The organism is Synechococcus sp. UW105, from assembly GCF_900473935.1.
Lineage (GTDB): Bacteria > Cyanobacteriota > Cyanobacteriia > PCC-6307 > Cyanobiaceae > Synechococcus_C.
In genome coordinates this window covers 1-57,671 of sequence record NZ_UCNN01000026.1, presented here as the reverse complement: position 1 = coordinate 57,671, position 57,671 = coordinate 1, and the positions used below count along the sequence as shown (strand labels likewise).

Here is a 57,671-nt window from a genome sequence, read left to right as displayed (position 1 = left end):
CGCTCCTGCAATGAGGGCAGCTGATGGGCTTCAATCGTGGAGGGCGTCGACTCCAGCAGCAGCGCAACCATCGGGCCATAAATCACCACCAGATGGTCATGCAAAGCGACTTTGCTGACCGGTTGCCGAGGCCCATCCACCGTTGAGCGGGTCGGCAACAGCGACTGCGGAGCGGTATGGCTCACCAACACCGGCGATGGCTGATCCAGCAACTGAAGGGCATCAGCGGCATGCTTCAACCGTCTGGCAGGCTGATCCTCAAGCAGGGGAGCAAGCCAACGCTGTACCTCCAAATCGAGCCCTTCAAGCTTCCAGCAAGCCAACGTCTCGTCGTACAGAGTCGACGGCTCTCCACCGCAATACAGCAGCAGAGCTGACACCCCGAGGGCATAGAGATCAGCAGCCGGCGTAATCCGACCAAAACGTGCCCGTTCAGGGGCTGTGAAATAAGGCCGACCCAACTCAGACAAGCTTGGCTCACCCCCCTCAGGCTGCTGTCGCTTGGCTTCCGTACGCGCCCTTAAAAGCGAAAAGTCCACCAGAAAAGGAGCGCCATCACTGTCCGGAAGGATGAGGTTGGCCGGATGAATGTCGCCATGCACCAGACCTGCGGCATGCACCACCTCCAGCACCTGCAGCACCTGACGCAACAACTCCGCTAGCCGCTGCTTGCGACGCAACAGGTCGAGGGATCCATGCAGGGATGGTCCAGCGATGTGCTCCTGAATGAAACAGAAGATTCCTCCCTGGGCATAGACATCCAGCACCCTGGGGATTCGAGGATGGCGCAGACGATCGAGGCACGCCGACTCCACCCGCAACGCCTCTTCCAGGGCCGCATCGGCGGGAATCAGCTTGAGCACGGCCTGACGGTCACGCTGACGCTCCTGGAGCAGCAGCGTGTTGCGTTCCTTGGAGCGACTCAGGGGGCGAACGACGGAATAAGGGGTGTCTTGCAGCAGCGCATCCACGTTCAAGCCCGTCTCCAAAGGAACGCGACCAAAGCGCAGCAGCTCCTCGGGACCGAGACAGTAAAGATCCATCCGCTCTGGCAGACCCTTCAACTCCACATCACCCATCCCCCAGGCCAGCTGACGGAAGCGAGGGTCGATCAGCTCATAGGTGGAACGGGTGAAAGCCACACCATTCGCGGGGCTGACGGTCTGCAGCCGAGAGGCGAGATGCACTCCCTGGCCAAGAATGTCATCGCCATCGGCATAAATTTCACCGGTGTGCAGCCCGAAGCGATGGGCAAGCGACTGACGTCCGCGCGCACTCAGAGCCTCCACGGCCGACTGAATGAACTGGAGCGCCTGGGTTGGTCCATCGAAGGTCACCAACAAGCCATCCCCGAGGGATTTCACAAGCAGTCCCCCATGGCTCTGTACCGCGTCGCGAATTAATGACAGATCTTCCTTGATGCGCTGAATCGCGATCAGTTCATCGGCAAAGATCTTCAGAGAGGAATCGACCACATCACTGAAGACGATGGCGCGGAGATGACGAGCTTGTTCCGGCATCAGCGATTGCCTCCCTGACCAGCGATGGTTGCCGACTTCGCTCCATAAACGGTGTAGGCCTGACCACCCTGAGGTAGAGACCAACCCTCAACAGCGGCCACAATCGCCCTCAGTTCCTTCAGTGCATACGGCTCAGGGAGGACTCCGCTGGCGTAGCCCAGAGATCTCGGTAGCTGAGTGACATTCTCATCCAATTGACGCAGAAACGGTTGGTGATCCGCCTGCAACAGGGGCTGACTAAGGGCTAGCGCCCCTAGGGGAATCAGATGAGAGTCTTCATGGAGCACCTCAAAGCCATCCATGCCGTGGGGGATTGCCCCATCCCAGGCGATCACATCAACCTTCTCGTCGTGAAGCATCTCGCGCAGGCGGGCATAACTAAGGGCGTAATGCACTTCCGAGAACCGCAAGCCGTGGAGGTTGAACAGTGGCAAGTAGAAACCGCTCAACGACCCTCGCGGCAACAAGCCGAGACGCTGACCGCGAAGATCAGCCCTACTCGTCAAACCACGGCTGGCTTTGACCAGCAGCTGTGACTTGGAATTGCCTCGCCGACCCAGCTGACGCACAACCCCGTAGCCTCCGTTCTGCTCGAGCGCATAAGCCGTCAGTCCCGGAGGCAGAAAGGCCAGATCCCAACCTCCGTTCTTCAAGCGCAGTCGGGCCTGCTCCGGACTGACGACAGGCTCTAATTGCACTTCACACCGGCTGGCCACCGTCAGCAACTCGCGCAAGCGGAACTGTTCACGATCAGCCAGAACACCAGCAGCTGACTCGAGCTGTCCCTCCTCAGCTCCGACCAGGCCAACCCTCAGCCGACCACCGGAGCCACAGAGGGAGACATCAGAACGAGGCACCCCGCCACAGGCGGAGGTGAGCAACAAGGCCAACAACCACAGCCAGCGCTTCATCCCCCCTAACCCTTGCGATCCTTGAGCATCTGCATCGAGATCGCCAGGCTCTGCTTCATGCGCTCGAAGCTGCGCGCAAGCAGACCAATCTCATCACGACGCTCCCTCTCCTCAAAATTCACGGTGGCAGGGATCACACTCGCCTCCTCAGCCTTGCGGCTGATCTCACGCATCGGTCTGAGGATCAACTGATTCAGAACCAAATTGGTGATAATTCCCACTCCTGCAAAAGCCAACGTCATCAGCCCTGCGGTGGCGATCAGGGAGCGATCCTTCGCCGCAAACACTGCCTTTTGGGGCACGGTGACGATCTGGGTGCCAACAATTTCATTCATCTTCCAGCCGAAGCCACTGCTGTCTCCATAAGCCAAGAGCTGACTGGCAGGCGCTCTCTGAGGCGTGGAATGGCAAACGAGGCAGCTTTCTTTCGAGACCTTGATCGGCTGGGCCACGAAATGGACCACCCCTAATGGCGTTGCCTTGCTGCCGGACTGGCGCTTAAGAGAAGGATCGCGCCGAAACTTCTCAATGATTCCAGTTTCAAACGAATCGGCCTTATCACGCAGATTGGTGGGATTAAGAGCCGCTTCTCGATAGGAATATTCGCGGTAATCGGGATTGTCCTTGAGCAAGCCCGCCACCGTCTGGGCCGAAAAACTGGGCACTGCCTCGGGCCGGAACAGTCCGGCGCCTTGATTGAGGGGCGCCACAATTGGATTCACTTTTTTGCTGGTGTAGGCGCGCACCGACAACATTGCGTCCATAAAAAACGCAGCCCGCTGATCAATCAGCTCCCGTGCCTGCCAGCCGAACAGCAAATTCAGTAGAAGTACGGCGACCAGAATCGACAGCGTCAGGATGGCGGTGAGCGTGATCGCAAGTTGCTGACGCAACGGACGCTGCCCTGGCTCTGGGAACAACCGCTTGATCGGTGACATCAACCCCAACGACAGCTCTTTTGTTCACAAACTAGTGGGCAAACCAGGTTTTCACAGGTCATTCCGGCAGACCGTCAATCAGCCGATACGTCTCCCAGAAGCGCTGCATCTGCTCAGTGCTGCCAAGACTCACTCGGAGTGATCCATCGATCTGGGGCTTACCAACCATCGAGCGCACCAGGATGCCGGCAGCGCGCAGCTCGGCCTCAACGGCAGAGGCAGGACGGCAGGGCCAGAGCAGTAGATAGTTGCCTCCATCCACGTGGAAACGCACCTGAGCTCGCTCAAGTTCAGACACGACAAACTCACGGGCGCGTAACACTTCTGCGACGTAGGCATCGACAAAAGCTTGATCGTCCAGCGCAGCAAAGGCAGCCGTCACCGCCAAGCTATTGACGTCGTAAGGGCCGGTAACCCGAGACACACGATCCACGACCTCGGCATGGCCGATGGCGAAGCCGATACGGAGACCAGCAAGGCCGGCAGTTTTCGCCAAAGAACGCAACACCAGCAGATTCGGCGTTGCGTTGAAATCGATGATGGGCAGCACACTGTCGCCGGTGAATGCCTCATAAAGCTCATCCACAACCACGAGGGTGTTAGGCGCCGCAGCCGCAAGAGAGAGCACCCGATCGGCCTCCAGGCGCGTGCCTGTGGGATTGTTTGGATTGCAGAGCATCAACACCCGAGGGGATCGGGCCAGAGCAGCCATCACCGCTTCGTACGGGAAGCCATATCCAGGCATCTGATGCGGCACCGCCTCAATCGCCATCCCCTGCATGCCGGCGCATGGGGCGTAGTACCCGAACGTGGGGCTGGTGGTGAGCAGGGTGTCACCTGCCCCCCCATAGGCCTGCAAAACAGCATGAATGGCCCCATCCACTCCGTTGAACACCCCGACGCAAACGGGGGCAAGATCATGAGCTAGACCGGCTGGCAACGCAGCCAAATTGGCCACGACCGCCTCCCTGAGGCCGTCGTACTCGGGATAGACCGCCAGCTGCTCGGCCGGGATCGCACGAAGTGCCTCCACCACTTTGGGACTGGGTCCAATCGTGTTTTCATTGAAATCGAGACGCAGCATCCCCCGCCTTCCCTCCAGGGGAGCGCTGTAAGCCTTGAGGCGCTCCACATCACTGCGAGCACGGATCACGCCATCCGCTGAGGGTGGCTGCGTCATCACATCTCCAGAAAGGGCGTATCACTGCCATTGTCGGTGGCGATCAGCCATTCATCACATCCTTGATGGCGACGGCTGCAACACAGTGATCACTAGATCCGCCACGATCACGTCGTGAACGGCAGCCATGACCCAAACCTCCTCCCAGAAGGCCGCAGCTCTGATCGCCAGCGTTGAAGATCTGGCGCAACACGCTGATTACTCGCTGATCCATGCCCTAACGCCCGACCCAGAAAGCAGGGAAGACGGCAACGACCACCAGGCCCGTGAAGTGCGCTCAGGCCATTACGTGCCCGTGACACCCACCCCACTCCACGACCCGCAGTACGTCAGCCACAGCGGCCCCTTGTTTCGAGAGCTTGGGCTCCAGGACGCTTTGGCGCACGATCATGACTTTCGCCGCTTCTTCTCCGGCGACCTCTCAGTCGCCCAGCAACCGATGCGCAAGGTTGGCTGGGCAACGGGATATGCCCTGTCGATCTATGGCACGGAATACGTTCGCCAGTGCCCTTTTGGAACTGGGAACGGCTACGGAGATGGTCGGGCCCTGTCGATCTTCGAAGGCGTTTTCGCAGGGAAGCGCTGGGAGATGCAACTCAAGGGTGGCGGCCCCACGCCCTACTGCCGGGGGGCCGATGGCCGCGCAGTGCTCCGCTCCAGTGTGCGTGAATTTCTCGCCCAAGAGTTCATGCATGCCCTCGGGGTACCCACCTCACGCTCACTGACGCTCTATGCCTCGCATGCTGAAAGCGTGCGACGCCCCTGGTATGCAGACCACTCCAGGTCACTGGACCCCGACGTCATGGTGACCAATGCCGCCGCGATCACAACCCGGGTAGCGCCATCGTTTCTGCGGGTCGGACAACTAGAGCTGTTCGCCCGCCGAGCCCGCAGTGAAGCGCATCCACAGGCGCTTGAGGAACTGCAGACAATCACAGCCCATCTAATCGAACGCAATTACCGCTCTGACATTGACGCCAACCTGCCCTTCACCGATCAGGTGGTTGAGCTGGCGCAACTCTTTCGGGATCGTCTCACGACCTTGGTCGCCAACTGGATCCGCGTTGGCTACTGCCAAGGCAACTTCAATAGCGACAACTGCGCCGCAGGCGGATTCACCCTCGATTACGGACCCTTCGGCTTCTGTGAACTGTTCGATCCCCGCTTTCAACCCTGGACAGGAGGAGGCGAGCATTTCAGCTTCTTCAACCAACCCGCCGCGGCCGAAGCGAATTTCCAGATGTTCTGGACAGCCCTCCGCCCGCTGCTTCATGGTGACTCAGATGCTCTGGAGCGCCTGGATCGGATCCATGCAAGCTTTGCCGCTGTCATGGAGAAGGCCCTCGATGCCATGTGGGCCAGCAAGCTTGGGCTGAGCACGCCAAACCCTGCATTGGTCCGAGAGCTGCTGGCCTTGATGGCGCAATCGCGGGCGGATTACACCCTTGTGTTCCAGCGGCTCTCCCACCTTCCAGAACACCTTGCTGCCCTGGAAGACAGCTTCTATCTACCCGCATCCGAAGAGTTAAAGAGAGCCTGGACGAACTGGCTCGATCGCTGGCGGGAGCAGATCACCGCTCACGGCGATGCCTCTGAGGCAGTCACTCGGATGCAACGGGCAAACCCGAGCATCACCTGGCGCGAATGGCTGATTGCACCCGCTTATCAGCAAGCGGAGCAAGGAGACAACCAGCTGATCCACGAGCTACAGGAGGTGTTCAGCACGCCCTATGGCGACCAAGTCGAGACAACACAAGCAAAGTATTGTCGCCTCAAGCCTCGAGAGTTCTTTAACGCTGGGGGCATCTCCCACTACAGCTGCTCGTCCTGACACCTGTCTGGAGTGGACTCACATCCGTTCCAGGCTGCCGATGCCCAACAGACCGAGACCGGCTTTGAGGGTATCAGCGGTGAGGCGGCAGAGGGCCAGACGGGAAGGCAGGGTCTCCGGATTGGCCTTGAGCACCGGCACCTGGTCATAAAAACGATTGAACACCTGGCTGAGCTCAAACAGATAGCTGCAGAGACGATTGGGGAGCAACTCCTCCTCGACCTCGGCGATCACGGCATCGAACTTGAGCAGCTCCCGTACCAGCGCCCATTCCTGAGGTTCGCTGAACTGCAGCTGAGCCGTTGAGGCATCCAGATCACCACCCTTGCGAGCGATGCCGGCGATCCGCACCAGCGCATAGAGAAGGTAGGGAGCCGTGTTGCCCTGGAGGGCCAGCATCCGATCAAAGGAGAACTGGTAGTTGGTGATCCGGTTCTGGCTCAGGTCGGCGTACTTCACCGCCGCCAAGCCCACCGTGCCGGCCACATGACTGATGAACGCCTCTGATTCCGCGCGCTCCTCGTCCTTCAGGCGAGCACGAAGATCAGCATCGGCCCGCTCCACCGCCTCATCCAGCAAATCGCGCAAGCGCACCGTGTCACCCGAGCGAGTCTTGAGCTTCTTGCCGTCTTCCCCCTGCACCAAGCCGAAAGGTACATGTTGGAGGCGCCCACCATCAGGGATCCAACCCGCACGGTCAGCCACCTGGAACACCCCAGTGAAGTGATTCGCCTGACCGGCATCAGTCACGTAGATCACCCGGCGAGCTTGATCACCATCAGGCGCAGGCGCGAACCGATAACGGATCGCAGCCAGGTCAGTAGTGGCGTAGTTGAAGCCGCCATCACTCTTCTGCACGATCACGGGCAGCGGCTTGCCGTCCTTGCCACTGACCCCTTCAAGAAACACGCACTGGGCACCGTCATCAGTGACCAAGAGCTCGGCCTGCTTCAACCCTTCGATCACCGCCGGCAGGAAGGGGTTATAGAACGACTCACCCCGTTCGCTGAGGCGGATGTCGAGCCGGTCGTAGATCTTCTGGAATTCGCGCCGCGACTGATCACAGAGCAGGCCCCAGGCTTTGAGCGAGAGCGGATCGCCACTCTGCAGCTTCACCACCTCTTCACGGGATGTGGTCTGAAAAGCCTCGTCATCATCAAAACGCTTCTTCGCTTCCCGGTAGAAAGCCACCAGATCACCGAGGTCAATGGCATCGGCGGTGTCGAGCGCCTCGGGAGCCACCTGCTTGAGGTGTGTGATCAACATGCCGAACTGGGTGCCCCAGTCGCCCACATGATTCAGGCGCAGCACAGGATGGCCGCGGAACTCCAGCACACGCGCCAGAGAGTCGCCAATGATTGTGGAGCGCAGATGGCCCACGTGCATCTCCTTGGCAATGTTGGGGCTCGAGAAGTCGACCACCACCGGAGTCGGGTTCTCCACCGACGGGACCCCGAGCCGGTCATCCCCTAGGCGGGCCGCCACCTCTGCCGCCAACCGCTCGGGGCGGATCGTGAGATTGATGAAGCCTGGGCCGGCGATCTGTGGATCCAGGCAGAGAGCAGTGAAGCCGGCATCGCTTTGTAGCTGCTCCACAATTGCCTTAGCGATCTGCCGCGGAGCCTGCTTTAGGGGCTTGGCCAAAGGCAGGGCAGCATTGGCCTGAAAGTCACCAAATTCCGGCTTACTGGCAGGCGCCAGCTGGGGATCCAGCCCTACACCTTGAGTCGCGTCCCATGCGTCCGGAAAGGCCTGCTGCATCGCTTCGCGCAACTGGGTTTCGAGGGCCTGGGCGATGCGCAGCATGGAGAGCAGCGGAGACGGAGTCAGCCCCCGATCATCCCCCGGCGAGGGGCTAACCCTCCATGCGCAGGGCGAAGCCCACACCCCGCACGGTCTGGATTACCCGTTCTGCACCGGTGGCCTCCAGCTTCTTGCGCAGATAACGCACATACACATCCACCACATTTTCATCGCCGAAATAATCGTCTCCCCAAACATGCTGGATCAACTGAGCGCGAGAGAGGGCCTGACGGGGATGGCGCATGAAGCACTCGAGCAGATCGAACTCCCGAACGGTGAGCACCAAGGGATGGCTTTGGATCGCGCTGGTTCGTTCAGCACCATTCAGCACTAGATCACCCACCTGAAGCACGTCAGAGCTAAACCCCTTGGAGCGGCGCATCAAGGCCTTCACGCGAGCCAGCACTTCACGCACGTTGAAGGGTTTGGAGATGAAGTCGTCTGCACCCGCATCGAGCGCGGCGACGCGATCATCCATTTCATCGCGGGCCGTGATCATGATCACTGGCAGGAACACACCGGTCTCCCGCAAGCGCCGACAGATATCCAAGCCGGTCATCCCGGGCATGTTCCAGTCGAGCAGGGCTAAATCAGGCGGCGCCTCTCGCAACGCCTTGATGGCCGTAATGCCATCAGCGGCGGTCACCACCGTGAAACCTTCTGCCTCGAGCTCCATCTCCAGCAACATCACGATGTTGGCCTCATCGTCGGCCAGAAACACCGTCGGCGTTGATCCAGGCATCAGCTCGAAGGAACTGCAAAAACGCTAGGAACGACCTGGGATTCCATCAACCGTTCCAGGGGCAACGCAGCAGGTCAGACCAGTGGCTGACCTCGAAAGCGCATGCTCAGGTCAAGCCAGCTGCTCCGGGTGACTGGAGCACTAGTGGAGATCAGATCAATCCCAGTGGCGGCATAAGCACCGAGATCAGACGGTTGGATCCCGGAGGCTTCCAGTAGCACCGAGCCAGCAGCCGATCGTTCAAGAGCCTGCTGTCGAAGCTGAGGCACCAAGGTGATCAGTGCCTGCGGCGTGAACTCATCCAACAACACACCATCTGCACCTGCCGCAACAGCGGCATGAGCCTCATCTGATGTTTCTGCCTCCACGATCACTCGAACGGGCCAAGGGGCCTGGGCTCGCACCAGGGCAATCGCAGCCTCCACACTGCCGGCCCAGGCCAGATGGTTCTCCTTCAGCATCGCCGCATCATCCAAACCCATGCGGTGGTTGATCCCACCACCACAGCGCACCGCATATTTCTCCAGCTCCCGCAGACCTGGGGTGGTCTTGCGCGTATCCGCGAGGGCAACACCTGTGCCTTCAAGCATCGCCACAAGAGTTGCCGTTGCCGAAGCGATCCCGGAGAGTCGCATGGCCAGGTTGAGGGCCGTGCGCTCCAGGGCAACCAGGAGCGGGGCTGGCCCCTCCAACTCCAGCAAGCGATCACCGGCCTTCACCAGCGCCCCATCGGCCACGAGCACGTGAAGATTGCATCCACCATTCGGAGGCTGGAGCTCACGCAGCAACGGTTCCACGAGGACACCACCGCAGAAGACGCCATCGGCCTTCGCGACCCAGTGCGCTTGACCCTGGCGACCCTGGAGCGCTGGGGTAGTGAGATCGCCGCGGCCGAGATCCTCCTGGAGCCAATCACCCAGCTGTCGGCGCAACCGGGGCGTGATGGTGAGATCCGCTCGAGCCAAAACCAGGGATTGCGAGAACATCTCTCATGATGATCTGCGGCTCAAAGCAGCCATGAAAGGAACGACACCCACTGGTCGATGGCCCTGGCAGCCGGGCGACCTGGATGGCCTGCTGGCCCTCGGGCTGAACAACCTGATTCAGATCCTCCTGATCGTCGGACTCTGTCGCACAGTTCTGGGGTTTCCCGATGGCCTGATTTTCGGGCAAATCCTCCCGGCCGCAGGCCTGAGCATCCTCGTGGGAAACGTGGCCTATGCCCGCATGGCCCACCAACTAGCAGGACGAGAAGGTCGGAATGACTGCACAGCACTGCCCTACGGCATCAACACCGTCAGCCTGTTTGCCTATGTCTTCCTGGTGATGTTGCCGGTGAAGCTGGGAGCTCTCAACGGAGGACTCTCGGAAGCAGAGGCAGTCAGCCAGTCATGGCATGCCGGAATGGTGGCCTGTCTCGGCTCAGGCCTGATCGAAACCGCTGGGGCCACCTGCGCCGATCGGCTCAGGCGATGGCTTCCGCGAGCCGCCTTGCTCTCCACCCTGGCAGGAATCGCGCTCGGCTACATCGCCCTGGGCTTCCTGCTGCGCACCTTCGCTCACCCCCTGGTGGGCCTGAGCACACTGGCCATCATCTTGCTGGGTTACGTCGCAAGGGTGCGATGGCCCTTGCCCACCGGTTTGATGGCGCTACTGGTCGGCATCGTGCTCGCCTGGGGGAGTGGCTTAACCGCGCCGACAACTGCAGCCTGGTCCGAGTCGATGGCAGCGGTTGGTTTCCACATCCCAGCCCTTCAATTAAGGGCGCTCTGGGAGAACCGAAACGAACTTCTCCCCTGGCTGGGCGTCATCCTGCCCATGGGCCTGTTCAACGTGGTGGGGTCGCTGCAGAACCTGGAAAGTGCTGAAGCCGCCGGTGATGCCTACCCCACGCACCCATGTCTACTGATTGATGGCATCGGCACGCTCGTGGCAGCCGGCCTGGGCTCCTGCTTCCCCACCACGCTCTACATCGGCCATCCGGGATTCAAAACGCTGGGAGCTCGCTCGGCCTATTCGTGGCTGAACGGACTCGTCATGGCCGGGGCCTGCCTGTTGGGCCTATTCGGCCTGTTGGCACTGCTGATTCCGATCGACGCCGGCATGGCGATCGTGCTGTACCTCGGGGTGGCCATGACCGCCCAGGCGTTTGAAGCCACACAGGGGCGCCATACACCGGCAGTGGTTCTTGGCCTACTGCCAGGGCTGGCCGGGTGGGGGGCCCAGCTCCTCAAGGCGGGGCTTCGCACAGGAGGCCTGGGCAGTGGTGATCAACCCTTCAACGAGGCAATTCTGCCAAGACTGAGCTCGATGGACGTGTGGGCCGATGGCCTCTTTGCTCTAGAGCAGGGCCAGATCATCACAGCGATGTTGCTCGCTGCATGGCTTGTCTACGCCATTGAGCAACGCTTCCTCGCAGCAAGTGTGTGCAGTGGCATCACGGCTGTACTGGCCTGGTTCGGCGTGATTCATGCCTGGCAGTTCACCAGCAGCGACACAACGCTGGAACTGGGCTGGGGCACCGGTCAACCCTGGGCGCTGGCTTATGCGGCAGTCACCGTGATCACTTTCCTATGCAGAACCGCGAAAAAATCCGATCCAACACAGCCTCGGTCAGCTCCTCCCCGGTGATTTCGCCAAGGCTTTGAATCGCCTGGCGCAGATCAATCGTCCAGAAATCCCAAGGGAGGCCTTGGGCCGCCACCTCTTCGCTGCGCTGCAAGGCCTCCGCCGCACGAGCCGCCAGATCGGACTGACGCTGATTGAGCGCGATCAGGAGCGGCTGCTCACTGAGGGATCCGCACTGGGCGAGTAGGGCCTGCACCAAAGCCGGTTCGCCGTCTCCGGTTTGGGCACTAAGGCGCACATCCAACGCAGGCGACGACGGTGCACCCTCAGCGGCGCTGTTGGTCAAATCCAGCTTGTTGCCAACCAGAAGACGGGGCACTGCACCAGGAATCTGTTCATACAGGGCCTGATCTTCCACCGTCCAGCCTGCTGCAAGATCAAACAGAAGCAGCACCAAATCGGCACTGGCCAGGGCGTCATGGCTGCGGGCAATCCCCAACTGCTCCACTTCATCCGTGGTGGCTCGGATCCCAGCGGTGTCGAGGAGAGTGATCGGCACACCCTCCAGCACAATCTCACTCTCGAGCAAATCACGCGTGGTACCGGGCAGATCGGCGACAATCGCCCGCTCACGGCGGCTGAGGCGGTTCAACAAAGAGCTCTTGCCGACATTGGGACGCCCCACCAAGGCCACGCGCAGACCCGTGCGCAAAGCGGCTCCCCGCGCACCGTCGGCCACCAGCTCCAAGAGGGTGGCGCGCACCTCCTGCAGCTCTTCGAGCAGGGCCCGACCATCAAGCGGAGGGAGATCATCTTCGAAATCAACACGGGCCTCCAACTCACTGAGCTGATCAAGCAACCGCTCTCGCAGCGCAACGACCCGGCGCTGAATCCCCCCATCGAGACCCGCCATTGCCAACTGAGCCGCACGCTGGCTTCGGGCTGACACCAGGTCGGTGATTGCCTCAGCACGCGTGAGATCCAAACGTCCGTTCAGAACCGCACGCTGGCTGAATTCACCCGGTAGGGCCCTTCTGACACCGGGCTGTTCCAGAACCCTTGCCATGACCCGCTGAACGGCGATCACACCGCCATGACAATGAATTTCCACCACATCTTCGGCAGTGAAACTACGGGGAGCGAGCATCACAAGCACGAGCACTTCATCGAGCCGCTCATGGCCGTCGGCCGCCACCACGTGGCCATACAGCACCCGGTGGCTCAGCCATTCCTGACTGCCGGGGAAGACAGTGATCGTCCGCACCACCCGCTGGGCCATGGGTCCAGACAGACGAATCACGGCGATACCTCCCTGACCAGGCGCAACAGCTGTGGCCACCGCCGCGATCGTGTCCGGCAGGACAGGGACTCCGCTCGCAGATGAAGACATCACAACATCAGAGGCAATGCGAGGCCGAGCATGGCGACGCCGAAGAGAGCTCCTTCCTACGATCTCCGCCGTCTGTCATTCGCCCCCGAAGCGCCCGTAGCCCATGGTCCGGTGGCAGCACAGCCTGATCAAACGCTGTCGCCGCTGGCTTCGGTGGCTCTGGGAACAGGAAGGCAGTCCTGGTCAGCGCGCCCGGGGTTTGGCCGCTGGTGTCTTCTGCGGTTGCTTCCCCTTCTTTGGACTGCAAACCCTGCTTGGCATTGGCCTGGCCAGCGTGGTTCGGGGCAACCACCTGCTGGCCGCTGCCGGCACCTGGATCAGCAATCCGTTCACCTACCTGCCGCTCTACTGGTTCAACTACCGCGTGGGAGATGCGCTGATGGGCAGAGCAGCCACAGCCACACTCACCGGCATCAACAAATCCACGCTCTGGCATCAGAGCTGGAGCTTCACCAGCCGTCTTCTGCTCGGATCGAGCATCGTTGGTCTCATCTTCGCGCTGTCGCTCGGATCCCTCGCTTGGTGGCTGTTCCGCCTGAAGCCCTCCCGACCGCATGGTGCTCAAGTGGCGAGGCGCACCTCCGCGAGCCAGGCGAACAAGGGCTCCCAGTCATCCCGCTGATCAATCTCCTCCCAAAGGGTTTCGATCAGAGAACGACTTGGCGTACGCGCCAGGTTGAATCGATCGAGCCGCTCCAACACAGAACGGGATCGGTCTTTGAGCTTGAGCTCAACCTGAAGGGCATGCCACCAGGCATCACGCCAGGCCAGCCAGACCTGGCGTGGCGGTGCCTCGACTCCCGGAACAAACGGGCCCAAACCATCCGGTTCTTGTGGCAACCCATGGCGGTGAACCCACGCTTGCAAACCCGTGAATAAATCGCCATAGCCCACCGGCCAAGACGCCAGCAGATCGAGGGTGGCAGCGACCAAATCCAAAGACTGATCGGCATGCGCTGTCTGACAGAGCAGATCCGAATCAAGACCTAAGCGCCGCAGCAGGCAATGCCTGTAATGCGTTTGATAGACCTGCTTAAAGCCGTCGAGAGCCTGCTCCATCCGCTCCCGAGGCAACAGCATTGCCAATGGATCCTGAAGCAGTCGCAAGTTGTGATGGCAGATCGCCGGCTGGCGACCGTAGGCATAGAGCCCAGTCTGATCGAAATAGGCTGCCGTAAAGCCGGGATCCCAGGCCTCCAGAAAAGCGAAGGGTCCGTAGTCAAAACTTTCACCGACAAGCGACATGTTGTCGGTGTTGAGCACACCGTGAACAAAGCCGGCCGCCATCCATTCAGCCGCCAATCGCGCCACCCGCTGCACCAACTCGCCATAGAAGGCCAACAACTGCCTTTCCAGTGCTGCCTGATCACCGGCAGCTGCCGGCCAGGTTGCAGAAAGCATGGGGTAATACACCGCAACCACATGGCGAAGCAAACGCTCCAGACCCTTGCGATCCCGCAAGTAAAGGAGGCGCTCACAGGTGCCGAAGCGAAGATGGGTACGGGCCATACGCACCATCACCGCACTACGCGTAGGCGATGGTTCGTCACCACGCCAAAGTTCTTCGCCAGTTTCAATGAGCGAGAGTGTTCTGCTGGTGGTCACGCCCAGGCGATGCAGTGCTTCAGAGGCGATGACCTCTCGCACGCCTCCCTTCAAGGTGAGACGTCCATCGCCACCACGGCTCCAAGGAGTGGTGCCACTGCCCTTGGTCCCGAGATCCTGAAGATCGCCATGGATGTCTCGCAGCTGGCCATAAAGGAAGCCTCGTCCATCCCCCAATTGGGGGTTGTAGGTGCCGAACTGATAACCGTGATAACGGAGGGCCAGCAGCGGCTGACGACACTGGAACCCTCCAAAAGCTTGCTCGAAATCGTGATCGGAAATGGTCTCGGGAGCCACTCCAAGTTGCTGCAGGAGGGCATCGTTGCGAAATCGCAGGCGCGTCTGTGGAAAATCAGCCGCCTGAACTGGATCCCAGAACGCCTCACCCAGGGACTCAATAGAAGCTTCAAAGGGCAGCGATAGCAGTCCATTGAACCCCATGGAGCCAAAGCTTCGTCGCAGAATCGTAGCGATCACCCCATCAACAACTGTTCGGTGGGCACTGAATTCCTAGGCTGCTGTAATGGGCTCCACCATGATTCAGGTGTCAAGACAACTCACTCTGGTCGCCAGCATCTGCATGGGGCTACTGATCACGAGCTGCAAAGAGAACAACAACAAAAGTGTCCCTACGTCTTCACCGCCAGATCTACGCCTTGCCGAAGAGCCTTACCAAAGCCAAGAAGTGATCAACCAACGAATGGCAATCGTCATTCCCTACCTGGAGAAAGCCACAGGACTACGCATTGATTACGTTCCTGCAATTAACTATGAACACAGCCATCAAATGCTCCGCGATGGTGACGTTGACCTGATCACCATTGGTCTATACGGCGGCTTCAAACTCCTGCACAACAACCCCAAGGTGACGCCCCTTGTCATTCAGAAGCGCTCGTTTCGCAGCATCCTGATTGCCAACAGCGCCAGTCTCGAGAACATCCAAGAGCGGGGTGATGGGAGATCACCTCTCTCCATCGTCCAAAACCAGAGCGTCGGCTTCGGCAGCCGCGCTTCAGGCTCGACCTTTTTACAGCCGCTGTTGCATCTGCATCAGCAGGAAGTGCCGTTTCTCAGCATCAGCGAATGTTTCCACGAACCCAATACCAACCATTTGCCCTTACTGGTCGCCGATGGCAGCATTGACCTGGCCTTCATTCCCAGCCTCAGCGGCGATCCGCTCCAGGCCATTGCCCCTGAGGTCCGAGACAAGGTCAGCGTTGTTTGGCAGAGCGAACTCAGCCGTAATGACTTTGTTGTCACGGCGGTTCACCCTGCTCAGAGCCTGAAACATGAGCAGCTGAAGAAAGTGGCCACAGCACTACTGGCCCTCAATCCAGAGCGGCCAGAGCACCAACGCGTTCTCGCAACATGGGGGTATCAGGGCTTTGAGAAGCCCAATCCATCCTTCCCCAAACAGACACTGCAGAAGGTGGCAGATGTGCATGCCTCTACCGGTGGATTCCCCACATGTCAGAACCTGTGAGCATGCCCAGCCCTCAGCCTGCAAAACGCTGGTCTTTGGCCCGTCGCTTTCTCTTGATCAGCCTGACGGTTGTGCTCACACAATCCCTTGCGAGCCTGCTGATCACCCGTGAACTGCGACAAATTTTCCTTAGAGGATTCCTGGAGAAAAAGCTTGATAGGCAGGCAATCGCACCGCTCAAAGATGTCAATGATCAACTCGATCAACTCACGGCAGAGCAAGCCAAACGCTGTTGCACAATCCAGGACTACCAACGCTTCCTGAAACCACTGCGTCTCTACGATGGCAAGGTGGGCATGATCGTGGGCAATGGCGGACTGGCCAGTACCCGCGGTAGCCATGTTCTGTTCAGCCAGACGCACTTGCATGCATTGGCAGACCGAGCTGTGGCGTCACCACGGGGGTTTGCCATGGTCGAGAACGACGAACATGAAGCGGTCGCGGTGAAAGCGATCAAGCTTCCAGGCGGTGCCGCTACAGGCCATTTCGTTTACCTGAGGCCGCTCTACAGCAGGCCGCTGATCCACGCCCAGATGATGATCAAGCTGGCCTCTGAACTCACCCTTATTCTCCTAACCACTGCAATTCTGATCATCGCGGCCCGCCGCATTTTTAAACCCATCCGCAGCATCAGTCGGGAGCTTTCAGAAATTGAGCTCAACACCCTGCAGGCCGCGACTCTCTCTACCGCTGGGGCCCCAGTAGAACTCCTACCAATTCTGCAAGAGTTCAATCAGATGGTTGAACGACTTCAACTCTCGGCCAGTAATCAAAAACAGTTCGCTTCCACCATCAGCCACGAATTCCGCACCCCCCTCACGGTGATTTCTGGCTTTATTCAATCGGTTCTGAATCGAGGGGAATCGCTAGCTGAGCAACAGCGCAATGCTCTCGGGATTGCCAATCAAGAGGTGTTGAGGCTGAACCGCATGCTCAGCGATCTGCTCGACCTCAGCCGTGCCGACAACCACCAGCTCTCGATCCGACGCGAACCTTTCGACCTGATGCCGAGCCTGGAACATGGCCTGAGGCTGGCGAGAGCCGCCCACACCAATCCAATCCGCGACAACCTCAAGGGGCTGCCTGCCCTCGAAGTGATCGGTGATCCTGACCGGCTGGTGCAATGCATCAGCAACCTGATCGGCAACGCCGTCAAATACTCCACCCCAGACAGCCCAATCTCCCTTGAAGTCAGGCCCAACCCAAAGACCGTTCGTCTCATTGTCGAAGATCAGGGCCAGGGGATACCGGCCGATCAACTCGAACGCATCTTCGAACGATTCACCCGCGCCGAAGGCGTCTCCATTCCGAAGGGACAGAGCAGCTCAGGCCTGGGGCTGTCGATTGTGCAGATGCTGATGGAAGCTATGGGCGGCACTGTCACGGTGCGTTCCACGGTGGGGGAAGGCAGCCAATTCAGCCTTGAGCTGCCATTAATCACTCAAGCCTGACCGGTTCGGGCAATGTCGAGCACATCCGCCATCGAACGGATCTGATGCATCGTGCGCTGCAGCAGATCAGCACTGCCTAGCTCGACCAACAGCTCGATGCGCGCCGGCTTGCCGTAGGCAGTTTTCACACGCGCATCACTGACGTTGATCGATCCATCCGAGAGTCGCATCAGGATGTCTTTGAGGATCCCAACACGATCGATCACATCAATGCGGAGATGTACCGGGAAACGCTGGCCATGACGGCTGGCATCTGGATTCCAGCGCACCGGGAGTCGCCGTTCACTTGGGATTGCCTCGATGTTGGCGCACTCCTGGCGATGGATAGTGATGCCATGGTTGCCGAGAGCCACTGTACCAACGATGGCTTCACCAGGCAGGGGACTACAACAGCCTCCGAGGCGGTAGTCGAGCCCCTCCAGTCCGAGGATCGGCTGAATTTCGCCAGGCCGTTGCCGCGGCGGAGCATCCGCCTGATGCTCCACCAACTTGCGAGCCACATCCTCATTACTGAGGGGCTGGGCTTCAGCCTCGGTCTGCAGACGAATCTCCTCTCTCAGGCGATTCAGCACCTGATGCAAGGTGACAGCCCCAAAACCAAGAGCAGCCAACAAGTCTTCGGTGCTGTGAAGATTGCAACGCTCGGAAACGCGTGTCATCGCCTCACTGCAGAGCAGGGAATCGAAGCCGCTACGCCCCAGCTCACGCTCCAGCAGCTCCTTACCGCGCTGGATCGTTTCTTGACGATGACTGCGTTTATACCACTGACGGATGCGATTACGTGCTGTTGGCGTAGCAACGAAATTCAGCCAATCGAGGCTGGGGTGAGCCGTCTTGCTGGTGAGGATATTAACGAAATCACCGTTTTGCAGTGATGTGGACAATGTCGAGAGCTGGTCATTAATGCGTACGCCATGGCAATGATCTCCCACCTCTGAATGAATGCGATAAGCAAAATCAACAGCGGTTGAACCTTTGCGCAACCCCACCACTTCTCCCTTTGGGGTAAACACAAAAACCTCTTCATCGAAGAGATCTTCCTTAATCGAGGCCAAATAGTCATTGTGATCGTCGTTACCGCCCTCCTGCTGCCAATCCACCAGTTGCCGCAGCCAGTTAAAGCGCTCGGTGTCGCCACCAGCAGCTGGTGAACCACCCTCCTTGTATTTCCAATGCGCCGCGATCCCGAACTCCGACACTTGATGCATCTCGGCCGTTCGGATCTGCACTTCAATCGGCCGATGCCGGCCGATCACTGCTGTATGCAGGGACTGATAACCATTGGGCTTAGGAAGACCGATGTAGTCCTTAAAGCGGCCGGGGATCGGACGAAATGTGTCATGCACCACCGCCAGAGCCCGATAACACGTTTCAAGATTGGGGGTGATAATCCGCACCGCCGCAACGTCATAGATCTCGTGAAACGCCTTCTGCTGGCGCTGCATCTTGCTCCAGATGCCATAGAGATGCTTCGGGCGACCTGTCACCTCACAGCTCTCGAGCCCCACCGCAGACAGCCGGTCGGCCAGAAGCTTCAAGGTCACTGCCAGTCGCTCTTCCCGTTCACTGCGCTTGGTCGCGACCTCCTCTTGAATTTCGCGAAAAGCCTCGGGCTCCAAAAGCTTGAAGGCGAGGTCTTCTAATTCCCACTTCAACCGGCCAATACCAAGACGGTTGGCCAAAGGGGCGTAAATCTCACGGGTTTCACGAGCAATACGTTCCTGTTTCTCTGGTTTGAGCGCTCCCAGGGTGCGCATGTTGTGCAGGCGATCCGCGAGTTTCACCAAGACCACACGAATATCACTGGCCATGGCCAGGAACATCTTGCGCAGGTTCTCAGCCTGAGCCTCGGTGCGATTGGTGAAATGCAGCCCACCGAGCTTGGTCACCCCCTCCACGAGAGAACGCACTTCAGCCCCGAAATGAGCCTCCAGCTGCTCTGGCGTGAGATCGGTGTCTTCCACAACATCGTGGAGGAAGCCGGCGGCGATCACCGGAGCACTAGCTCCGATATCGCGCAGCAGATCCGCGACAGCAACAGGATGAATGATGTAGGGATCACCACTGGCGCGGAACTGGCCTTCATGCAGCTGGAAAGCGAAATCGAAGGCTGCAGCGAGCAAGGCCTCCGCATCGGTGGGGCAGCTGTAGCCCGCACCAGGGGGCACATGCTTCAGGCACTCCTGCAGCCACTCGGGCAGGGGTATGCCGTAATCCTCAATACTGCGGATCGGATGGGCACGAACAGTGGGTAGACCGGCGGGCGGCTGAGCACAGACCACATCGGTCTGTGTCGGTTCTGACGCAGAGGTGCCCTTCAGCATCCGACCCGGCAGGGTTGAACCATGGTATTGGAGTCATGTGCCCTGAACCGCCATCCATGAGCCAACGCCCAGGCCACGCAAGCGAGCGGAAGGCGGTGCTGGAACTGGAGCAGCTGCATCTGCGCTATCCAGGCGCCGAACAGTGGACCCTGAATGGCCTTGATCTACGCATCACAGCCGGGGAACACCTGGCGCTCGTTGGCCCCTCCGGCTGCGGCAAAAGCACCGTTGCGAAAGCTGCACTGCAGTTGCTCCCCACTGGAAGTGTCTGCGAGGGCACGCTGAGGCTGAACGGCCGTGACCCCCGCGGTCTCAGCAGACGGAATCTGCAGCAGCTTCGGGGTGAAGGGGTGGGACTGGTGTTCCAGGACCCGATGACACGGCTCAACCCCCTCATGACCGTGGGAGGGCACTTGCTCGACACCTTGCGTGCCCACGGTCCTGAGATGCCGCTGAAAGCCCAGCGAGAGAGAGCCGAAGAGTTACTGGAACGGGTCAGCATCGGTGCCGACCGCTTCAACGCCTACCCCCATGAATTCAGCGGTGGCATGCGCCAGCGCCTGGCGATCGCGTTGGCCATCTGCCTCCAGCCGCCGCTCGTGATCGCTGATGAACCCACGACAAGCCTGGATGTGGCCGTGGCGGGGCAGGTCATGGCAGAACTGCGCCAACTCTGCGACGGGCTTGGCAGTGCCCTGCTTCTGATCAGCCACGACCTTGCCATGGCCCATCGTTGGTGCGATCGCATGGCCGTGCTGGATGGAGGGAAGGTCGTGGAGACCTCCAGCAGCACAACAGTCCTCACCCAACCCAGCTCAAGGGTGGGGCAGAGGCTGGTGAAGGCGGCACGGCAACGGGAAGGAGGGAACACCCCATCAGCACCGACTGCCACGACAGCGCTCCAGGTGGAGGAACTGCGCTGCTGGCACAACCTTGGCGGCACTCCATGGTCCCCACGTTGGCTGAAGGCCGTCGATGGCGTGAGCTTCCAAGTTCAGGCAGGCGAATCCCTGGGCGTGGTGGGAGGATCCGGCTGCGGAAAGAGCACGCTTTGCCGAGCCCTGATGGGACTGAGTCCGATCCGGGGAGGCCAGGTTTGGCTTCAGGGGGTCAATCTGCTGCAGCAACGAGGGGCCCGAAAGCGTCTGCTCAGACGCTCAATCCAGATGGTGTTCCAGGACCCACTCGCCTGCCTCAATCCGGCGATGTGCGTGAGTGATGCCATCGCTGATCCTCTGTTGATTCATGGTCTGCGAAGCAAAACAGCAGCCCGGGAGCAGGCCAGGGAATTGCTGGAACTCGTGGGACTCTCACCCGCAGAACAATTCCAGAACAGGCGTCCCAGGCAGCTCTCCGGAGGACAACAGCAACGAGTGGCGATCGCCCGAGCTCTGGCTCTGGAGCCGAAAGTGCTGATCTGTGATGAAAGCGTGAGCATGCTGGATGCAGAGATTCAGGCAGACGTTCTGAACCTGCTGCGCACACTGCAACACCGCCTTGGACTGGCCATGGTGTTCGTCACCCACGATCTATCCGTAGCCAGCGGCTTCTGCCACCAGGTGATCGTGCTCGATCACGGCCGGATCGTGGAACAAGGCCCAGGAGATCAGATGCTCGCCCGTCCCAAGGCTGCAATTACACAAAAGCTGGTGGATGCATGCCCGCGCTTACCGACTTGACAGTGTGAGTCGCATCTCCCTGGGGGGGGGGGGGGCAGTTACAACAAAAGCATGTGGAATCGCCGAGGTTACGATGTCATCGACAAGGCAGAACACTGCCAACCTCTGAACGTCTTAACATGGGACTATTTATACGCGGCTGCAGTGGGAGGACCAAGCCATGCCAGCGATTATTCCCACACAAATAGCAGGTCCCATTCCATTGCTAATGAGGTCGCCATTGATGACAACACCGGCTTGACAGGTGCATTGGCTTTCGCCACACAAAATGGTTGAAACTTGGATTAACTATGGTTGCTAAACCATGCCCAAAATAGTTCAACCACCGCTGGCTATGGAGCAGAAAACAGCATCCGTTCAGGCGTGATTGGGTGCCAGGTTGTTCTTGCGCAAGCGACAACACTTGGCAGTGACCACCTTTTTCATGGCGGAGATGCATGCAGAGGCAATCCAGGCGGATCGAATGAGTGGAATCAGGTCAGACCTGCAACGTGGAGAGCAAGCTGGTGCAATGGCCCACTGCCAATCTCCTCATCAGAATGGGCGAGACCCCAGGCTGCACAAATGAGATCTGCCTGCACAATCGCGATCATCGCCATCAGCTCCGGGATGTTGATGGCGGCGCCTGGATCAGCCCAGAACAAACCAATCGCCAGGATTGAGGAAGTGGTCTCACAACCTGCCTTTCAACGCCCGCACGGGAAAACGGAACGTGTGGCAACGCAAGGGCAGCCACTGCAGAACAGAACAGTGCTGCGAACAGCCAAACCCGGGCGGATGCAAATCCAGATGAACCAGGGCAACCGCAGCTTTCGCATGGGAGGCAACGCATCGCTTCAGATCAATGGCAACACGATCAACCACCGCAGCGGTCAGATCATCGCCTGGATCGCTCCAGGCGGACCAAGGGTCACACCACTTCAGATCCGCACCCGCATTGCCACCGCCGCGATCCGTGGCACGACCCTCTTCATCGATGACCAAGGTGACAAGATCATCTTTCTCAGCTGGGAAGGGGACGTCAGCGTCCAGGCCGACTCCGGCGAAGCCTTCTCGCTCAATGGTGGGCAGGTCCTCACCTATGACGACAGCACCGCCACATGGAGTGGACCTCGTCCGTTGACACGCAAACAGGCGATGACCCGGCGTCGGAAGAGCCAGTTGCTCAATGGCTTCCAGGCACCCATGCAGACCATGCCTGAAGTGGAAGCCGTTCTAAACCAGGCTCCGAGCACGGCCGATCCATGAGGAGACTGCCAAACCCTCGCCTCTGGGGGTGGGGGCTGGCATTGGTGGTGCCCATCCTGATCGGCATGCCGGCACTGCGGCAGGGCCTACCCATCGGAATGCTGGAGCAACTCGACGTTGAACTCCAAAGCCTCGCCATCTTGCTGCATGGCCGCAAGCCTCCCTCGAACGACCCAGTGATCGTTGCGATCGACGAGACATCACTCGCTGTGGATGTGCTGTTCACCCCGGAAGAGAGGAGTGACTCACCCCTACTCGAGGCCATGGGACCGTGGCCATGGCCTCGATCACTGCAAGCCGAACTCGCCGCGTATGTGCTGGAGCGTGGTGCTCGAGGCGTCATTTTCAACATCGTGTTTGCCAATCCCAGTGCATACGGCCCAGAGGATGACCAGCAGTTCCTGGATCGCCTCTCCCCCTGGAGGGATCGCATCACACTTGCCGCTGATTTCGAACGCAACAGCAACGACGGCATTGAACAACGCCAGCTTGTGCTCCCTCTCTGGCCATGGCCAAGGATTGGCCTGACCACACTGCTGCTCAGCGAAAGGGGACAAGTACGAGCCATCCCCGGCAGCAACTGGAACGAAGATGAACTAGGAACGTTGCCCGGACCGCATCCAACGGCACTGGCCTTTGTTGCGAACGATCGCCCGCCAAGCCGCGAAGCTCTTGGCCTGCCGTTCAGCGGGCCAGCAGGTGATTGGCCGATGGTGCCGGCTTGGGAGCTTGAAACGCAGCCGGACTCGGTCTGGAAAGACCGACTCGTCCTGATCGGTTCCACCGCTGCTGCCATGGGCCAGCAGAAGGAAACCCCCTTTGGCCCGGTCAGCGGGGTGGAGGTCCAGGCCGTGGCGATCGCCGCCGTGGCGGAGAACACAGGACTGCTTCCACTACAAGCCTCCTGGGAGATTCCGCTGCTGATCGGATGGATCGCGCTGGCAGGGCTGCTGCTGCTCCGAGCGCGTTCGAGCCGAGCAATCGTGCTCACGACGCTGCTCCTGATCAGCCTGAGCCTGCTGCTGACAGGAACAATCTGGCTGGGGTTCCAACGTTGGCTACCCCAAGCCACAGTGCTTGCAGGACTGCTGCTGGGCGGAGGCACCAAAGCAGCACAAACCTGGTTGCAGGAAAACAGAGAACGAGATGAGCTACGGCGTGTGCTGGAACGGCGCGTCTCACCGCGACTGCTCCAGAAGATTCTCAAGGAACCGGACCGACTCGGGACCCAACTCGGAGGTCAGCACTGCCGCTGCGTGGTTCTATTCACCGATCTTGTTGGCTTCACAAGCCTCAGCTCCCAGCTCGAAGCCAAGACACTCTTTAACCTGCTGAATGCCTATTTCGATGGGCTGGCCGGCGCTGTCATCGCCGAGGACGGACTGCTCGATAAGTTCATCGGAGATTCACTGATGGCTGAATTCGGGATTCCGGAATCACGCGGTGATCGAGAGGAAGCACTGGCGGCGATCCGAGCAGCGCTGGCGATGCAGAAGAGCCTGGCAAGGCTCAATGCCCAGCTCGCAGCGGAACAACAGCCAACGCTGAGCCAGGGGATCGGCCTTCACTTCGGGGATCTAATCGCCGGAAACCTCGGTTCACGCGATCGGCTGGAGTTCACCGTGATTGGGGCAACGGTGAATGTCGCCAGCCGCCTCGAGGGCCTCACCAGGCAATTCCAGGAGTACCCGATCCTGATCAGCGGAGAGCTCCTCGCCCTGGTTGAGGATGCAGTCGAGGTTGTCGATCTTGGCCCTCAAGCCTTGAAAGGCTGGCCGGAACCGATCCAGGTGTTTGGCTTCATCAAACTGATCGGCGAAGAGTGATGCACCAGGAGCTCAGCGCGAAGACCCGAAGGATGATGATCCAAGCTCGCTCAAGCAAGAGTTTGGCTGAAGCGCCCAATGATTGATCGCAACGGCCACTGGATCCAGCCCAAACCTGTCCATGAACTGCAGACGCGAGTATGCGGTCGTCTTGACTAGTCCTTATCGCTGCATCACTGAGATGCCCCGCCGGATCCGAGCCACATTGGTGCTAAGCCTCTGTGCGCTGTGCGCTTGCTCCTTGACAGGTGTTCAGAGCCGAGCACAAGCCAATCACAACAGGCAAACAGAACTGGATCCAGTGGATGTGATCTGGTTTCCGAATCCGCCCTACGCGATGAACGAGAAAGGGGTGCCCGCTGGATTTGAGATTGACCTGTGGCGGATGATCGCTGAAACGCGCCAAATCCCTTACCGCATTCGCAAAGCGAACAGCTTTGAAGAGTTACTGGCAGACATCAGCACAAACAAGGCAGACCTCGCGATCTCAGGAGTTCTGATCAATGAGAACCGCAGCAAGATTTTCCGTTTTTCCTTCCCCACAGCAAGCAGTGACTTGAAGATCTACACCCTCAAAAAGGAGGAGTCGACAGCCATCAGGCTTCTGCAGATCCTGTTCTCAAAAGAAGTATTACTGATCTTCCTGGGCCTAATCCTCATCGCCTGCATCTTTGCTGTTCCGGTCTGGCTCATGGAGCGCCACAGACCGGAACTAGCCGACAACCAGAAACGACATCAACTGGTCTTCATTCTGCAAAAAACCCTGCTGCTCTCAACCGACCACACGCAACGAACGAGAAGTCGCCTGATGTCGATTGCTTCGCTCTTTGCCAGGGTTCTTCTTACTGGCTATTTCGCGTCATACATCCTGAAAATAGCCAGCACTGATCAAGCGATCAATGTGGCCAAGCCGATGGACGAGATCAACTTGGAGACTCTTCAGGACTCCACATTCGCCGCCATCCCTGGCTACATCCAAACCTCAATCCTGAAGAGCAGTGGTGCCAAAACCATTGACTGTGATGTAGCCGAAACCTGTATTCATCTTCTACAAACTGGCCAGGCCGATGCCATTCTCGACGACATGCTCACCATGAAGACGGCACTGAGAACGATGCCCCCTGAACCCAAGATCTCTGCTGCATCAGACAAACTCATGACCCTCTTTATGGCCTTTGCCATTTCGGAGGAGTTCAACCGTGACGAACGCGCCCAAACCATCAACGACGCAATTGCCAGAAGCTACTACGACGGCAGCCACGCAAAATTGAGCAGAATCTGGATGCAGCGCTAATCAAAAGAGATACATCAGGCCATCACAATCAAAAAGGGTTCAATCAGCCACAGCAGGCCCAGAGAAAAAGCCCCAAAGAGGCCAACAAAAGATCGAAAGATTAACGGGTCTATTGCAACCACTTGACCCTCCTTTCAACAACCGATCGGCCATCAGAGTCGCCGCCGAAGCACCGTCAGCAATTTGTCCAACACAGGAGGCAGCGGTGCCTCAAACACCATCCGTTGCCGGGTAATCGGATGATCGAGGCCCAGCTGGAACGCATGCAGCGCCTGACCAGGCAGATCAATCGGCAACTTGCGACAACGGCTGTAAGTGGGGTCACCCACCACCGGATGGTTCATATGGGCGCAGTGCACACGGATCTGGTGCGTACGACCGGTATCCAACTTGAAACGGAGCAATGAATAATCGCCAAGCCGCTCCTGCAAGCTCCAGTGCGTACAGGCGTAACGACCGCTTTCACCGCTCACCACCGCGTATTTTTTGCGGTCTGCGGGATGGCGACCGATGGCACCCACGATGGAACCGGAATCACCCTGGGGAAGGCCATGCACGACGGCCAGATACTCGCGTGAGGCGATCCGCTTCTGGATTTGAACCTGAAGCTTCACAAGCGCCTCCTGGCTCTTGGCAATGACGATGCAACCTGTGGTGTCTTTATCCAGCCTGTGGACAATCCCTGGCCGCAGCTTGCCACTGATTCCTGGCAGGTCAGGGCAGTGATGCAACAGGCCGTTCACGAGCGTGCCGTCCTTGTTGCCGGGTGCCGGATGCACCGTGAGCCCAGCTGGTTTGTTGATCACGATCAGGTGCTCGTCCTCAAAGAGCACATCAAGCTCCATCGGCTCCGGCTTGAGATACGGCAAAGGCTCAGGCGGCGGCATCCAGAGCTGCACCTCATCTCCCTGCCGCAGTGGTGTTTTGGCCTTGCCGGTCTTCCCATTCACGCGCACGAAACCGGCATCAATGAATTTCTGAATCCGCGCACGGCTCTGCTCCGTGCGCTGACTCACTAACCAGCGATCGAGGCGCATCGGCAAGGGCTTGGGGTAGGTGAGGGTGACCAGTTCCCCCTCGCCTTCCCCGAAGGACTGGCTGAACGACTCCTCAGGCAGAGGCGGACGCTCACGGCGTTGCCTTTGCGCGCTCACGCTGCCGGCTCCGCCGGCAGCTCCAAAGAGATGCTGCCGAGTGCCGACTTGCGGAAATCGTCCATCAGACGCTGAGCCATCCGCGCTGTGTCTGACGACGTGTGCTTCTCTGCCGCGGCCTGCATCCAGTAGGCAGGGTCTGCCGTATCAGCGCTGAGGGGAACGCCATAACGCCCCTCCACCCGTGTCAGCGAGGCCCCGGAAGCCTGGCGTTGATCCAGATCAGCCAGTAAGCGGAGAAAAGCCTGAGCGACGAGCTCACCGTCGTAGGCCGCCTGGCCAATGTCATCGCAAAGGGCGAGGAAGAGGGCTGCTCGCTGATCATCCAGCCGCGGTGGCAGCACCCCTGGCGCATCGAGCAGATCCAGATCCTGCCCCACACGCACCCAGCGCAGCGTGCGCGTCACGCCCGCACGGCGAGCACTCGCTACCACTTTCTGCTTCACCAAGCGGTTGATCAAGGCAGATTTGCCGACGTTCGGAAAGCCAAGAGTGAGCGCCCGCACCGGCCTAGGGCGCATGCCGCGGTTGCGGCGCCGTTCATTGAGTTGATTGCCAGCGCGGATGGCCGCTTGCTGCAACTGCTTCACCCCAGTTCCGGCCTTGGCATCACACCAAACCGTGGCTTGGCCCTGGCTCTTGAACCACTGCTGCCAGGCCTCCCGCGCCTCGGCGGTAATCATGTCTCGCCGGTTGATCACCAGGAGGTGCTGCTTGCCCTTCACCCAGCGGCTGAGATGGGGGTGACCAGTGGCCAAAGGGATGCGGGCATCACGCACCTCAATCACCAGATCGACCTTGTCCAGATTGCGCTTGAGTTGCTGCTCCGCCTTGGCGATATGGCCTGGGTACCACTGAATCGGGGGGGTGCTCACGGCACCACCAGCACGGGACAGGGCGCCAGCTGAATCACACGCACTGCCGTGCTTTCCGTGTCGTCTTCCAGATTCACTCCGCGGGTGCCCATCACGATCAGATCCACATTCAACTCGTCGGCCACATTGCAGATCTCAAAGGCGGGCTTCCCTTCTCGCTCCACCAGCTCACAGGACACCCCAGCCTGCTCAAAACGACTGCGGGCCTGCTCCAGCAAGGGCGCAACCGTTGCATGGTCATGCATTTCTGGTCGTTCTGGCTGCACCACCGACAGCAAGACCATGCTGCTGCCATGACGACGGGCCAACTCCAAAGCCTTGCCTGCGATCTCGATCGCCTCACGGCTCTGATCGATCGGGAACAGAACGGTGTTGAACATGCGTTCCTCCACGGGGGCAGAACCGATATGGACGGTCTAGCGCCAGATCAGCGCCACCCGGGTTAATCTCCCCTCGTTTTCTTACCGCACGACACAACCCCATGGCGAAGCGTTCCCTGGCCAGCCTCACCGGCGCCGACCTCAGCGGCAAACGCGTTCTCGTGCGGGTTGACTTCAACGTGCCCCTGAACGACGCCGGTGCAATCACCGACGACACCCGGATCCGCGCCGCCCTGCCCACAATCAACGATCTCATCGGCAAGGGCGCCAAGGTGATCCTCTCGGCCCACTTCGGCCGTCCCAAAGGTCAGGTGAACGACAGCATGCGCCTCACCCCCGTGGCAGCCCGCCTCAGCGAGCTGCTGGGCAAGCCCGTGACCAAAACCGACAGCTGCATCGGCCCCGACGCCGAAGCCAAGGTGGGCGCCATGGCCAACGGTGATGTGGTGCTGCTGGAGAACGTTCGCTTCTTCGCTGAAGAAGAGAAGAACGATCCAGCCTTCGCCGAGAAGCTCGCCGGCCTCGCCGATGTGTACGTCAACGATGCCTTCGGTGCAGCCCACCGTGCTCACGCCTCAACAGAGGGTGTGACCAAGTTCCTGAAGCCCAGTGTCGGCGGCTTCCTGATGGAGAAAGAGCTGCAGTATCTGCAGGGAGCGATCGATGCTCCCAAGCGTCCTCTGGCCGCAATCGTGGGTGGCTCCAAGGTGAGCTCCAAGATCGGCGTCCTCGAGGCCCTGCTCGACAAGTGCGACAAGATCCTCGTCGGTGGCGGCATGATCTTCACCTTCTACAAGGCCCGTGGCCTCTCGGTGGGCAAGAGCCTGGTGGAAGAAGACAAGCTGGAACTGGCCAAGGAGCTGGAAGCCAAGGCCAAAGCCAAAGGCGTGCAGTTCCTGCTGCCCACCGACGTGATCCTGGCTGACAACTTCGCCCCAGATGCCAACAGCCAGACCGTGAAGGTGGATGCCATCCCCGACGGCTGGATGGGTTTGGACATAGGTCCTGACTCTGTGCAGGTGTTCCAGGACGCCCTGGCTGATTGCCAGACCGTGATCTGGAACGGCCCCATGGGCGTGTTCGAGTTCGACAAATTCGCTGGTGGTACCAACGCCATTGCCACCACCCTGGCCGACCTCAGCGGCAAGGGCTGCTGCACGATCATCGGCGGTGGTGACTCCGTGGCAGCTGTGGAGAAGGCTGGCCTCGCCGACAAGATGTCCCACATCTCCACCGGCGGTGGCGCCAGCCTCGAGCTGCTGGAAGGCAAGGTGCTGCCTGGCGTGTCTGCCCTCGACGCAGCCTGATCAGACGTGCCTGGATCGGATCGGTGGTGACCCAATCGCCGATCCAATCTTGATCAGTTCGTTGCCGGGCCGTTCCACCAGGAATGGCCTTTTGACGGATCTGAGTCAACGGCCCCGCGGCGGCGATGGCGAACAGAACGCTCAGGCATCGGCAACAGCCCCAACCGCTCCCGCTCGCGATTGATCTGCTTGCGCCCCTGCTTGAGTAACGCCCGACGAGCCTGATGCTGCCGATGCTTGCAGCTGCGGTAGGCATCCAGGCTGGAAGCATCTTTGACACAACGCTGCTGATTCTTGAGCAGGGCCAAACGCTGGGGATAGCTGCTCAGCTCCCAGTCCCGGCGAGCCTTGAAGAGGGCCTGCTTCTGGGCCTGCGTGAGGGCCAAGCGCTCACCGCTGATATCTCGGGCCTCCACCTGAGCGCTCCAGGCCTGCAGGGACGAAGCAGTGAAAGCTGCACAAGAGATCAAACAGAAACGCTGCCAACCCGTGGATGCGGTCATCACGCAAAAAGTCGAATCACCGTTCCATGCTGTGGGTGATAACCCGCGAGGATCTGACCAGAACATCCGCCAGTGATGACAGGATCTGACCTGCACCCCCCCGCCCACTTGGCCTGCGTGGGCCTCGGCGCCCTGGGGCTACCGATGGCGATCACTCTGCGACAAGCCGGCTACAGCCTCAGGGTGCATACCCGAAGCCGAACGCCTGAAACCGACCCAGCCCTGGACGGCGCCCTTGCCTGTGCCAGCCCCGCCGCCGCTGTGACTGGATGCCAGGCGCTGGTGCTGTGCGTCAGCGATGACGCTGCTGTGGAGACGGTGCTCTGGGGAGAGCACGGAGCAGGCCCCGCGCTAACCCCCGGAAGTGTGGTGATCGACTGCTCAACGATCGCGCCGGCAACCTCCCAGGCCATGGCCAAGCGGTTGAGCGCAAGGGGCGTGCAGTATCTGGATGCCCCAGTTACAGGCGGAACGGAAGGTGCCAAAGCCGGCACGCTCACTGTGCTCTGTGGCGGCGAGGCCGCCGACTTGGATCGAGCCCGACCTGTCCTGGAAAGCATCGGTGGATCCATCAACCACTTCGGCCCTGTCGGGGCAGGACAACAGGTGAAAGCGATCAATCAGGTACTCGTCGCAGGCAGCTACGCCGCCGTGGCCGAGGCGGTCGCCTTGGGGCAACATCTACAACTGCCGATGGAGCAGGTGGTGCAGGCACTCAAAAATGGGGCCGCTGGCTCTTGGGCGCTGGAGCACCGTTCAGCAGCGATGCTTGCGGACCACTACCCCCTTGGTTTCAAGTTGGCCTTGCACCACAAGGATCTGGGGATCGCCCTGCAAGCAGCAGACAACTGTGACCTGACCCTACCGATCACCGCAGCCGTACGAGAGCAGGAAGAGGCCTTGATGCAGCAAGGATTCGAGAATGCTGATGTGTCCGTGCTCCGCAGAGGGGTGCTGCGCAGAGGGGTGCCGAACAGCCAGGCAACGCAGGATCTCGAGGATTAGCGCATCAAGCGATGCCGATCCAGAACGCAGAGTCGCCTGCGCTCACAACTCACTTTGTTCGTTCACAACCCGCACCTGCTTGGTGACAGTGATCACACCGTCGGGATGAACCAACATGGCGGCCCAGGTCTGAACACCAGCCTGAAAAGGCGCCTGAACCGACTTAAACAATCCACCGCCGCCAAGCGGCTCAAGCTGGATGTCTGGACTGCGCTGCTCGCGAACCTGAAGAGGTGTGAGACCGGTCAATCCGCCGGCGAGAAGGGCATCTCCAAGCGGTTCATCCAGAACCACATCCACGTCGTAACGGCTTCCCGTCAGCACCGCATCAGGAATCAACAACGTCACCGCGATCGGCTCTCGGGAACTCGCCAGCACGGATTGATCCTGGCGCAACTCCTGGCCGCTGATCAAGCCTCCTTCCGTGATGAGAGTGAGTTGCTGGCGGGCATCCAAGGAAAACAGAAGATCATCTTTTTCAGTGGTCCCGGTGATGGCCACACCGACCGGCAGCCGTCCATCCGCCAAAGGAGAACCGACGGAAAGGCGCCAGCGGGCGTTGGGGAAGCGCTGAGCAAAACGGCGCAAGCGCAGCAACAGCTGATCTCGTTGCTGCGGAACAATCAGGTCGTCCAAACCAGCCTGATCCGGAGCATTAAGAGCCTGCTCCAATCTGCCCACAAGCTCCTGCCCCTCTGTTGAGGCACCAACAGGAGCCCAAGCCAGAGGAGACACCGCAACCGAGAGGAGCGTGCCCAGCATCAGGGATCCCAGAGAGGAGCGGCCCACAATGCTGCCGATCCGCGAAAGAGGTTGCAGCACGTCAACAGTTGCGAGCATCACCCTTAAGTTAGGGCGCCTGTTCGCGCCATGCCCGCTGCCATGTCACGGCTTCTGATCGCCGCCAGCGGTACCGGCGGGCATCTTTTTCCTGCGCTCGCTGTTGCCGAGGCGCTGCCCACCTCCTGGAGCAGCCGATGGCTAGGAGTACCCGATCGCTTGGAAACCTCACTGGTTCCCGACCGCTTCAGACTGATCACGGTGAAAGCGGGAGGATTGCAGGGGCGGGGGCTGCGCAAACTGCTTCAGCTGATTCAACTGATCGTCGCCAGCAAGGACGTGCGGCGCCTCATCAAGCAGGAGCACACGCAGGTGGTCTTCACCACCGGCGGCTACATCGCTGCACCAGCCATTTTGGCGGCCCGCTGGAGCCGCATCCCTGTGGTGCTGCATGAATCGAACGCCATTCCGGGTCGGGTGACCCGCCTATTAGGCCGTTTTTGCACCAAGGTGGCGGTTGGTCTACCAGCAGCGGTGGAACGCATTCCCGGCTGCAAAGCCGTCGTCACCGGTACGCCGGTGCGCGAAAGCTTTCTCACGCCCCAACCCCTACCGAACTGGGTGCCGGCCGGCACAGGGCCGCTCGTGCTGGTGATGGGCGGTAGCCAAGGCGCCGTCGGCCTGAATCGAATGGTGCGTGCCGTCCTACCCGATCTGCTCGAAGCCGGCTGCCGGGTGGTGCACCTCAGTGGCAGTAACGATCCCGAAGCAGGCAGCCTGAAGCACCCTCAACTGGCGGAACAACCCTTCAGCGATGAGATTCCAGGGCTGCTGCAACATGCCGATCTGGCCATCAGCCGAGCTGGAGCCGGCAGCCTGAGCGAACTCGCCATCACCAGCACAGCCAGCATTCTGGTGCCGTTCCCCCAGGCTGCCGATCAACACCAGGATGCCAATGCAGCCTGTGCCGCCGCCTTGGGCGCCGCCGTGATCGTGCACCAACACGAGCCTGAACACCACACGCTGCGAAACACCCTCTGGCGTCTCCTGGGACCACGTCTGCGCAGTTGTGATCCAGATGCTGATCCGTTGATCACGATGGCAGCAGGCATGGAACAACTCGCCGTGCGCGATGCCGAACACCAACTAGTGCGGCTGTTGCATGAGCTAGTCGGCAATTGAGCTCGTGGCGCCGATCAAACCAAGGGCTGATGATCCAGCTCCTGGCGTAACGCATGGATGATGCGGCGGTTGTTGGCGCGAGTCTGCAGACCAATCCGAAGCCAACACTCTCCCAGGCCTTCGAAAGAACGGCAGTCACGCAGCAACACTCCACGCCGCGCGACCCCTTCGCGCATGGCCATGAGTGAATGCTTGGCTTCCACAAGCAGATAATTCGCACTGCTGGGATACGACTTCAGCCCAGGCAGGTCATCAAGCTGAGCACGAAGCCAAGGCAGCTCATGATGAACCCAATCGTGGACCCTCTGCGTCCAGCGCTGAAGGCCCGATCGATCACGCATCACCGCCACTCCTGCAGCCAGAGCCAGTCCATTCACAGCCCATGGATCTCGCCAGGCTGCCCAACGCTGCAGACGCTGCGAAGACGCCACTGCATAGCCCAAACGCAAACCGGCAACAGCAAACAGCTTGGTGAGGCTGCGAATGACCACCAAATTTGGATAGTCCTGCAGCAGTGGAATCATGGACTGAGCCTCCCCTCCAGGAACTAAGGGCAGGAATGCCTCGTCACAAATCACGAGGGCATAGCGAGGCAACAAACGCGTTAACGATTTCAGATCCCAGAGCTGACCGGTGGGGTTATGAGGATTGGTAATCCACAAACAATCAGAGCCATGTCCTGAGAGTGCGGTCTCCGGGAAGGACTGAGGCCACACATCACCCCAGGACAACGGCAATGGCAAGGGCAACAGAGCGCCATCCCAACATTTCAGTGAGCGGACGTAATCCGAAAATCCTGGAGTGGGGAGAAGGCTGACGCCCACAGCAGCCGCATCACGAGCGGCCCAGGTAAACAATTCAGCAGCCCCATTGCCGGGCAACACAGACGCAGCATCAACGCCATGGTGCTGCGCAATCGCCTCTCGCAAGTCTGCTTGGCCTCGATCGGGATAATCACGCAGAGCACTGCCATCGATCGCCGCGGCCAAGGCCCGACGCATCACTGAAGGCGGCCGAAACGGCACCAGCGACGCACTCACATCTAGGAGCCGGCGCGGGTCGCATCCCAGCCTCCGCGCTTCATCGCTGAGATTGCCGCCATGGGCGGGACCCTGGCTGGTCAAGGGAGCTGACTCCAGATCAGAGCATCCTGCCGTTCCAGCCCCATCCCCCCCGCAACAGGTCAGACCGACAACGCCTCGACGGGACGATCAATGACCGATACAACCAACCCACAGCTACGCAGTGTCATGGCCGCCCTGGGACATCGCTGGATCCTGGTTGCGATGTTGATTGCATCGTCATCACAACCCCGGCCGGCTCATGCCAACGATGCGGTTCTGTCGCTGCTGCAGAACAAACACTGCCCGAAATGCAACTTGGCTGACGCGGATCTAGTCCATGCCGACCTCCGCGATGCCGACCTTCGAGGCGCACAACTGATGCGCACCAATCTGGGGCAAGCTCGTCTTGATGGAGCGAACCTCAGCGGCGCCGATCTCAACTTCAGCAGTCTGCGTGGCGCCTCGCTTCGGGGGGCCGATCTCAGGGGCAGCAACCTGTATGGAGCAGACCTACGTGAAGCCGATCTGAGCGGCGCCCAGCTCAGCCCGAACGCCCTCGAGGAGGCGCACTGGCAAGGCGCCAGCGGCATTACTCACGGCACACGCAGCCATGCGGCCTTACATAACGCTGGAGTCGAGGCTTTTCAGGCCGGCCGCTGGTCCGAGGCGGAACAGTTGTTCAGCGATGCAATCCGACGCCACCCGCACGAGCCCTTGAGCTGGGTGGCTCGAGGAATCTGCCGTACGGAACAGGCGAAGGACGCGTTCGCCGCTGCAGATTTCCGTTACGCGGCCGTCCTCTATAAACAGCGCGGCAATGTCGAGGTCGTAGCGCAACTTCAGCAGGCCGCCACCAGCGTTCAGAAACGACGGACGGAGACCGTTGGCAAGCCTCACAGCAATGGTTGGGGCGGGCAAATTCTCAGCGGAGTGGCGTCTGTGACGCAGGCTCTGGCGCCACTGGCGGTGAAGGTGCTAGCCCCCATGGGAGTGGGCTTCTGAATAGCGAGCTGGGAGCTCAGTAGCTGGAACCTGTCAACTGCCGTGCGGCAGGGATCGAGGGCTGATATCCATAGCCATAGGTACCGCCATGCTGATCATCAATGATGCGCGGCGTCACCAGGATGACCAATTCATTCTTACGACGCGAGCCATTGGATTGCCGAAAGAATTGACCAATTAAAGGCAGATCGCCGAGAATCGGCCACTTTCTCACCTGCTGGATATCGCTATCGGAAATTACACCCGTAAGAATCAGCGTCTGACCATCACGAACACGCAAGCTACCTGTATCCAAGCGGCGGGAGCTGAGAATACTAATGGGGCCACAATTGGGCACGTCCGTGGTGCGAGTGACAGCAGAAATGGCCGGCGAAAGAGCAAAAGAAATAAAACCATTATCATCAATCTTGGAAACCCTCGCGCCAAATGCAAGACCTGCAGTTCCAAACTCTGGCTGGCACGTATTAGGGGCACCATTCTGCCCAGCCTGAACGGCATAGCTCACGATTTCCCGAGTACCCACTGTCACAAAGGATTCATTCGCCCTAGGACGACCAATCGTGGCGTTATTCAAGGCCGAGTCACCACCAGAGGAGGAGACCTCCGCACCACCAGCAATCTCGCGAGGGGTCTCACTAAGGATGAGGGTGGGTGAAGCCAATGTCTTCGCACTATTGGACATAATCAGCGCCTTAATCAAGTCAAAAAAGTTGTCCTTTGGGTAGATCGTGCCGGGATTAACTCGAGCTGGATCCAGGGGCTCAAGAATTTCCTGCGCCACTTGTGCATCCGCCCCAGTTGACGTGATCCGTTGGCGCTTTCCACTCTGCGCATCTCCAGCAATAGCATTAAAATTATTGTCATTAGGGGGCAGAAGATTGCCAAATGCACCAACAAGCTCACCACGATCACTCACGATAAAATTATTGCCGTAGCGGAAGGCAAAGCTATTGCTGATAGCAGCATCATTATCAAGAGTGACATCAAGAATTCGAACCGAAAGTGCAACCTGACGCTGGCGCAAATCAATCTGCCTTAGGTAGCCCTCGGCAATTTTCACGAGCTTGGAATCACTCACGAGTGTCACCGTCTGAAGCCTGGAATCTGTCGTCACCACAAGCCCTCTTAATGGACCTGTTGAGGCGCCATAGCTCTCGGTCTGCGTAATGGTCGATTTCTCTTGAGACGTTGCATTACTGATATCAGCGGTGCCTTGAGAAGCAGGTTCTCCTGAGGTCACTGTCACCGTATTGGTGAAATTCACGGTGGCTCCAAGATTCCCCAAATACTCAGCCGCTGCTCGCGCACTGACTTGGTTCAATCTGATCACTTTCGACATCTGAGGGCCAAACGTCTTGGCGGCGACTGTCGGTCCAATCAGCAAAGTACGGTCGTCAAGCTTGCCTTGCAGACCAGAAGCCAAGAGCACTCCGTTCAGCGCCCTGGAATAAGACTCGTTCTGAAAGGCGATCGAAACGGGCCGACCAGTCTTGGCCTGGGCATCCGCCCCCGAGTCCGCAGCGGAAGCGTCTGTGGCTCCGGCATCCGCCCCACCAGGATCATCCACAAACACGAAGCCATAACCGCCTAGGCGAGCCAGGGCCATCAGAGCATCCTTCGCAGGAGCATCTTTAAGCGTGAGCGTCACAGACGGCCCACTCACATTCACGTAGCTGCGGTTCTGCAGCACCATGGTGCCGACGGCCATGTCCCCTAGCGGCGGGGCGATCGCCCGAGGACGCAAGGGGGGGGCATAACGCTGCTGGGAGACCCGTCCTGGCGTGTTGAGATCCAGGCGTCCGGTCTGCAACTGGGGCGTTCCCAAGCCGTCAAAGGTCAGGATCAAATTGCGGCCATCAGCGCTCACCACGGGATCCTTCAGACTCTGACCAGTGGCCTGCCGCACTGTCACCCGATAGGTGTCGCCACCACCGCTGAGCGACACGGCCTCAATCCCCAGCGAGGGCAAGCTCAGGGTCTGAGGGCCACGCCGAAGCCCTGGCGTGCCCTGGGTCTGCAGTCGCCCCTCCCAAACACCGTCATTCAGACGCTGTTGCAACAGTGGCTTCGATCCCACTCCCTCCAGAACCACTTCCAGCGCATTGGGTTGACGCCGCAACGTGAGCTGCATGCTCCCTTGGTGCTGACTCTGTGCAAGGGCCTGGCCACTGCCGTTCCAGGCAAGGGCCACCCCATCCAGGCACGCCCCCCCCAGGGCTAACGCCAGCACAAGAGGCGTCAGTCGCCGGGAAGAAGTCATGGGCCGGCCACCAACATCACGTGATGGGCGGATGGTATCGATCGCATCCGACCTCAGCCAGCGGGGTGCGACCGAAATGTCAAAGGATTAGGAACGCCAGGCCTCTGAGCGGCCCGCACCTGAAGCAGAGGGGTTGGCCTCCCCAACTGTTTTATCAAAGAAACTCAAGCGCAACTTCAATTGGGTGAGAGGGCGAACCACCACACCCGGCTCCTGGGCATTGGCTTGATCATCCAGGGCCTGGAGGGCGAGGTCACTGGGCTGAACGAGCAACTGGAGGTTTTCCATCCTGCGAAGAAACGCCTGCAATGCTGCGTACGAACCCTTGGCCTGGAACAACACACTCGTTTTGCTGTAGCCGAGGTTCATCAGTGGATCCTTGCCCTGCTCCTCTGCTTGCGAGCCACTAGAGCGATTGGGAGAACCGGGCGGCCCGGCATCCGGCGGCAGGGCTGAAGCCTCCGGTTCATACAGCTCGATCACCACTCCTGTGGAAGACGCCTGCCGGCTGAGCTGGGCCAAGAAGGTCTGAATCCGTTCCCGGCCGGCAATCAGATCCACCAGTAGGGCCTGTTGCTCCTCCTCCTCCCGGGCCCGGATCTGTGCATGCACAAGTTGCCGCTGCAAGCCAGGTAAGGCTCCCTGCTTCTGGCGCAGCTCCTCAAGTCGCTGCTGCTGCTGCTGCAGGCGTCCAAAGCGAGGCCAGCCGTCAACGCCCACCAATACAAGGATCACCACCAGCACACCCAATAGCGGGGATCCCACCAGCACGCGCTCGCGGGTGAAACGCCGCTGCCAAGCTGGCAGTTCGGGGTTGAGGTTGGTCACAGTGCCACCCCCTTTAACTGCAGCAGCCGCAAGCGCTCGGCCATCCCCTTCGCACCAAGCGCCTCGAACTCCGCCAAGGTTGGCTGAACCGAGAGATCAAGGCCCCAGGTGAGGCTGAAGCTCACAACCGAGCCGTCCCCTTTGTCAGTCCGTGTGATCTTCACCACCTTGACTCCTTCATCCTTCGAGGCAGGCAAGGCGGCCATGGCCAACACCAGGGAATTAATTCGCTCCAACGGGCCAGGGCGACCCCCTGCCTGCACGACACCGCTGACACTGATCGCATCACCATTCACGCTGAGATCCTGAAGCTGAACCCCCTGAGGGGTGATCCGGCGCAACTGCTCCAGAAGGGCTGAACCGGAACGCACCGCCACAAGTTGCTGAGCGATCTGCCTGTTGTCCTTCTCAAGGCTCGCCGTCCGCAGCTTCAGCCGGCGCAGCTTTGCCTCAGTCGCCAACACCGTCTGCTCCACAGGCAGCAAGGCTTCCAGTTGCTGGCGCTGATAGGTCTCCCACCAACGCATCACCCCCAGCCCAACCAGGGTGAGCAGCAGCACCCCACCACCCCATGCAGCACCCTCGAGAAGCAAGTTTCGGCTTTCTCTAACGGGTGGAGCGGCAGGCGACAGACCCAACTCCGGCCGTCGTTCCGCCAACAAATCCAGCCTGTCTCCCCCCTCGAGAGCCAGAGTCATCAGCGGGTTTTCTGTGGACACAAGACCAGCAGTCGCTCCCTGGGGAAAGCCCAGCACCGGTCCTTCCGCCATCGCCCCAAGCCACGGCAACCATTGTTCCCGGTCCTGAGGAAGAGCTGTAATCCACCAAGTGCGCTCCCACTGCGGCTGAGCTTGGGCGGGGAGATGATCACGATCCCAGGCCAAAAGCATGGCCTTCAGTTCAGCCTGAAGAGCCTCAGCCTTAGCCAAGTCTGGCGAAAGCTCAACGTCGCCAAGCCAGCGGTCCAACTCCGGGAACCCATGACGCAGCAACAGCACTCTCCATCCACCACGGCTGCGGATCAGCCAAATCAGTTCGTCAGGCACCTGATCAAAGGAGTCGACCAGACCACTCCAGGCGGAGGCCAGCAACCAATCGACCCGATGCAGACGTAGGTCGGCCGCTTCAACCACATCGACCCAGGCCTGCAGCATCAAGCGCTGGGTACCGACGAGCACACACATCGTTGGCGTGCCCACAGATGCATGCAGCGCCACATAGGCATCCTCGAGGCTGAAGGGCCAATCAAGCCTGGGCTGCAGCTGACGCAACGCCTCTCCATCCAGCACCGTCAGTTCTGCATCACCCTCGAGCAAACGCCACTGACAGGCCTGAAGAGGGAGCAGTAACTCCAGATCCACCCCAGGCGTGGACAGGCCACTATCCAGGAGCAAATCGGCACACAATTCGCCTAAAGCCTGACGCTGCATCGGCAGGCCATCACGACAGAGATCTGCCGGCAAGCGCTCACAACGCCATTGACGCTTGCCATCCTTCAACCACGAGAGGGTGAGACTGTCGCCCTCCACCGCCATCACCACCCTTTGACGCGGAGCAAAGGCATGGGAAAGCACATCCAGACGCCGAAGCGCTGGTACTCGATCCAGAAGGTCAGCCAGCTCCAAGCACGGGATTCAGCCCTACGTGAAGGGTATCGATCATTGCCAGGGCACGCCGCTGCCCACCGCATCAGTGAGATTGCGAAAGCCATGGCGATCCAACTGAAGGCTCAACCCCTCCAAAATCCGCGAGACCAGAGCGGGCCCCTGAAAAATCCAGCCTGTATAAAGCTGAATCAGAGAGGCGCCGGCTGTGATCCGTTCCCATGCCACCTCAGGCGAATCAATGCCACCCACTCCGATCAACGGCAGAGAAGGACCGGCGCTGGCCCTGAGGCGACGCATCACCTCCAGGGCGCGATACCGCAGAGGCGCCCCACTGAGACCACCGGCTTCCTCAGCCAAGGTTTGTCCGGTCTGAGGCATGACCCGATCCCCCAGTCCAAGGCGGTCAAGGCTGGTATTCACGGCAATGATCCCCGCCAGCCCTTCCTCGTAGGCCAGTCGCGCAATGGCATCGATGGCGTCATCCTCCAGGTCTGGCGCAATCTTCACTAACAGAGGTGGGCAAGCCTGGAGACGCCGTAACCGCTCCACCAGCCGTCGAAGCTGAGCGGAGTCCTGAAGATCTCTGAGCCCGGGAGTATTCGGGGAGCTGACGTTGATCACGGCGTAATCAGCCATCGGCGCCAGCAACTCGAGGGAGGAGGCGTAGTCGTCGGGAGCGAGCTCCAGACTGGTGATCTTCGACTTGCCCAGATTGATCCCCAACACCGCAGGACGCTGCCCCGGAGGTGGCAGAGCCTGGCGCTCCAGGGTGCGCAGCATCGCTTCAGCACCATCGTTGTTGAAGCCCATGCGATTCAGGGCTGCCTGTTCCTGGGCCAATCGGAACAAACGAGGGCGTGGATTTCCCGGCTGGGCATGCCAGGTGACGGTCCCCACCTCGGCAAAACCAAAACCAAAACGATCCCAGATTCCTGCTGCGACTCCATTCTTGTCGAATCCAGCTGCCAGACCGACTGGATTGCTGAAACGACAGCCAAACAACACCTGCTCCAGGCGTAGATCCCGACGTTGCAACTCGGAGGAGACGCCATCGAGCACAGTGGAGATGCCGGGCCAGCTCCGGCGCAGACTGGCCTGTCCTAAAGCGGTCAGCGCAGTTCGGCTGAGCTGCTCTGCATCCACACCCTCATCGTTGGCCAACACGGGGCCTAACCAACGTTGATAGAAGCCTCCGGCAGACATTGGGCCTGAAGCTCCGCTGGCCATAGGCGACGGTTGACCCATCCCGTCCTCATCCCGACTGCTTTGATCCTGCCGCGCCACGGTGCAACCGCCATCGCTTTCCCTGCTCCACTGGCTGCAGCTCCCAATCGCGCCAACGCCAAGCGTCCTTTTTCTGCTCGAGCCTGGCCAGCGGTTGTTCCACAAGCTGGGCCAGTTCAATCGGCGTGAGCGAATAGCCCCCATCCGCCAAACGGTCGGCCAGCTCCAGCCGGCTCAAAAGCCTGACAAGGGCTGGAGGCGCCGGATCCTGCTCGTTGGGATCAGCGCGAGATACGGCAGCCTCAGCAGCTGGCTTGACGACTCCAGCCCTGGTGGAGACGGGCGACTGACCGCGAGAAAAACCAACCGCAATCTGGTCCACGCGCTCATTGTCGGGATCACCGCTATGCCCCTTCACATAAGCCAGAGGCACATCATCCAGACGGGCTGCATCGAGAGCCTTCCAAAGATCCTGATTGAGCACGGGTTTACCCGCTGCGGTTTTCCATCCCTTCCGTTTCCAGCCCTTCATCCAGGAGCTCAGTCCATCAATCAAATACTTGCTATCGGTGCGCAGGCGGAGGTCGGGATGGCGTGGCAGCTCCTGCAGACGCTCCAGCACAGCTAACGCCGCCTGGAGCTCCATCCTGTTGTTGGTCGTTGCGGGAGCAAAGCCACCAAACTCCTCAACGCTGCCGTCTTCAAAGCGCAGCAGTGCGCCCCAGCCTCCAGGCCCTGGGTTGCCACTGCAAGCCCCATCGGTGGCTGCCGCAATCACCCGTCCGCGGCCCTCAACCATTGGTTTCTCCGCGCCAAATTCGGTAGAACACAGATTCCTTCCCCCGCGGGCCCAAAGCAATGCCGCGAACCTACCCCGACAAGCGGAGCCCGCAGCCCCTCGGGCCAAGGACAGCTGCAGCCCTTGTGGTGGCCGCCGGGCTGACTGCGGCTGGCATCCCGCTTGCAGCCGCCAGCTTGTTTGACAGCCAACCGCTCGATGAACAACGGTTCGCGGTCTTGGCCAGGGCAGTAGGTCAAGACCGCTGGACACTGCTGGTTCTGGAGCAAATCAAAACCCGCCCGCTGTGTTGGGAAAAGCGCAGCGATGGACTGGTGAATCCTGCGCTCAACGGATTTGATTTCACCGGCATCTGCAGCCGATACCTGGATAGCAACGGGTATTCACTGCGCACTGGCGGCAGCGACATGGATTCCGCCTTCCGCCTACGGATCGAAAGTGACCGCCGGGGGCTTGTGCTCACCGCCTTCGATCCCAACCGAGCAGTGCCGATCGTGGTAGCCCGCTCCGAACAAGTGCAACGGAAGCGGGATGCCTTCGTCGAACTAAAACTCGAACCGGGCTGGAGCCTGGAACGTCGGGCCTACAAAGGACGCACCCTCAGCCATGTGTATTTCGCCCACGCTGAACCGACCACCACGCTGCTGGCCAAGGCTGGACAACGACCATCCACCGGAGCCAGCAGGATGGGAATCAGCGCCCCCCGCCCCCCACAGCTGATCTCTCGCAACACAAACCGGCTTGGGAAGGGACCGATCCGGCTAGAGGTCATACCCTTCCGCCCCTGAGTCCAGGGCAGGACCAGCTGGACAGTTACCAGAGCGCCACCCCAGGGGAGGCAGATCAGAGCCCAGCATCTACAAAACAGATGTGTGAGGAGTGTTGCGCGCCTCTGCAGGGTCGAAACAAGGCCAGACGCCTGCCATGCGCCTCCCTGATCGACTCCGCCTTCGGCGGAGTTTTTTATGCGCCATCGCGGAGGAGCCATGAAAAAACCGGCTACCCCCTGAGGGGCAACCGGTTCAAAAGCAAAGGGTGCAGCCGGAGCGAACTCCGACCGGAGGATCACTTGAGGGTGACCTTGCCACCTGCTTCTTCGATGGCCTTCTTGACGGCTTCGGCGTCGTCCTTGGACACGCCTTCCTTGATGGCCTTTGGAGCAGCCTCGACCATGGCCTTGGCATCGCCCAGGCCCAGTCCAGTGGCTTCGCGCACAGCCTTGAGGACCTTGATCTTGGCCGAAGCATCAAAGCTTTCCAGCACAACATCAAATTCGGTCTTCTCTTCTGCGGCTTCACCACCAGCACCACCAGCGGCGCCAGGGGCTGCCATCACCACACCGGCAGATGCGGCAGCGGAAACACCAAAGGCCTCTTCAATCTGCTTGACCAGCTCGGAAGCTTCAAGCAGGGAAAGAGACTTCAGTGATTCGAGGATTTCGTCGGTTTTTGCAGACATGGTTGGGAATCAGCAACAGATCAAAAAAACAGTCGGGTCGAAGACGATCAGCTGTCGCCGGATTCGGCGTGCTGCTTGAGCGCCCGAGCGAGACCGGAGGGAACCTCGTTGATGCCAACAGCCACCTTGGTGGCCACTGCGTTGACGGCACCGGCAATCTGGGCCATAAGCGCTTCCTTGGAAGGAAGATCGCCAATAGCTTTGATCTCGTCCTGAGAGAGGAGCTTGCCTTCGAAAAGGCCGCCTTTCGTCTCGGATTTTTTGGTGTCTTTTTGGAAGGACTGAACAGCCTTCACGGCACCACCAACATCGCCCTTAACCAGAACGAAGGCGTTGGTGCCCGACAGCAGGGACTTGAGATCCGACCAAGCACTGTCACCATCAATAGCCAGGCGCATCAAGGTGTTTTTGGTCACCTTGCACACACCATTGCTGGCCTGCAGACGAGTCCGCAGATCAGACATCTCTTTGATGGAAAGACCCTGGTAATCCAGGACCAGTGCCATTTCGGCCTCGCCGAGAAGCTGCTTGAGCTCTTCGACGATCTGTTGCTTGCTCTCCAGCGTGCGGCCCATAGGAATTGGATCGGATCGGGGGAACAAGCTGGGCACGCAGCCGTTGCAATTCCCGAAGGAATCGAGGCCGCGTGCCGATCCAATCCCAAAGGGAGAAAAATCGTTGCGTTGTCCTCGGCAGGGCTTATATCAATCGGTTGAAGAGCAGGTCTTCAACCAACACGATCACCTGCTGTCTTTGGCCGGGCGCGTGCCCGTCTGGCTTTCGCCAGTTGCCCAACTTACAACAAAGCCCCCACCAAGGTGGAGGCTTTGCCTTCTGAACGACTCGACGCAGTGATCACTCGTCCTGAGCGATGTCCTGCAACGCCGTGACATCCACTTCCACAGAGGGACCCATGGTCGAGGTCACGTAAAGGCTCTTCCAATAACGACCTTTGGCGCCAGAGGGCTTGTTGCGGTCGATCGTTTCCTGCAGAGTCTTGAGGTTATTCAGCAGGGCTTCAGCAGAGAAGCTTGCCTTGCCGAAACGCACGTGAACAATGCCAGTGCGATCGGCACGGAATTCAAGTTTGCCGGCCTTGAATTCCTTGATCGCCGAAGCCAGATCAGTCGTGACGGTGCCAGCTTTGGGGTTCGGCATCAGGCCACGGGGACCAAGCACTCGACCCAACTTGGCCACCTTGGGCATCATGTCGGGGGTGGCAATCAGCAGGTCGAAATCCATCTCGCCCTTGGCGATGGTCTCCACCAGATCGTCATCGCCGGCGAGCTCGGCACCAGCAGCCTTGGCCTCGGCCACCTTCTCACCACGAGAAATCACGGCAATGCGCACGGTCTGACCAGTGCCTTCAGGCAAAGCGACGGTGGTGCGAAGCTGCTGATCGGTGTACTTGGGATCAATGCCAAGGCGCGCATGCGCTTCGATCGTTTCGTCAAATTTGGCGTTGGCGTTGTCCTTGACAATCTTGATCGCGTCAAGAGGTTCGTAGGCACGGTCCTCGATCTTGCCGACGAGGCTGGCCAGACGCTTAGAGAGTTTGGGCATGACAGGTACGGGGTGCAGGCGACCGGAAAGGTCTCCCCCAATGAGGTGAACGGAATGCGGAAAACGCTGAAAGGCTGAACGAGTTAGTCACTGATGGCGACGCCCATGTTGCGGGCGGTGCCTTCAATGATGCGCATCGCCGACTCAACGCTGGTGCAGTTGAGATCGGGCAGCTTTGTCTTGGCGATTTCCTCGAGCTGGGCGCGGTTGATGGAACCAACACTTCCCTTGGCGGACTCACCGGAACCTTTGGGGATTCCAGCGGCTTTGGTGATCAGCACCGACGCCGGAGGCGTCTTGGTGATGAAGGTGAAGCTGCGGTCTTCGAAGACCGAGATCTCCACCGGAATCACGAACCCGGCCTTGTCCTGCGTGCGGGCGTTGTATTCCTTGCAGAATGCCATGATGTTGACCCCGTGCTGACCGAGGGCAGGGCCCACCGGTGGTGCAGGGTTGGCTTTGCCGGCCTGAAGGGCCAGCTTGATCACAGCTACGACTTTCTTGGCCATCGGCTAGCGGGGTTGGACATCTGCGGATCACCTGACCCTCGGGGCAGGTGCGGCGAGGTGGTGAACCACCTCAGAGGCCGCCCTCCGCAGGGAGACGGCCGCCGCTGGATCAGCCTTGTTTACTGACCTGGGAAAACTCGAGTTCGACCGGGGTTTCCCGCCCGAAAATCGACAGCAAAGCCTTGAGCTTGCTGCGCTCGCCCGAGACCTCGATCACTTCGCCTTGGAAATCCTTAAAGGGCCCGGCGGTCACCAGGATTTGATCACCTTCGGTGAGATCAACCTTGACCACAGTCTTCTTCTCTGCCGCCCGCTTGAAGATGCGATCCACCTCCGAACGACTCAGAGGTCTGGGTTTGATATGACCACGGGCCTTACCAGTGGCACGACGGTCCTCAGCCCCGACGAAATTAATCACGTTGGGGGTGCTTCGTACCGCCATCATCGTGTCCTCATCCAGAACCATGCGCACCAGTACGTATCCGGGGAAGACCTTCTCCTCGGTGGACTGACGGCTGCCGTCCTTCTTGATCTTGACCGCGGGCGTTTCGGGAATCTCGATCTCAAGGATGCGGTTGCTGACGCCGAGGGTGACAGCTCGCTGCTCCAGGGTGGCCTTCACCTTCTTCTCACAACTGGACGCCACTTGCACCGCGTACCAGCGGGCAATCGCTGTGCGTGCCACCGAAGCCGTACCGACTTCACCCTCGTTGGGGGCTGGCAGTTCGAGCACATCAGCGCTCTGATCAGTGAGGTCGACGTCAGACACGGGCGAAGGAGAAGTAAAAACTGAAAGACGAGAACAACAGATCACGACCGGAATTGCCGCTGATCAACGAAACACCTGAGAGGCCGACCAATCGAAGAAACGACTCACTGATGCAATCGCAGCAGCCGACAGACTCACCATCAAGATCACAGCGACTGATTCGCTGAACAGCTGCTGACGGGTGGGCCAGACCACGAGTTTGAGCTCTTCCAAAGTGGCGGCAACAAACCCTCCCTTCCGGCTATCGCCAGAGGGGGCCTGAGGCTTGGTCGCTGCTGTGTCCTCGGAGGTGGGGGTGGTCACGGATCCTCGGCCGGTGCTGACGCCGGTACCAAAGGCACCTGCCGGCAAACAGACACCATACCGGATGCCTTTCTCGTCAAGAGTCCGCAGCGAATCGGAAGGGATCTGCCGACGTCTCCCCGGCACTGACACGCACCGTCTTAGCTCCAGTGAAACGCTCCTCCAGCAGTTCAGTCGCCAGCGGGTTCTCCAGATGGCGCCTCAGCACACGACGCAGGGGGCGCGCTCCGTATTCGGGCTCATGACCAAGTTCCGCCAGAGCCCTGACCACCGGAGGATCCACCTCAAGGGCCAGCCCCTGCTCCGCCATCAGCAGCGAGAGGTCCTCCAACTGCAGGCGCACGATCCGCTCCAAATCGTCGACCCCCAAAGGTCGAAAGCGGATCACTTCATCAATACGGTTGAGAAACTCCGGACGGAACTGACGGCCGATGGCGTCATCCACCTGCCCAGCAAGGGCCCGCTCCAGGGCTTCCACATCCGAGCCCTCCTGCTGAACCTGGCGGGCCGTATCAAGAATGGCGCGGCTGGCCAAGTTGCTGGTCATCACGACAACGGTGTGGCGGAAATCAACCGTGCGGCCCTGGGAATCGGTGAGGCGGCCATCATCCAGCACCTGCAGCAACACATTGAACACATCCGGATGGGCCTTCTCCACCTCATCCAGCAATAAAAGTGCATAGGGGCGACGACGCACCGCCTCCGTGAGCTGCCCACCCTCCTCGTAGCCGACATAGCCAGGGGGGGCACCAAGCAGGCGCGCCACAGCATTGCGCTCCATGAATTCGCTCATGTCCAGACGCACCAGGGCCTCTTCCTCGTCAAACAAGAGAGCACCCAAAGCCTTGGCCAACTCCGTCTTGCCCACACCTGTGGGGCCCAAGAACAGAAAAGAACCCACGGGACGACGCGGATCCTTCATCCCAGCCCGGGCACGGCGGATGGCAGCGGCAACAGCTTGCACCGCTTCTGGCTGACCAATCACGCGTTCACCAAGGTGAACATCAAGCTCGAGCAGCTTCTGGCGCTCTCCCGCCATCAACCTTTGCACCGGGATGCCGGTCCAGCGGGCGACCACGTCGGCGATATCGCCAGCCTCAACCTGCTCACGCAGTAGAGCCGTACCGGCCGCCTGGGCCTCGGCCAGGGCCTGCTCGAGATCGTGGCGGCGCTGCTGAACGCGATGCAACTGGTCGTATTCCAGTCGGGCCGCCTCCTCGAGGTCACTGCTGCGTTCGGCTTCCGCCATCGCATGCCGCAAGTCTTCATCGTCCTGCAACAACTGCCGCAGTTCCGCCAGCTGGTCCCGTTCAGCCTGCCAACGATCCCGCAAGTTCTCCAAGTGGCTGGATGCTTCAAGCCTGGAACGCTGGAGCTGCACCCTTTCCGATTCCGGTGCCTGCTCCGCTGCAAGCAACGACAACTCCACGCGGCGCAGCTCTGCTTCCGCATCCTCCACAACCTGGGGCTTGGAGGTCACATCCATTTTCAATTGAGCAGCCGCTTCATCAATGAGGTCGATGGCTTTATCAGGCAGGCAACGGTCGCTGATGTAGCGATCAGCCAAGCGGATGGATGCCACCACCGCCTCGTCGGTAATGGTGACCCCGTGGTGCAGCTCGTAGCGTTCCTTGAGACCGCGCAGGATCTCCACGCTGAGCTCGAGGGAGGGCTCCAGGATCGGAACCTGCTGAAAGCGACGATGCAGAGCGGGATCCTTCTCAACCGTGCGGCGGTAGTCCTCTGGCGTTGTGGCGGCGATGCAACGCAAATCCCCCCGCGCCAGAGCGGGCTTGAGCAAGCTGCCGGCATCAGCACTGGTTCGGTCGCTACTCACCACCGTGTGCAGCTCATCGATGAACAGCACCACCCCTGCATCGGGGTCGCTCACCTCGGCAAGCACAGCGCGGAGGCGTTCCTCGAACTGGCCGCGAAACTTGGCTCCAGCGATCAAAGCGCCGACATCGAGAGCAACCAGACGAAGACCCTGTAAAGACTCCGGCACCTCACCGGCAACAATCCGCTGCGCCAGCAACTCAGCGATGGCTGTTTTGCCGACACCGGGGGCACCGATCAAGACCGGATTGTTCTTGCCGCGACGGGAGAGAACCTTGATCAGGCGGCGGATCTCGGTGTCACGACCGATCACCGGATCGAGCTTGCCTTCAGACGCGGCGGCGGTGAGATCTCGGCCATAAAGCGCAAGCGCCGTGGCGTCTGCCTCGGGCGCCTGATCGGCCAGGAGTGGATCGGCGGCCGGTGTTGACTCCGCTGGCGCCACCGAGCTCACGGGGGCGCTGCGACTGCTGCGCCGACGGGTCATGGCAGGGTCGGCGGCGGACGGGCTGGTGGGCTGGGGGCCTGAGGCCGGAGCCGGAGGCCGGCGCGCAGAGCTCTGTGCACCAGTCGACTGCATCGGAGGCCGCGACGGGAGAGGTGCCAGTGCCTCGTCTCTCGGCGCAACAGCGGTGCGCTGTGACGGACGCCATTGACGCACCTCTGCCTCAAGACGGTCTGCCGGCAGACCCTGCCGCTCGAGAAGATCAGCACCAACGCGAGGATCACGCCCCATGGCGATCAACACATGGGACACCTCGATCAGGCGGGAGCCCCAGAGACCACGACAGCGATCGGCCTCTTCCAACAACTCCTCAAGATCCTCACCGATGAACAATTCATCGCCGCGGGCCATCGGCTGATCAGCCAGAAATCCCTCCAACTGATCAAGCAGTTCTTCGCAATCGAGGCTGAGGGCATCCACCAGCTCGCTGTAATGGCGATCGCTGAACAACACCTGGAGCAGATGCTCCACATCCAGCTCACCGTGACGCCAACGGCGGGCGAGATCCTGCCCGGCCAGAAGAAGCTCCCAGGCGTCATCGCTGAAGCGATCAGGCTCAGCCGTGAGACTGGCGGGAGGTTCAACGCTGGAGCGGGCCGAAGAGGTCATGGCGGGCTGAACCTGGTTTATGCAGCGTCCGAACGAGACGAAAGCTGGATCAATTCCACTTTGTAGCCATCGGGGTCTTCCACAAAGGCGATCACGGTGCTGCCGTGCTTCATCGGACCTGGTTCACGCACCACACGGCCGCCTCGATCCGCAATCATCCGGCACGTGCCATAAATGTCATCCACACCGAGGGCGATATGGCCGTAGCCCTCCCCAAGGGCGTACTGATTGGTGTCCCAGTTGTGGGTCAGCTCCAGCACCGTGTTGTCACTTTCCGGCCCATAGCCCACAAAAGCCAGGGTGAAACGGCCAGATGGGTAGTCCTTGCGGCGCAGCAACTGCATCCCCAAAACATCGGTGTAGAAGCTCAGGGATCGCTCCAGATCTCCCACTCGGAGCATGGTGTGAAGCATGCGCATGCGCTGTGGTTCCGCCCGTTCTCACCGCATGGTGCCAAAGAGCACAGGGATGCGGCAGAGGGCATTCCATAGGATCTCTTCATCTTTGACCGGCTGCACGTGCTCGATTCCCTCGATCTCGTCATCGACACCATCGTGGCCAGGGAGGTGCTGGATTCCCGCGGCAACCCCACGGTGGAGGCAGAAGTGCTGCTTGAAGGCGGAGCCAGCGGCCGGGCGATTGTGCCTAGCGGTGCTAGCACCGGTGCCCATGAAGCCCATGAACTGCGGGACGGCGGCAACCGCTACATGGGCAAGGGTGTCACCAAAGCGGTCGACCACATCGAAGACCGGATTGCCCCTGCCCTCTGTGGACTCTCGGCCTTGGATCAGGCGGCCGTCGACACCACCATGCAAGAGCTGGACGGCAGCGAGAACAAATCCAATCTCGGCGCCAACGCCATCCTGGCAGTGAGCATGGCAACAGCGCGTGCTGCCGCGAACGGCGTCGGACTTCCGCTCTATCGCTACTTGGGCGGCCCCATGGCTTCTCTGCTGCCGGTCCCCCTGATGAATGTGATCAATGGCGGGGCCCACGCTGCCAACAGCCTGGACTTTCAAGAGTTCATGCTTGTCCCCCACGGCGCTCCCACCTTCCGGGAAGCCCTGCGCATGGGCACCGAGGTGTTTCACACCCTCAAGGGTCTGCTCCACGACCGCGGCCTGAGCACCTCCGTGGGGGATGAAGGTGGCTTCGCTCCCAATCTGGGCAACATCGAAGCTGGGGACATCCTCGTTCAAGCGATCGAACAAGCCGGCTACAAACCTGGTGATGAGATTGCCCTGGCCTTGGACGTGGCCAGCACCGAATTCTTCAACGGTGGTCGCTACGCCTTTGATGGAGGCAGCTATGACAGCGCCGAGATGGTCGGCCAGCTGGAGCGACTGGTCAACCGCTTCCCCATCGTGTCGATCGAGGACGGGCTGGCCGAAGACGACTGGGACGGCTGGAAGCTGCTCACAGAGCGGCTAGGCGGCAAGGTGCAGCTTGTGGGTGACGACCTGTTTGTGACCAACAGCAAGCGCCTGCAGCGGGGCATCGATCAAGGCATTGCCAACTCGATCCTGATCAAGGTGAATCAGATTGGTTCCCTCACCGAAACCTTGCAGGCGATCGACCTGGCTGGCCGCTCCGGCTACACCAGCGTGATCAGCCACCGCAGCGGCGAAACCGAAGACACCACCATCGCCGACCTGTCCGTCGCCACCCGCGCCGGACAGATTAAAACCGGCTCCCTCAGCCGCAGTGAGCGAGTCGCCAAATACAACCAGCTGCTGCGCATCGAAGACGAACTGGGCAGCCAGGCCGTTTACGCCGGTGCTGCTGGCCAAGGCCCCCGCGGCAACGGCTGATCGCGTGCCCTAGTCCTGACACAGAACACAAAGCAGCAGGGCACTGGCTGGTGCCCCAGCTGCTTGATTCTGAATGGCTGGCGACGATCAACGAGACTCTGAAGACCGGCGCGGTCAACCAGGGCCAACAAGCTGGCCGGGAAGCACTGCTGGGCATCCAGGCCGACGGCAGCCACCTCACCGCTGACCGCTTTCACCAGGAGCTTTTCGCCCTCCTCACCGCGCCAGACCTCGTGGCAGCGGTCAAACAGGTGAGTGGGCTAGCAGCCATCCGACCGCTGCAGTTTGATCTGCTGACCAAGGCCCCAGGAGGGCAGGGGACCCCATGGCACCGAGATCGCGACTTCCTGCCCATCGATCGCCAGTCCTACACCTGCTGGATCCCCCTCGATCCAATCCCTGAGCACTGCACCTTGGTTTATGCGGAGGGAACAGCCATGCTGCCGCCGGAGCAGAGCGATGTGCCGGACCAAGCCAGCCTGCGTCGGCTGCTGGTTCGCCATGGAGCACCGATGCGTCAGCTTCCGGCGATGCAACCCGGAGATGTGGACATCCACCAGGGGCAGGTCTGGCATTACGGGCCGGCCAACAACACTCCGCACTGGCGCCGCGCCCTAGGGGTGGCCTTTGTGGCGGAAGGGACCCGTCTGTGTGCCAATCCACCAGGGTTTGCGGGGCCGGCTGGCGCTCGTATGCGCAGCACCACTTTGTGCACCTTGTTCGGCGCGGAGGCTGAAGGAGCACTGGTGCAAGGGAGCCGACATCCAGTGCTCTGAAATGATCCGGTTCCGCGACTTCTCTGCTGCCATTGCATCCGGCCGGAAGCATGGCCGCCATGTGTTCGTTCAGTGCCTGCCCAAAATGGGCTCTACAGCACTGAGTTGCAGCCTCCCCAATGCCGTCCACGAATTCGGCATGGATGCAGCACCCCTGCTGATCCAGCAGCACAGGCAACCCGACTTTGATGACCTGCGCTGGCAATGGCTCCAGCAGCGTCGCCAGCAACTGGCACCCACGGTGGATATCTGCACCAGCCTCTTTCTGTTAACGGCTGAGCTCAGCGATCAGGCACTGGATCGCCACGGGCATCAACGATTCCTGCTCAATCGCTCGCTACGGCCCTGGTTACGCAGCATCAGCAATTGGAGCTATCAGAACGCCAGCAACCCATTGCGTCATGCATGGGACAGCAGCTATCGCCTGTTTGTCCATCAAAGCGACCCGGAACTGCAGGCGGTGATGCCCCAGTCACTGAACAGTCTCAGGAGCATGGTGAGGTTCTGGATGCCGGTTTGGCTTGTGTATCAGCGCTGGATTGCGATCCACGTGGATATTGGCATTGCCCACAGCCCATCAATCCTGATAACTGACCACAACGGAGTGATCCCCACCAACGCCAACCGCAGCCACTTTTCAAAAGGATTCGAGCAGAGCTTTAACAGGCTGATTCCTGCCATGCCCAGTCTTGGGATCTCACCAGAACGGAATCGTGCTTTTCAGCAGGATCTGCGCAGCAAACTATTAGCCATGCCTGCGTCAGCGCCCTGAGCCCGATAGCCCCTCGACGCGGGCGTCACGGCGCAATTTGAGCTGCAACTTCAACCATCCCATCGCGACAGGCACCCCAGCAGCCAGCGGCAGTAGGGCCCAGAGAGGGCGCGGGCTCGCCCCTAATAAAGCCGCCGAGAGCGCCAGGGCGCCGAGCAGCAGGGACTGGCCAATCGCATGTTGCGCCGTCACCATGCGGCGGAACTGACGATCGGATTCGCCCATACGAATCTGCAACTGCAGATCCCCTTGTTCAAGCCGCTCAAGACTTTCATCGAGCCGCCTGGGGAAGGCAACAGCCTTGCTACTGAGGGCCCCCACCTGGCGGCCCAACTCATTGAACAGATCATTGGAGCCGGATCCACTGGCAGTCATGAGGGGCAGCAGGTAAGGCTTGGCAATCGCCACAAGGCTAAAGCTGGGATCGAGGCTGCGCCCCACTCCCTCAAACGTTGACAGCGCCCGCATCACAAAAATCAGCTCCACCGGAAGCCGAAACGGCTGGCCATACACCAACTCGTAGAGATCTCCAGACAACTGGTCGATCACGTTGGCACTGAAGGGGGGAGTCAAGGCCTCCTTGAGCATCACTCGCACCAGGCGGCGCACCGGACCGACGTCAATGTCAGCAGCGATCACTCCAGCGGCCTGCATCTCCTCGACGAGTGCAGAAGCATCCCTGGAGGCCGCAGCCCGCACCATCGACCCCAAGCGACGGCGTAATGCTTCAGAGAGCAGACCCATCATCCCGAAGTCGTAATAAATCAGAGCGCCATCAGTGGCGACAGCAAGATTGCCGGGATGGGGATCGGCGTGGAAAAACCCGAAACGCACCAGCTGTTGCAAATAGCTGGCGGCACCGATCTCCGCCACGGCAGAAGGATCGATCCCGGCCTCGAGCAAAGCCGGACGGTCATTCACCTTGATGCCAGGTAGGTAGTCGAGACAGAGCACCCTGCGAGTGCTGAGTTCCCAGATCACACCAGGAACGCGAATCCGAGGATCATCCAGAAACTGCTGACGGAAGCGGGCGGCGTATTGGGCTTCCATGCGGAAATCCAGTTCGCGCAGGAGCACCCGGCGACATTCCTGGGCGATCGCCACCCAGTCACGCCCTCGTCCCCAGCTCGGATGGCGCTGCAGGACTGCAGCCACCTGCTGCATCACCTCCAGATCGAGGCGGAACAAAGTCTCAAGACCAGGGCGCTGAATCTTCAGCACCACCTGCCGACCACTGCGCAGGCTGGCGCGATGCACCTGGGCGAGGGAGGCCGCCCCTAATGGCATCTGGTCCAGGTCAATGATCTCGGCGCAGCGCTGGCCAAGCTCTTGCTCCAACACCGACTGAGCCCGATCAAAGGAGAAGGGAGGCACCTTGTCCTGAAGGTCGGCGAGTTCAGCCACCCAACCGGCTGGCAACACATCCGGCCTGGCAGACAACAGCTGCCCAAGCTTGATAAACGCAGAACCCAAAGACAGCAATTCAGCCGTCAACCAACGGGCGCGGGTCTGCTGTCGCCTCGCTCGCCGCTCGGGGGTGCAACCACCTGAATAGGTCCACTCACGTGCATCCCACCAGAGGTAGGCGATCAAGGTGAGAACGGAGCGCCAGATGCGCAGGGCACGGAAAGCACCACGCAGAGGCGATCGCAACCGTTTCAAACCCATCAGAGGCTGCCTTCCATGCGGGTATTCAGGTCGGCCACTTTTGCGCGCAAACGGTCGATCTGATCCTGCGAATTTCCAGACTCGGCCGGGGGCGGCGTGACGGACTCCTCTGGACCTTGGCCATCCCGCTCCAACCGCTCAGCCTCAGCCTGAACCTCCTCCTGAAAAAGATCCCACTCGCGTCGAATTCGCTCTGGCGCATCCTGCGCCAAAACAGCTACTTCAGCAGCAGCTTCAGCCAGACCATGTCCCAACCTCGCCGTCAGACGACTGACAGTGGCCTTCATGAGGGCATCGGGAGAAGGCATGAGGTATCACCACTATGAGAAGACTGTGGCAAATTTATAGAGACGATTGCCGCAGACTCACAAGCTCCGCTTAGGGATCTGGGGGAGACACCGGCACCGGCATCTCCAGAACTGGCTGAAGCAGTGGGGTCGATGAGGGCACGACTGGCGACGCTGTCGGGGCTGCAGGTGCTCCCAAAGGGATCACAGCGGGCTCCACGGCCAAAGGAGCCGAGGGTTCCGGATTCGGCAACTCGAGCAAATCAACAACGTCAGGATCCGGCGTCAATCCATCAACAGCCTTCAACTCAGACCGTGGCTGAGCATCAGGATCAGCCGGGAGCTCCGGAGCAGGAATCAAGTCAAATCCATCCTCCACAGTCACGACTGCTGCAGGCAGCACAGGAGCTGGTGTGGCAGCAGCCTGCTGCTGACGCAGACGGGCTTCAGCGGCGATGCGCTCAGCAGCCAATAAGGCTTTGTCGTCCTTTTTCGGTTTTGGCGGTCGGGTTTTAGCAAGCTCAGCCTCGCGAGCCGCCACATCAGCGCTGAGAGGCCTGGAGTCTCCCTCGTTGCGGCCCCGCAGTGACTCGAGGCTTTCGCCAGGAAAACGTTGCGCCGTGAAGGTCTGATGCTTGACGTTGGAGTTGCCTGCCTGCAGGAGCACAACTCGCTGGGTAATGCCATAGCCCAAGGCAAAACAGGAACCTGCCACCAGTGGTCCGACCCAGAAACGTGGGCGACGCCGTGGCTTCTTCTCCTGTTTTGGCTGATTCTCCGCAGGCACAACTCAGGCACGAACAGCGCATTCATCCTGCCAGCCCTTTTTGCTCCTGTCTGCGGAGGAATCCCTAGGTGGTGTAATCGGCGTTAATGCGCACGTACTGAGCAGACAGGTCGCAGCCCCAGGACCTTGCCTCACTCACACCATCTCCAAGACCAAGACGGATCTGCACACAGTCGTCCTGGAGATAAGCCCCCTGCACACACGACTGAAGATAAGCAGACGCTGCCTGTTGATCAAAGCCAATCGGAGCACCATCCCTCATCAATTGATGAGGCCCCAGCCAGAGAGTGACAGCTCCTCGATCAAAGGAGACCCCGGAACGACCGGCAGCCGCAATGATCCGACCCCAGTTGGGATCACGACCATGCACCGCTGTTTTCACGAGTGAAGACGAGCACACCGTGCGTGCCATCCGTAGTGCATCTGCCTCGCTGGTGGCACCTTCGACGTGAACCTCGATGAGGCAGGTGGCACCCTCCCCATCCCGAGCGATGGCCTTGGCCAGATGCTGCGCCACCAGCGTCACACCTTCCTCCAACGCATCGAACTGTTCCGCTGCAAGCGGTTCACCAGCCGCAAAGGCCAGAAACGTGTCGTTGGTGCTGGTGTCACCATCCACGGTGATCGCATTGAAGGAGCGATCCACTGCACGACGCACCATCGCCTGCCACCGATCAGCAGGAACACTGGCATCACAGGTGAGGTAGCCCAGCATCGTGGCCATGTCGGGATGAATCATTCCCGAGCCTTTGGCCATCCCACCGATGCGGACCCGGCGCCCACCCAACTCCACCTCAAGGGCGATCTGCTTGTCCACCAGATCGGTGGTGAGAATGGCTGCAGCAGCAGCGCCCCCCCCATCATCCGCAAGAGCGGAGACCAAGGGATCCATGGCCGCCAACAACGTGTCCATCGGGATCGGCACACCGATCACACCGGTGGAGCAGATCAGCACCTGATCAGCCAGCAGCCCTAGACGATCCGCCACGGCCTGGGTGGCTCGCAGGCTGTCGATCAGCCCACGATCGCCGGTACAGGCATTGGCCTGGCCGGAATTCGTCACCACTGCACGAACCCTGGGGGCGCCCTCTTGGAGACGTGCCGCACAGAGGTCGACACAGGCAGCCCTGACAACGGAAGTTGTGAAAGTGCCGGCACAAACAGCATTCTCGGGCGCCAGTAAAAGCGAAAGGTCGCGTCTACCGGAGGCCTTCAACCCCGCCCGGATCCCTGCAGCCTGAAACCCATCGGGTGCTGTGATCCCTCCTGGGATGGGAGACCAGCGGACAGATTGCGCCATCGAAACCAACGGCAAGGCGAACCACGTTCGTCTATCTAAGCCGCCAGAGGCCCAACCCAGCGACAAACTGGTCGTGACGACTCCGATCCAATTCTTGAGCTCCGCTCACCGCTGGCAAGGTCTGCAACGTCGTATCGGCCTGACGGGTGGAATCGCCAGCGGCAAAAGCAGCGTGGGCCATTACCTAGAGCAGCAGGGCCTGCCTGTCCTGGATGCCGACATCTACGCCCACGAGGCACTAGCCCCAGGCAGCCCAGGAGCTGAAGCCGTGATCCAGCGCTATGGCCCCCAAGTGGAAGCATCGCTGCATACCAGTGATGAGGCGGCCGCCAGCGAGATGCACCGGATTGACAGACGAGCACTCGGCCAGATCGTGTTCAACAACTCCGCAGAACGTCAGTGGCTAGAGCAACTGATTCACCCAGTGGTGCAGGCTCGGTTCAACCAGGAGATCGACCGAGAGCCTCAGGCATCAGCGATTGTGCTGATGATTCCATTGCTTTTCGAGGCGGGACTCGAAGCCCTGTGCTCGGAAATCTGGGTGGTGCAGTGCACGCCAACACAACAACTGACGCGCCTGTGTCAGAGAGATGGATTGGATCAAGAGGCAGCCATGGCCAGGATCAGGGCGCAATGGCCCATGCGCGAGAAGTGCCAGCACGCTGACCTGGTGCTCGACAACAGCGGAGCGCCAGAGCGCTGGAAAGCACAGATCGCCGAACAACTGCACTGGAGCAGCTGAATCTTCAACACTCAGCGAACTGTGATCATCTCGATCTCAAGCACCTCGACACCAGTGGTGATCAAGCTCACAGCGCATGCCATCGCAGGTCATCAGCTCCGAAGGTGATTGCGGCGATCTTGAGTTCATCCGCAACCGGGAGCACACCTCCCTTCCACCAATGACCACGATCAAAACCATCGCCGCCGCTGCTGCCTCCCTCGCCGCTGGTGC

The 57,671-nt window shown here is 60.1% G+C and carries 51 protein-coding genes (1 of these 51 running past the window's edge); 18 read left to right on the top strand and 33 right to left on the bottom strand.

Going from position 1 to position 57,671, the window contains the following annotated elements; translation table 11 throughout:
• The 4 genes in view from DXY16_RS10575 to DXY16_RS10560 are tightly spaced (at most 58 nt apart) and all read right to left on the bottom strand, a layout consistent with a single transcriptional unit that may run on beyond the window.
• Positions 1–1,520, bottom strand: partial view of a protein kinase gene (locus DXY16_RS10575; protein WP_115121192.1) — the 5' portion only. 637 nt of this gene lie to the left of the window's left edge; only the first 1,520 of its 2,157 coding nucleotides appear in the window; its start codon is at positions 1,518–1,520; its stop codon lies off the left edge, out of view.
• Positions 1,520–2,431 carry a phosphate/phosphite/phosphonate ABC transporter substrate-binding protein gene (locus DXY16_RS10570; protein ID WP_115121191.1) on the bottom strand — a complete coding sequence of 304 codons (912 nt, stop codon included), beginning with the start codon at positions 2,429–2,431 and terminating at the stop codon, positions 1,520–1,522. The genes DXY16_RS10575 and DXY16_RS10570 overlap by 1 nt, the downstream gene beginning before the upstream one ends.
• A 5-nt stretch (positions 2,432–2,436) precedes the next feature.
• Positions 2,437–3,369, bottom strand: a complete 933-nt coding sequence (locus DXY16_RS10565) for a DUF3365 domain-containing protein (RefSeq protein ID WP_115121190.1) — start codon at positions 3,367–3,369, stop codon at positions 2,437–2,439.
• Positions 3,370–3,427: 58 nt separating this feature from the next.
• Positions 3,428–4,549: a histidinol-phosphate transaminase gene (locus DXY16_RS10560; RefSeq protein WP_115121189.1), complete on the bottom strand. Its 1,122-nt coding sequence runs from the start codon at positions 4,547–4,549 to the stop codon at positions 3,428–3,430.
• 127 nt (positions 4,550–4,676) lie between these two features.
• On the opposite strand from DXY16_RS10560, the gene DXY16_RS10555 reads away from it, so the two are divergent.
• The gene (locus tag DXY16_RS10555) at positions 4,677–6,380 is read left to right on the top strand and encodes a protein adenylyltransferase SelO family protein (protein ID WP_115121188.1); all 1,704 of its coding nucleotides are present in this window, start codon (positions 4,677–4,679) and stop codon (positions 6,378–6,380) included.
• 18 nt (positions 6,381–6,398) lie between these two features.
• Here DXY16_RS10555 and argS read toward each other — a convergent pair whose 3' ends face one another.
• From argS to nadC, 3 genes are all read right to left on the bottom strand, one after another.
• Positions 6,399–8,186: an arginine--tRNA ligase gene (gene argS / locus DXY16_RS10550; RefSeq protein ID WP_115121187.1), complete on the bottom strand. Its 1,788-nt coding sequence runs from the start codon at positions 8,184–8,186 to the stop codon at positions 6,399–6,401.
• 49 nt (positions 8,187–8,235) lie between these two features.
• Positions 8,236–8,925: a response regulator transcription factor gene (locus tag DXY16_RS10545; protein ID WP_115121186.1), complete on the bottom strand. Its 690-nt coding sequence runs from the start codon at positions 8,923–8,925 to the stop codon at positions 8,236–8,238.
• Positions 8,926–8,999: 74 nt separating this feature from the next.
• Complete coding sequence (gene nadC / locus DXY16_RS10540) at positions 9,000–9,911, bottom strand: carboxylating nicotinate-nucleotide diphosphorylase (protein WP_115121185.1); 912 nt, start codon at positions 9,909–9,911, stop codon at positions 9,000–9,002.
• 31 nt (positions 9,912–9,942) lie between these two features.
• Here nadC and DXY16_RS10535 point away from each other — a divergent pair, with 31 nt between their 5' ends.
• Entirely contained in the window at positions 9,943–11,556 is a 1,614-nt protein-coding gene (locus DXY16_RS10535) for an NCS2 family permease (protein ID WP_115121184.1), read from the top strand.
• Here DXY16_RS10535 and mnmE read toward each other — a convergent pair.
• Complete coding sequence (mnmE, locus tag DXY16_RS10530) at positions 11,489–12,883, bottom strand: tRNA uridine-5-carboxymethylaminomethyl(34) synthesis GTPase MnmE (RefSeq protein WP_115121183.1); 1,395 nt, start codon at positions 12,881–12,883, stop codon at positions 11,489–11,491. The two genes, DXY16_RS10535 and mnmE, sit on opposite strands and share 68 nt — an antisense overlap.
• 103 nt (positions 12,884–12,986) lie before the next feature.
• On the opposite strand from mnmE, the gene DXY16_RS10525 reads away from it, so the two are divergent.
• A complete protein-coding gene (locus tag DXY16_RS10525) occupies positions 12,987–13,505 on the top strand; it encodes a DUF2062 domain-containing protein (protein ID WP_115121182.1) in 519 nt (172 codons plus the stop codon).
• Here DXY16_RS10525 and DXY16_RS10520 read toward each other — a convergent pair.
• Positions 13,445–14,929 carry a YdiU family protein gene (locus DXY16_RS10520; RefSeq protein WP_115121181.1) on the bottom strand — a complete coding sequence of 495 codons (1,485 nt, stop codon included), beginning with the start codon at positions 14,927–14,929 and terminating at the stop codon, positions 13,445–13,447. The two genes, DXY16_RS10525 and DXY16_RS10520, sit on opposite strands and share 61 nt — an antisense overlap.
• 82 nt (positions 14,930–15,011) lie before the next feature.
• On the opposite strand from DXY16_RS10520, the gene DXY16_RS10515 reads away from it, so the two are divergent.
• Both DXY16_RS10515 and DXY16_RS10510 read left to right on the top strand, forming a co-directional pair.
• Positions 15,012–15,971 carry a phosphate/phosphite/phosphonate ABC transporter substrate-binding protein gene (locus DXY16_RS10515; RefSeq protein WP_115121180.1) on the top strand — a complete coding sequence of 320 codons (960 nt, stop codon included), beginning with the start codon at positions 15,012–15,014 and terminating at the stop codon, positions 15,969–15,971.
• A 2-nt stretch (positions 15,972–15,973) separates the two neighbouring features.
• Positions 15,974–17,422 carry a cell wall metabolism sensor histidine kinase WalK gene (locus DXY16_RS10510; RefSeq protein WP_115121179.1) on the top strand — a complete coding sequence of 483 codons (1,449 nt, stop codon included), beginning with the start codon at positions 15,974–15,976 and terminating at the stop codon, positions 17,420–17,422.
• Here the strand turns inward: DXY16_RS10510 and DXY16_RS10505 are convergent.
• Positions 17,413–19,746: a bifunctional (p)ppGpp synthetase/guanosine-3',5'-bis(diphosphate) 3'-pyrophosphohydrolase gene (locus tag DXY16_RS10505; RefSeq protein WP_115121178.1), complete on the bottom strand. Its 2,334-nt coding sequence runs from the start codon at positions 19,744–19,746 to the stop codon at positions 17,413–17,415. The two genes, DXY16_RS10510 and DXY16_RS10505, sit on opposite strands and share 10 nt — an antisense overlap.
• 56 nt (positions 19,747–19,802) lie before the next feature.
• On the opposite strand from DXY16_RS10505, the gene DXY16_RS10500 reads away from it, so the two are divergent.
• From DXY16_RS10500 to DXY16_RS10480, 4 genes are all read left to right on the top strand, one after another.
• Positions 19,803–21,425: an ABC transporter ATP-binding protein gene (locus DXY16_RS10500; RefSeq protein ID WP_115121177.1), complete on the top strand. Its 1,623-nt coding sequence runs from the start codon at positions 19,803–19,805 to the stop codon at positions 21,423–21,425.
• 564 nt (positions 21,426–21,989) lie between these two features.
• Entirely contained in the window at positions 21,990–22,673 is a 684-nt protein-coding gene (locus DXY16_RS10490) for a FecR family protein (RefSeq protein WP_115121175.1), read from the top strand.
• Complete coding sequence (locus DXY16_RS10485) at positions 22,670–24,499, top strand: adenylate/guanylate cyclase domain-containing protein (protein ID WP_115121174.1); 1,830 nt, start codon at positions 22,670–22,672, stop codon at positions 24,497–24,499. The genes DXY16_RS10490 and DXY16_RS10485 overlap by 4 nt, the downstream gene beginning before the upstream one ends.
• A gap of 241 nt (positions 24,500–24,740) precedes the next feature.
• Entirely contained in the window at positions 24,741–25,793 is a 1,053-nt protein-coding gene (locus DXY16_RS10480) for a transporter substrate-binding domain-containing protein (protein WP_170953928.1), read from the top strand.
• Between the two features lie 152 nt (positions 25,794–25,945).
• Here DXY16_RS10480 and DXY16_RS10475 read toward each other — a convergent pair whose 3' ends face one another.
• The 3 genes from DXY16_RS10475 to DXY16_RS10465 are packed head-to-tail and all read right to left on the bottom strand — an operon-like array spanning position 25,946 to position 28,202.
• The gene (locus DXY16_RS10475) at positions 25,946–26,947 is read right to left on the bottom strand and encodes an RluA family pseudouridine synthase (protein WP_115121172.1); all 1,002 of its coding nucleotides are present in this window, start codon (positions 26,945–26,947) and stop codon (positions 25,946–25,948) included.
• Positions 26,944–27,822, bottom strand: coding sequence for a ribosome biogenesis GTPase YlqF (ylqF, locus tag DXY16_RS10470; protein ID WP_115121171.1), 879 nt, complete (start codon positions 27,820–27,822; stop codon positions 26,944–26,946). The genes DXY16_RS10475 and ylqF overlap by 4 nt, the downstream gene beginning before the upstream one ends.
• Positions 27,819–28,202 carry a universal stress protein gene (locus DXY16_RS10465; protein ID WP_115121256.1) on the bottom strand — a complete coding sequence of 128 codons (384 nt, stop codon included), beginning with the start codon at positions 28,200–28,202 and terminating at the stop codon, positions 27,819–27,821. The genes ylqF and DXY16_RS10465 overlap by 4 nt, the downstream gene beginning before the upstream one ends.
• A 101-nt stretch (positions 28,203–28,303) precedes the next feature.
• Here DXY16_RS10465 and pgk point away from each other — a divergent pair, with 101 nt between their 5' ends.
• On the top strand, positions 28,304–29,509 hold the full coding sequence (gene pgk, locus DXY16_RS10460) for a phosphoglycerate kinase (RefSeq protein WP_115121170.1): 1,206 nt from the start codon (positions 28,304–28,306) through the stop codon (positions 29,507–29,509).
• A 53-nt stretch (positions 29,510–29,562) separates the two neighbouring features.
• Here the strand turns inward: pgk and DXY16_RS10455 are convergent, their stop codons facing one another.
• Positions 29,563–30,012 carry a hypothetical protein gene (locus DXY16_RS10455; protein ID WP_115121169.1) on the bottom strand — a complete coding sequence of 150 codons (450 nt, stop codon included), beginning with the start codon at positions 30,010–30,012 and terminating at the stop codon, positions 29,563–29,565.
• Between the two features lie 75 nt (positions 30,013–30,087).
• Here DXY16_RS10455 and DXY16_RS10450 point away from each other — a divergent pair, with 75 nt between their 5' ends.
• The gene (locus DXY16_RS10450) at positions 30,088–31,017 is read left to right on the top strand and encodes an NAD(P)-dependent oxidoreductase (RefSeq protein WP_115121168.1); all 930 of its coding nucleotides are present in this window, start codon (positions 30,088–30,090) and stop codon (positions 31,015–31,017) included.
• A gap of 42 nt (positions 31,018–31,059) precedes the next feature.
• Here the strand turns inward: DXY16_RS10450 and DXY16_RS10445 are convergent, their stop codons facing one another.
• Positions 31,060–31,857: a hypothetical protein gene (locus DXY16_RS10445; protein ID WP_115121167.1), complete on the bottom strand. Its 798-nt coding sequence runs from the start codon at positions 31,855–31,857 to the stop codon at positions 31,060–31,062.
• A 42-nt stretch (positions 31,858–31,899) separates the two neighbouring features.
• Between DXY16_RS10445 and DXY16_RS10440 the strand changes: the two genes are divergently transcribed.
• Positions 31,900–32,979, top strand: a complete 1,080-nt coding sequence (locus DXY16_RS10440) for a glycosyltransferase (protein ID WP_115121255.1) — start codon at positions 31,900–31,902, stop codon at positions 32,977–32,979.
• Positions 32,980–32,993: 14 nt separating this feature from the next.
• On the opposite strand, the gene DXY16_RS10435 is transcribed toward DXY16_RS10440, so the two are convergent.
• The gene (locus DXY16_RS10435; RefSeq protein ID WP_115121166.1) at positions 32,994–34,103 is read right to left on the bottom strand and encodes a histidinol-phosphate transaminase; all 1,110 of its coding nucleotides are present in this window, start codon (positions 34,101–34,103) and stop codon (positions 32,994–32,996) included.
• A 90-nt stretch (positions 34,104–34,193) separates the two neighbouring features.
• Between DXY16_RS10435 and DXY16_RS10430 the strand changes: the two genes are divergently transcribed.
• Positions 34,194–35,045, top strand: a complete 852-nt coding sequence (locus DXY16_RS10430; RefSeq protein ID WP_244281655.1) for a pentapeptide repeat-containing protein — start codon at positions 34,194–34,196, stop codon at positions 35,043–35,045.
• A 16-nt stretch (positions 35,046–35,061) separates the two neighbouring features.
• Here DXY16_RS10430 and DXY16_RS10425 read toward each other — a convergent pair whose 3' ends face one another.
• From DXY16_RS10425 to DXY16_RS10405, 5 genes are all read right to left on the bottom strand, one after another.
• Positions 35,062–37,305 (bottom strand): type II secretion system protein GspD, encoded by a 2,244-nt coding sequence (locus DXY16_RS10425; RefSeq protein WP_115121165.1) that lies wholly within the window; start codon positions 37,303–37,305, stop codon positions 35,062–35,064.
• Between the two features lie 87 nt (positions 37,306–37,392).
• The gene (locus tag DXY16_RS10420) at positions 37,393–38,133 is read right to left on the bottom strand and encodes a hypothetical protein (protein ID WP_115121164.1); all 741 of its coding nucleotides are present in this window, start codon (positions 38,131–38,133) and stop codon (positions 37,393–37,395) included.
• Positions 38,130–39,758: a PilN domain-containing protein gene (locus DXY16_RS15195; protein ID WP_244281654.1), complete on the bottom strand. Its 1,629-nt coding sequence runs from the start codon at positions 39,756–39,758 to the stop codon at positions 38,130–38,132. Before DXY16_RS15195 ends, DXY16_RS10420 begins: the two co-directional genes overlap by 4 nt.
• 33 nt (positions 39,759–39,791) lie before the next feature.
• Positions 39,792–40,985, bottom strand: coding sequence for a quinone-dependent dihydroorotate dehydrogenase (locus DXY16_RS10410; protein ID WP_115121163.1), 1,194 nt, complete (start codon positions 40,983–40,985; stop codon positions 39,792–39,794).
• Positions 40,986–40,992: 7 nt separating this feature from the next.
• A complete protein-coding gene (locus tag DXY16_RS10405) occupies positions 40,993–41,763 on the bottom strand; it encodes a ribonuclease H (protein ID WP_115121162.1) in 771 nt (256 codons plus the stop codon).
• 59 nt (positions 41,764–41,822) lie between these two features.
• Here DXY16_RS10405 and DXY16_RS10400 point away from each other — a divergent pair, with 59 nt between their 5' ends.
• The gene (locus tag DXY16_RS10400) at positions 41,823–42,551 is read left to right on the top strand and encodes a DUF3747 domain-containing protein (protein ID WP_115121161.1); all 729 of its coding nucleotides are present in this window, start codon (positions 41,823–41,825) and stop codon (positions 42,549–42,551) included.
• A gap of 277 nt (positions 42,552–42,828) precedes the next feature.
• Here the strand turns inward: DXY16_RS10400 and rplL are convergent, their stop codons facing one another.
• The 8 genes from rplL to gloA form a co-directional block, all read right to left on the bottom strand.
• Positions 42,829–43,221 (bottom strand): 50S ribosomal protein L7/L12, encoded by a 393-nt coding sequence (gene rplL, locus DXY16_RS10395; RefSeq protein ID WP_115016076.1) that lies wholly within the window; start codon positions 43,219–43,221, stop codon positions 42,829–42,831.
• Between the two features lie 47 nt (positions 43,222–43,268).
• Positions 43,269–43,796: a 50S ribosomal protein L10 gene (rplJ, locus tag DXY16_RS10390; protein ID WP_115121160.1), complete on the bottom strand. Its 528-nt coding sequence runs from the start codon at positions 43,794–43,796 to the stop codon at positions 43,269–43,271.
• A 280-nt stretch (positions 43,797–44,076) separates the two neighbouring features.
• Positions 44,077–44,784, bottom strand: coding sequence for a 50S ribosomal protein L1 (rplA, locus tag DXY16_RS10385; RefSeq protein ID WP_115016072.1), 708 nt, complete (start codon positions 44,782–44,784; stop codon positions 44,077–44,079).
• A gap of 83 nt (positions 44,785–44,867) precedes the next feature.
• Positions 44,868–45,293: a 50S ribosomal protein L11 gene (gene rplK, locus DXY16_RS10380; protein WP_115016070.1), complete on the bottom strand. Its 426-nt coding sequence runs from the start codon at positions 45,291–45,293 to the stop codon at positions 44,868–44,870.
• A 109-nt stretch (positions 45,294–45,402) separates the two neighbouring features.
• On the bottom strand, positions 45,403–46,062 hold the full coding sequence (nusG, locus tag DXY16_RS10375; RefSeq protein WP_115016069.1) for a transcription termination/antitermination protein NusG: 660 nt from the start codon (positions 46,060–46,062) through the stop codon (positions 45,403–45,405).
• A 63-nt stretch (positions 46,063–46,125) separates the two neighbouring features.
• Positions 46,126–46,365 (bottom strand): preprotein translocase subunit SecE, encoded by a 240-nt coding sequence (gene secE, locus DXY16_RS10370; RefSeq protein ID WP_115016143.1) that lies wholly within the window; start codon positions 46,363–46,365, stop codon positions 46,126–46,128.
• 76 nt (positions 46,366–46,441) lie between these two features.
• Positions 46,442–49,315 carry an ATP-dependent Clp protease ATP-binding subunit gene (locus DXY16_RS10365; protein ID WP_115121159.1) on the bottom strand — a complete coding sequence of 958 codons (2,874 nt, stop codon included), beginning with the start codon at positions 49,313–49,315 and terminating at the stop codon, positions 46,442–46,444.
• A gap of 17 nt (positions 49,316–49,332) precedes the next feature.
• Positions 49,333–49,734, bottom strand: a complete 402-nt coding sequence (gloA, locus tag DXY16_RS10360; RefSeq protein WP_115121158.1) for a lactoylglutathione lyase — start codon at positions 49,732–49,734, stop codon at positions 49,333–49,335.
• Positions 49,735–49,833: 99 nt separating this feature from the next.
• Between gloA and eno the strand changes: the two genes are divergently transcribed.
• The 3 genes from eno to DXY16_RS10345 are packed head-to-tail and all read left to right on the top strand — an operon-like array spanning position 49,834 to position 52,674.
• Positions 49,834–51,126 (top strand): phosphopyruvate hydratase, encoded by a 1,293-nt coding sequence (gene eno / locus DXY16_RS10355; RefSeq protein WP_115121157.1) that lies wholly within the window; start codon positions 49,834–49,836, stop codon positions 51,124–51,126.
• Positions 51,123–51,902: a phytanoyl-CoA dioxygenase family protein gene (locus DXY16_RS10350; protein WP_371410909.1), complete on the top strand. Its 780-nt coding sequence runs from the start codon at positions 51,123–51,125 to the stop codon at positions 51,900–51,902. The genes eno and DXY16_RS10350 overlap by 4 nt, the downstream gene beginning before the upstream one ends.
• 1 nt (position 51,903) lies before the next feature.
• Entirely contained in the window at positions 51,904–52,674 is a 771-nt protein-coding gene (locus tag DXY16_RS10345; protein WP_115121155.1) for a hypothetical protein, read from the top strand.
• Here DXY16_RS10345 and DXY16_RS10340 read toward each other — a convergent pair.
• The 4 genes from DXY16_RS10340 to argJ form a co-directional block, all read right to left on the bottom strand.
• Positions 52,663–54,342 (bottom strand): AarF/ABC1/UbiB kinase family protein, encoded by a 1,680-nt coding sequence (locus DXY16_RS10340; RefSeq protein ID WP_115121154.1) that lies wholly within the window; start codon positions 54,340–54,342, stop codon positions 52,663–52,665. The two genes, DXY16_RS10345 and DXY16_RS10340, sit on opposite strands and share 12 nt — an antisense overlap.
• Positions 54,342–54,650 (bottom strand): hypothetical protein, encoded by a 309-nt coding sequence (locus tag DXY16_RS10335; protein ID WP_115121153.1) that lies wholly within the window; start codon positions 54,648–54,650, stop codon positions 54,342–54,344. Before DXY16_RS10335 ends, DXY16_RS10340 begins: the two co-directional genes overlap by 1 nt.
• A gap of 70 nt (positions 54,651–54,720) precedes the next feature.
• Positions 54,721–55,416, bottom strand: a complete 696-nt coding sequence (locus tag DXY16_RS10330; RefSeq protein WP_179949736.1) for a hypothetical protein — start codon at positions 55,414–55,416, stop codon at positions 54,721–54,723.
• Positions 55,417–55,480: 64 nt separating this feature from the next.
• Positions 55,481–56,716 carry a bifunctional glutamate N-acetyltransferase/amino-acid acetyltransferase ArgJ gene (gene argJ, locus DXY16_RS10325; protein WP_115121152.1) on the bottom strand — a complete coding sequence of 412 codons (1,236 nt, stop codon included), beginning with the start codon at positions 56,714–56,716 and terminating at the stop codon, positions 55,481–55,483.
• A 94-nt stretch (positions 56,717–56,810) separates the two neighbouring features.
• Between argJ and coaE the strand changes: the two genes are divergently transcribed.
• Positions 56,811–57,458 (top strand): dephospho-CoA kinase, encoded by a 648-nt coding sequence (coaE, locus tag DXY16_RS10320; RefSeq protein WP_244281653.1) that lies wholly within the window; start codon positions 56,811–56,813, stop codon positions 57,456–57,458.
• The last annotated feature ends 213 nt before the right edge of the window (positions 57,459–57,671 follow it).

Bases quoted from the DNA above. Each gene is read 5' to 3' on its own strand.
- DXY16_RS10570 (WP_115121191.1), bottom strand. From the start codon at position 2,431: ATGAAGCGCTGGCTGTGGTTGTTGGCCTTGTTGCTCACCTCCGCCTGT.
- DXY16_RS10565 (WP_115121190.1), bottom strand. From the start codon at position 3,369: ATGTCACCGATCAAGCGGTTGTTCCCAGAGCCAGGGCAGCGTCCGTTG.
- DXY16_RS10560 (WP_115121189.1), bottom strand. From the start codon at position 4,549: ATGACGCAGCCACCCTCAGCGGATGGCGTGATCCGTGCTCGCAGTGAT.
- DXY16_RS10555 (WP_115121188.1), top strand. From the start codon at position 4,677: ATGACCCAAACCTCCTCCCAGAAGGCCGCAGCTCTGATCGCCAGCGTT.
- argS (WP_115121187.1), bottom strand. From the start codon at position 8,186: ATGCTGCGCATCGCCCAGGCCCTCGAAACCCAGTTGCGCGAAGCGATG.
- DXY16_RS10545 (WP_115121186.1), bottom strand. From the start codon at position 8,925: ATGCCTGGATCAACGCCGACGGTGTTTCTGGCCGACGATGAGGCCAAC.
- nadC (WP_115121185.1), bottom strand. From the start codon at position 9,911: ATGTTCTCGCAATCCCTGGTTTTGGCTCGAGCGGATCTCACCATCACG.
- DXY16_RS10535 (WP_115121184.1), top strand. From the start codon at position 9,943: ATGAAAGGAACGACACCCACTGGTCGATGGCCCTGGCAGCCGGGCGAC.
- mnmE (WP_115121183.1), bottom strand. From the start codon at position 12,883: ATGTCTTCATCTGCGAGCGGAGTCCCTGTCCTGCCGGACACGATCGCG.
- DXY16_RS10525 (WP_115121182.1), top strand. From the start codon at position 12,987: ATGGTCCGGTGGCAGCACAGCCTGATCAAACGCTGTCGCCGCTGGCTT.
- DXY16_RS10520 (WP_115121181.1), bottom strand. From the start codon at position 14,929: ATGGGGTTCAATGGACTGCTATCGCTGCCCTTTGAAGCTTCTATTGAG.
- DXY16_RS10515 (WP_115121180.1), top strand. From the start codon at position 15,012: ATGGGCTCCACCATGATTCAGGTGTCAAGACAACTCACTCTGGTCGCC.
- DXY16_RS10510 (WP_115121179.1), top strand. From the start codon at position 15,974: ATGCCCAGCCCTCAGCCTGCAAAACGCTGGTCTTTGGCCCGTCGCTTT.
- DXY16_RS10505 (WP_115121178.1), bottom strand. From the start codon at position 19,746: ATGCTGAAGGGCACCTCTGCGTCAGAACCGACACAGACCGATGTGGTC.
- DXY16_RS10500 (WP_115121177.1), top strand. From the start codon at position 19,803: ATGAGCCAACGCCCAGGCCACGCAAGCGAGCGGAAGGCGGTGCTGGAA.
- DXY16_RS10490 (WP_115121175.1), top strand. From the start codon at position 21,990: ATGAGATCTGCCTGCACAATCGCGATCATCGCCATCAGCTCCGGGATG.
- DXY16_RS10485 (WP_115121174.1), top strand. From the start codon at position 22,670: ATGAGGAGACTGCCAAACCCTCGCCTCTGGGGGTGGGGGCTGGCATTG.
- DXY16_RS10465 (WP_115121256.1), bottom strand. From the start codon at position 28,202: ATGTTCAACACCGTTCTGTTCCCGATCGATCAGAGCCGTGAGGCGATC.
- pgk (WP_115121170.1), top strand. From the start codon at position 28,304: ATGGCGAAGCGTTCCCTGGCCAGCCTCACCGGCGCCGACCTCAGCGGC.
- DXY16_RS10455 (WP_115121169.1), bottom strand. From the start codon at position 30,012: ATGACCGCATCCACGGGTTGGCAGCGTTTCTGTTTGATCTCTTGTGCA.
- DXY16_RS10450 (WP_115121168.1), top strand. From the start codon at position 30,088: ATGACAGGATCTGACCTGCACCCCCCCGCCCACTTGGCCTGCGTGGGC.
- DXY16_RS10445 (WP_115121167.1), bottom strand. From the start codon at position 31,857: ATGCTCGCAACTGTTGACGTGCTGCAACCTCTTTCGCGGATCGGCAGC.
- DXY16_RS10440 (WP_115121255.1), top strand. From the start codon at position 31,900: ATGTCACGGCTTCTGATCGCCGCCAGCGGTACCGGCGGGCATCTTTTT.
- DXY16_RS10430 (WP_244281655.1), top strand. From the start codon at position 34,194: ATGACCGATACAACCAACCCACAGCTACGCAGTGTCATGGCCGCCCTG.
- DXY16_RS10425 (WP_115121165.1), bottom strand. From the start codon at position 37,305: ATGACTTCTTCCCGGCGACTGACGCCTCTTGTGCTGGCGTTAGCCCTG.
- DXY16_RS10410 (WP_115121163.1), bottom strand. From the start codon at position 40,985: ATGGGTCAACCGTCGCCTATGGCCAGCGGAGCTTCAGGCCCAATGTCT.
- DXY16_RS10405 (WP_115121162.1), bottom strand. From the start codon at position 41,763: ATGGTTGAGGGCCGCGGACGGGTGATTGCGGCAGCCACCGATGGGGCT.
- DXY16_RS10400 (WP_115121161.1), top strand. From the start codon at position 41,823: ATGCCGCGAACCTACCCCGACAAGCGGAGCCCGCAGCCCCTCGGGCCA.
- rplL (WP_115016076.1), bottom strand. From the start codon at position 43,221: ATGTCTGCAAAAACCGACGAAATCCTCGAATCACTGAAGTCTCTTTCC.
- rplJ (WP_115121160.1), bottom strand. From the start codon at position 43,796: ATGGGCCGCACGCTGGAGAGCAAGCAACAGATCGTCGAAGAGCTCAAG.
- rplA (WP_115016072.1), bottom strand. From the start codon at position 44,784: ATGCCCAAACTCTCTAAGCGTCTGGCCAGCCTCGTCGGCAAGATCGAG.
- rplK (WP_115016070.1), bottom strand. From the start codon at position 45,293: ATGGCCAAGAAAGTCGTAGCTGTGATCAAGCTGGCCCTTCAGGCCGGC.
- DXY16_RS10365 (WP_115121159.1), bottom strand. From the start codon at position 49,315: ATGACCTCTTCGGCCCGCTCCAGCGTTGAACCTCCCGCCAGTCTCACG.
- gloA (WP_115121158.1), bottom strand. From the start codon at position 49,734: ATGCGCATGCTTCACACCATGCTCCGAGTGGGAGATCTGGAGCGATCC.
- DXY16_RS10345 (WP_115121155.1), top strand. From the start codon at position 51,904: ATGATCCGGTTCCGCGACTTCTCTGCTGCCATTGCATCCGGCCGGAAG.
- DXY16_RS10340 (WP_115121154.1), bottom strand. From the start codon at position 54,342: ATGGGTTTGAAACGGTTGCGATCGCCTCTGCGTGGTGCTTTCCGTGCC.
- DXY16_RS10335 (WP_115121153.1), bottom strand. From the start codon at position 54,650: ATGCCTTCTCCCGATGCCCTCATGAAGGCCACTGTCAGTCGTCTGACG.
- argJ (WP_115121152.1), bottom strand. From the start codon at position 56,716: ATGGCGCAATCTGTCCGCTGGTCTCCCATCCCAGGAGGGATCACAGCA.